Source organism: Halomarina oriensis (assembly GCF_009791395.1).
GTDB lineage: Archaea > Halobacteriota > Halobacteria > Halobacteriales > Haloarculaceae > Halomarina > Halomarina oriensis.
Window position 1 is genome coordinate 1 of the sequence record NZ_WSZK01000005.1, and the last position, 55,789, is coordinate 55,789.

Sequence of the window (55,789 nt, forward strand, 5' to 3'; positions counted from 1 at the left end):
GGGGGGTGGTGACGGACCACCGCGGGGGCTGAACAGCCTCGAACGAGGACGGACGGACGAACACTTGTGAGGAGTTTCCAGAGGAAACTATCGAAGTCAGAGGTGATGAGAGGTATCTCTCGCCGGGCGTTCGAAAATCCTCGGGGTAGAGACGGTGGCGAAACCGAAACCGGTTGTCGCTCTCGTGACGAGGACTCCGTCGGTCTCGGAGTGCTCCCGCCCGCCCGCTCCACTACTTCACTTTCAGTCTATGGTTTATCCTTATATAGATAGAATGCGAACAGTTCATCAAGCTAGTTTTACTGAGTAGAAAGAGAACGACGAGCGTCGTTCTCTGGCCGAACGAGTTCGAGGGGAACTTCACCACCGAGATTCGGTGCTCGATAACTTCCGGTGGGGGAGTTCCCCGTGAGGGTGTCCGTTCACGCATCCCCCGAATCACCGTTCCGTGACCGCCTGTTGCTGCTTTCTCCGGTGATTTCGGTCGACTGGTACACACCACGTTTCCGGTGAAACCGACGGTCGATCGACCCCGAACCCCCCCCTTCGTCTCGACCCACCCCCACCCTCGGAGTCCGTTTCACCGGAAACGTGGTGTGTGTGTGCGGTCTGTTGGAGTTACTGAAAGAAACACCGAGACTGTGTGTCCGACTTCTTATCCGTTCGATAAATGGCCAGGCGTTAAAGTATCACTTCCACCGACCTGTATGGGGAACAGTCAAGACGTTTCACCGGAAACGCGGTGTGTATCCAGATGTCCGACACCGACGACCTGTTCATCCGGGAGGACCCGGTGTTCGTGAACAAGGAGCTGTTAGAGATCAACCACCTCCCCGACGAGGGACGGATCGTCGGTCGTGACGCGGAGATTGGACAGCTCGCCAACGCGGTCAACCCCGCCATCTTCGGCCAGAGCCCGAGCAACGTCCTCATCTACGGGAAGACCGGGACCGGCAAGTCGCTGTGTGCGAAGTACGTCTCCGGGCGACTCATCGACACTGCCGAGGAGGAGGGGGTGACGACCGACTTCGCGTACGTGGACTGCGCTCAGGACTCGACGGAGACTCAGGCGGTCCAGACCATCGCCAGTTCGCTCAACGAACCCGAACAGACGGGTATCAACATCCCCGATAAGGGCATCGCAACCGCGACCTACTACAAGCGCCTCTGGGCGATCCTCGACGAGTGTTACGACGTCGTCCTCGTCATCCTCGACGAGATCGACAAGCTCGACAGCGACGACATCCTCATGCAGCTCTCCCGGGCGGGCGAGGCCGGTAAGCTCACCAACTGCAAGATCGGCGTCATCGGCATCTCGAACAAGATCAAGTACAAAGACCGGATGGACGAGCGCGTCAAGTCCAGTCTCTGCGAACGCGAGTTCGTCTTCCCGCCCTACGACGCGGCCCAGCTCGGCGACATCATGGCCGCTCGTTCCGACGCCTTCCGTGACGGCGTGCTTGCCGACTCGGTCATCCCGCGCGCGGCCGCGCTCGCGGCGCGCGAACACGGGGACGCCCGCAAGGCCATCGACATCCTCCGGTACGCCGGGGAGATCGCCCAGTCGACCGGCGCGGAGGTCGTCCAAGAGGAGTTCGTCGTGCAGGCCCGCCAGCGCGCGGAGACCGACCGCTTCCGCGAACTCATCCGCGGGTCGACACCCCACGCCCGATACGTGTTGCAGGCGCTGACGCTGCTCTCGCTCAACGAGGGCGACGAGGAGGCGTTCCGGACGACACGCATCTACGAGCTGTACGAGCAGGTCTGTCGCCAGGAGGGTTCGGAGTCCCTCTCGTTGCGGCGGGTCCGTGACCTGCTCAAGGAGCACGCCTTCCTGGACGTCATCGAGCAGTCCCGTCACAGCGGCGGGTCGGCGGAGGGGAGCTACACCGAACACCGCCTGCTCGAGGACCCCGAAGTGATTCAGAGCGTGCTGATGGACACGGAGTAACAGGCGGAACGCGGCGGGGGTGCCGACGATCGAGAACGGTCTCGAATCGCGGACAGTGACGTCTTCCACCGGAAACGTGGTGTGTCGCGGTCGGTCCCGCCTCCGCGACGCCGACAGCACCCGCTGCTCACTCCAGGTCGTCGACGACGTCCCGTACCTCCGTCGCGTCCATCCCGTCGAGCGTCTCCAAGCCGTGGCGGACGACGGCGGGGAAGAAGTGGCGGTTCTTCTCGAACTCCTCGTCGAACTCGTACTCGTACGCGACCTTGAGGGTGCCGTAGACCCGTTGGAGTTCGCGCTTCTGTGCCTCGGGGAGGTACATGTAGGTCCCGACGCGCTCGTCTTTGACGCTGCCCGCGTCGTCGGCCACGTCCGTCCCGTCGTTCCCCTCGGCGGCTGTCGACTCCGTGCTCTCCGACTCCGCGGTCGACTTCTCGCCGGAGTCCACCGGTCGTCCCTCGGCGTCGCGCTGCTGTGCCTCGACTCGTTCTCTCGCCTTCCCACGCCGCGAACGCAGGCGACTCGCTCGCTCGTCGCTCATCGGCTTACCTCCGCCGCCTCGACGGTCGCTCCGTCGTCGAACCCGAACTGCTCGTCGAGGTCGGCCGCGACGTCGAGGAACGTCTCGGTCATGTCGACGTCGGGGTCGTACTCGAACAGCGAGACGCCCTCGGAGAACGCCCGCTGGAGGGCGACGCGTTTGCGGACCTCCCAGACCGGGATGTCCGGGAACGCCTCGTCGAACCAGTTCAACATCGTCCGGCCCTCGTTCGTCGACTCGACGCGGTTGGCGACGACGCCGCGCTCCTCGATGGTGATGTCGTAGTCGAGTTCCAGCGCCTCGACGTGGTCGAACAGGAGTTCCAGCGCGCGTTTGCTCGTCGACTCGGCGAGCGCGGGGATGAGGACGTTCCGCGTCGCGTGCAGTCCGTTGTCGGTCAGGTAGCCCAGATGGGGCGGGCAGTCGACGAGCACGTAGTCGTAGTCGTCCTCGACGGTCTCCAGTGCGAGCGCGAGCTGTTCACCCCCGCGCCGCGACAGCGTCAACTCCGGCTCCGCGGCGGTCATGTCGATGTTCGAGGGGACGACGTCCATCTCCGGGTGATCGAGGACCAGGTCGGGGAACGACTCGCGCCGTTCGGGGTCCGTCAGCACGTCGAACAGGCTCGGCGGAGCTTCGTCGTACGCGTCCCGGAAGCCGAGTCCTTCGGTGGCGTTGCCCTGGGGGTCGAGGTCGACGAACAGCACGTCGCGCCCGCGCGCGTTGAGCGCGCCCGCGACGTTGATGCCGACCGTGGTCTTGCCGACACCGCCTTTCTGATTCGAGAAGGCGAGCCTCGCTGGTCCGGTCATACGAACGGGTTCGGACGGGTCACCTTAACCGTACGTCAGACACGCGTCGGATGTCCGAACCGGTTTGGACATCAAAACGAGTTTGAACGAATCGGATAGTTTGGAGGTATCAGGTGGTTCGGATGATTCGGATGGTGCGGCGGTGTCGGTCCGCTCGTAGCTTTCGTGTGGGCGGGTCGTCTCCACTACTGAGTGGCTCTCGGGGCGTGTTTCACCGGAAACGACGTGTGTCCGACGCGTGGTCCTTGAGAGACCTCTCGACGTGACCGTCTGCGGGACGTCGTCCCGTGGGGGTTCAGTGTAGTCCAAACTGACCGAGACAGCCGAACTCTCTCGGACGGTTCGGACGCAGGCCGGCCCGTTCGTCCCTCCGAACCTCCGAACCATCGACCCGTCCGCCACGTCCTCGCTCTTCGCCCCGTCAGAACTGTCCAAACCGGACGAACCGCCCGGGCGGGTCGACCCAGCTAGCGGGTCCGGTTCGGCCGAGTGGTCTCGGACGGTGACGGGGTCGGTCTGTCGCCACGGGGCCCAGCGACCGCGACGACTCGGACCGGAGAGGCTCCCGCCGCCTCGACACGATATCGGCGAGCGTCCCACAGACGCGTCGGAGTTAACCGTCGGACGCGCCTACGACGAGTATGAGCGAGACCCGACTCGCCACCTTCGGTGGTGGCTGTTTCTGGTGTACCGAAGCGGTGTACAAGGAGGTCGAGGGCGTCCACGCTGTCACCTCGGGCTACGCGGGTGGGCACGTCGAGAACCCCTCCTACGAGGCGGTCTGTCGGGAGGAGACCGGCCACGCCGAGGTCGTTCAGGTCGAGTACGATCCGTCGGTGGTCGACTACCCCGAACTGCTGGCCATCTTCTTCACCGTCCACGACCCGACGACGCTGAACCGACAGGGACCGGACGTGGGCAGCCAGTATCGCTCTATCGTCCTCTATCACGACGACGACCAGCGCGAGATAACCGAGGAGTACATCGCGGGACTCGAATCGGAGGCGGTCTACGACGACGACGTCGTCACCGAGGTCGAACCGCTGGAGACGTTCTACGAGGCCGAGGAGTACCACCAGGACTACTACGAGAAGAACCCCGGCGACGGCTACTGCCAGTTCAACGCCGACCCGAAGATTCGGAAGGTCCGCGAACAGTTCGCCGACACGGTCCGATCGGAACCCGGCCAGTCGGTCTGAGGCCGCGCCGACGGCCTCGATCCGCTCACCTGCCCGCGGGCAGTGGCTCTCGCTTTCCGACCGTGGGGAGAACACGCCCGAGACTGTGAGGACCCACGGGTGAGCCACGACTTTTCCGTCGACGTCCCGGGTTCCCGGTTCGTCGAACGGACCGGCCGACTCGACGGCCCGTATCTAGACTGTTAGAACGTTCACGGTTTCGTGCTAGCCGACCCCGTATCAGTCTACGCTCAACGTTCAATACCGAACCTCCCCAACGGTGGAATCGAGACCGGAACCCCTCGTAGCCAATCCGGTTTCGGGTGTGACTCCCTCATTCCCACCCTTTCTTCGTTCCACTGTCACCGCCGCTATCGACGCGAAGAGCCGTACGGTTCGTTCGACACACGGTTCGACCTCGTCCGGCCGACGGCCGGACGGTCGTTGTCGCCGTTCAGGCCGCCTCGATGGCGTCCTGTAGCTCCTCGTAGTCGGGTTCCTCCTCGGCGGGGTCGTCGGCCTCCCACGTGTAGGTGACGGTTCCGCTGTCGTCGACGACGTACACCGCGCGGTTGGCCGCGCCGTAGAGGCCGAGGTCGGGAGCGTCCATCGAGAGACCGTACTCCTCGATGGTGTCGCCCTTCTGGTCGCTGACGAGGTCGAACGACAGGTCGTGTTCGTCGCGGAACGCGTTGAGGCAGAACGGCGAGTCGTGGCTCAGTCCGTAGAGCGACGCGCCCGCGTCCTCGTACTCACCGACGTGCTCTTCGAGCGCGACCATCTCGTTGGAACACGGCGGCGTGAACGCGCCGGGGAAGAACGCGAGGACGAGCGGTCCGTCGCCCGTCTGCTCCGAGAGCGTGAACTCCTCGAGGTCACCGGTTGCGACCTTCTGCGTGAAGTCGGGTGCGCTGTCGCCTTCGGATACCATGTGTCGAGAGAGGAGCGTGAGGGATAAACGGGTGGCGCTGGTGGTCGCGTTCGCCGCCGTCACGGGGTATATACGTGGCGAGTGACACCCCGCTTGAGTGTGGCGCGGTGTGTCCGCGTCGCCCCCCGACCGCGAAACCACCGACGACGAGCGGACAGGCTTTTGCTCGGGGAGGCGTCACGGCGGGGTATGGTCTCACCGTGTCCGGGTTGGAACGACAGGGATGGGGGGTACGAACGTGACGGGACGGTCGTCGCCGTCGAACCGGTGGCCGTCTACGAGGGCGGCGGCCTCTCGACGACCGAGTCGGTCCCCGAAGACGAGGCGGACGCCTACGACGTCTCGCTGTGGACGCGCACGACGAACGGCCAGCGGTCGGTGACGCCGGTCACCTTCGAGCCCCCGCTGGCGGCGTGGGAGTTCGCTCACCTCCTGACCTGGTACGTCGACGACCAGGGGTTCGACGCGACCCGGACTGCGCTCTCGGGGAGCGACTGGTCGCCTCCGACCGTCGTCACCGACGAGGACGCCGAAACCGTCTTTCGCAACCTCCTGGGCGACGACGCCACGTCGCTCGACGCCGTGCTCGACTGACCGGCACAGGGACGCGACGCTCCCCTCCCCTCGTGCTCCTCGTTCGGCGTTCAGAGTCGACGAACGACGTCCGCGAACGCCCGTCGGAACGCGGCCCGTCGCGTCGCCGCGTCGAACGTCCGGCCACGCTCGCGGGCCTGTGCCGCGAGCGTCGCTCGCTCTCCCGGTGGTCGGTCGAAGGCCCGGTTCACGCCCGCAGCGAGCGCCCTGCTCGTCGGTTCGACGACCAGCGCGGGGTCGAGCGCACGGACCTCCGAGCACGTCCCGGCAGTCTCGGTGACTACCGGTACTCGTCCGGCACAGAGCGCTTCGAGCGTGCTGACGGGGAACGTGTCCATCCGCGAGGGCTGGACGAACAGTGCGCTCTCGGCGAACAGTTCGACCAGCCGTGCCTCCTCGACGAACCCGTGGCGTTCGACGCCCGGTACCTCGTCGTAGCGGTCGGGGTGGCCGGCACCGGCGACGTGGAGCGTCGCCTCGGGGTGACGCTCCCTGACGCGGGGCCACGCCTCGACCAGCAGGTCGACACCCTTGTACCGCGCCCCGCGTCCGACCGTCAGCGCGGTCGGTTCGTCGGGGGGGGTCCTCGATGGCGAGCAACGACTCGTAGCGTTCGGGGTGGACGTACGGGTGGGCGACGCGGACGGGCGCGTCGCCGACGAACGGGCGGACGAAGTCGGCGGCGAACCCGGAGACGGCGACACAGCCGTCGATGCTCCGGCGGGCGACCGCACGGACGACCGGGCGACCGAACCGTCCGACGGCGGTCTTCAGCCCCGACTGGCCGGCGAACGACCCTCGGCCGAGGTCGTAGAGACCGTGGTCCGCACAGAGGTAGACGACCTTCGCGCCCGCTCGAGCGCGCGCGAGCGTCGCGGCGTACAGCGGCTGTGACCCCTCGACGAGGTAGACGTCGGCGTCGGGGTAGGTGAGCGCGTTCAGTGCGTCCTCGGCGACGCTCCCCGAGAGCGGTCCGGCCGACCGGTCGCGGAAGCCGACCTGTTCCGCGCCGATCGCCCGTGCGAACCCGGCGTGGGCGGGGTGGGGGTCGGTACAGAGCATGACGACGCGGGCCGTCTCGGGGTCCATTCCTCTGGTCGGTCGGCGGTAGCGGTCATATAACTATCCGGTGTGGTCTGCTCTCCCCGTCCATGTCACGGGTCGCGCGGTCGGTCCCCGCCGAGCGCAACGTCGTCGTTCTCTGTCTCGACACCGTCCGGAAGGACGCCTTCGACGCGTTCGCGCCACGGCTCCGTGCGGCGGCCGACGTCGAGTACGCGGGCTGTCGAGCGGCGAGTTCCTGGAGCACGCCGAGTCACGCTTCGATGGTCACCGGCCACCTCCCGCACGAACACGGTGTCAACGCCCACGCCCCGTCGTTCCGCCCGCTCGCCGGCCGGACGGTGTTCGACCGCCTGCCCCACCACACGGTCGGCGTCAGCGCGAACCCCTACGCCGGGTCGCCACACGGCTTCGACACGCTGTTCGACGAGTTCGTCGACGTCTCCCGGTACCGCCGGTTCCCGACCGGTGCCGACCCGGACGCGCTCGTCCGGGACCACGCCGACGGGACACCGAGGGGCTACGCTCGGGCGCTCGCCGCCGTCGCTCGCCACGACCACCCCCTCCGGAGCGCCGCGAATCTCGCGGCGTTTCGCGCCAACGACCTGGTTCGCCACGGGCCGCTCTCCGGCCCGGAACTGTTCGACGACGGTGCACGGGTCGTCGAACGCGCCACCCTCGACCGTCTGGAGGCGAGCGACGAACCGGTTGCCGTGTTCTGTAACGTGATGGACGCTCACTCGCCGCTCCGGGCGATTCGCGGCTTCGCCGGCACCGACGTGCCCGAGGGCTGGACCTCCGAGGGGATGACGCCGACGGCGGTCAGCACCGACCCCGAGGCGTTCGTCGAGGACCTCCATCGCTACCGGACGCTCTACGCCGCCGCCGTCGACTACCTCGACCGCTGGACGCTGGGGTTCGCCGAGCGCCTCCAGGCCGCGACCGACCGCGAGACGACGCTGGTCGTCACCGCCGACCACGGCGAGAACCTCGGATACCCGGCCGACGACGGCCTGTTCGGCCACGTCGGGAGTCTCACCGAGGCGCTGTTGCACGTCCCGCTCGTCGTCCTGAACGCCCCCGAGTCGCCCGGCGTCGTCGACGGCACCGTCTCGCACCTCGACCTGCCGTACCTCGTCGAGAGTCTCGCCGCGGGGTCCGTCCCGAACCTCCGACGCGAGCACGTCCTCGCCGAAGTGCTCGGACGTACGCCGGGCAACGACGGCCTCGGCGAGCGGTTCGACCGGGTCCGTCGAATCGTCTACGACGGCGACCGGAAACACGAGTGGGACGACGCCGGCGAGTCACGGACGCTCGCGCTCGACGCCGACCGCCCGTGCTGGCAGACGACCGTCGACACCGTCGACCGTCCCGACTGGACGGCCGACCTGCCGGCGCTCGAAACCGTGCGTGCGGACCGGGCGACCGACGCCGTCGACGAGAGCGTCGACGAGAGCGTCGAGAGCCGACTCCGTGACCTCGGGTATCGGTAGATGGCCGACCTCGACCGGTCGAGCCTCGCGCTGTACGGGTCGCGGGTCGGCGTCAGCGTCATCGGCTTCGCCAGCACCGTCTACTTCGCGCGAGCCATCGGCGCGGAGGGGCTGGGCATCTACTTCACCGTCGAGACGGTGGTCGTCGTCCTCGCGGTGCTCGCCCGGTTCGGCGTCGACAGCGCCGTCGTCAAGCGACTGAGCGGTGCGGCCGACGACGCCGAACGCGCCCGTCACCTCACCGGCGCGTTCGGTCTCGTCCTCGTCCCACTGGCGGTCGTCTCGCTGGCCGTCCTGCTGTTCGCCGACCCGCTCGCCGACCTCGCGGACCTCCCGCTCGCACCGCTCGCGCTCGTCGGGATGGTCGTGGCGTTGCTGGTCGTCGAGACCGGACAGTGGCTGTTGCTGTCGGCGCTGCGCGGCGAGCGCCGCCTCGCCACGAGCGCGGGCGTCGAGTTCGGCGGCGAGGTGCTCCGCGTCGGGACGAGCGTCTGGTTCGTCCTCGGTGGGAGCGGCCCGGTCGGACTGGTCTACGGTCTCCTGATCGGTCACGCGGCCCGAGCGCTCGTGGCGGGCGTCCTCCTCGACACGGGCCTCGCCCGCCCGACCCGCGAGACGATGACCAGTCTCGTCTCGTTCTCGAAGTACACCGCGGGGATGAACGTCAGCCACCTCACCTACTCGTGGCTCGACACGCTCGTCCTCGCGGTGGTCGTCTCGAAGACGGCCGTCGGCACCTACGAGGCCGCCTGGCGGGTCAGTCTCGTCGTGGCGCTCGCCAGCTCCGCCGTCGGGGCGGCGCTCGCGCCGAACGTCTCGGCGTGGGCGGCCAGCGACGCGTTCGAGCGTATCGAGGAGGCGTTCACCAACTCGCTGTCGTTCGCGCTGCTGCTGGTCGTCCCGGCCGTCGTCGGTGCAGCGGTGCTCGGCGGGCCGTTCATGGCCGTCGCCTACGGCTTCGGCGGCGGCGCACTGCTGGCGGTGCTCGTCGCCGGGCAGGTCGCACAGGCGGTCAAGGACGTCGTCCAGTCGACGCTGCTCGGCCTCGACCGGCCCCGAACCGTCTTCGTCACGAACGCGGTCGGCCTCGGGACGAACCTCGTGTTGACCGTGGGGCTAGCGCTCGCCTACGGTCCCCTCGGTGCGGCCGTCGGGACGGCGCTCACGGCCGCCGTCGTCGCCGTCGTCCAGTGGCGTGCGCTCCAGTCGTGGCTCGCCGCACGGGTCGACCGGCGGGCGCTCGCCTGGCAGGTCGGCGGCGCGCTCGTGATGGGTGGTGTCGTCGTGGGGGCCACGCGCGTCGTCACCCCCGACTCGCCGGTGCCGCTGCTCGCGCTGGTCGCGCTCGGTGCGCTGACCTACGGTGGGGTCGTCTCGCTCCACGCACCGACGCGGACGCGACTCGTCGGTCTGGTCCAGCCGAACGCGACCGGTCAGGCCGAAGGCTCCTGACGGCGTGCGCTCCACACCCGGCGGAGCGACCCGCCGCCGAGTGCACCTCCCGACGGTGACCGTCCTCCCTCCCGGCCCGTCGTCGAGTCGCCGGTTAGTATCCGATTTCTAATACCCCCCTCGGCCCAACCTCCGTCCATGATGCCGGTCTCCCGTCCTCGTCCGACCGCCCGCGCTTCGAGAGGTCGCCATGCGTGACGAAGTGTTGACGCGCTGGGTCGACCAACCGCCGGCCGACCCCGTCTACCAGTACCTCCGGGACGCCGAGAAAGAACAGGCGTGGGACCTGCTCGGCTCTCGCGGCCGGGTCCTCGACGTCGCCAGCGAGGCGAACGTCACCGCGGGACTGGACGCCGAGGCGGTCGCTCGCGTCGACTTCTCCGACACCGCACTCGACCACGCCGAATCGCTACTCGGCGACCGGGTCGGCCGGTACGAGCAGGTCGCCCCCGAGACGCCCCGCCTCCCGTTCCCCGACGACCACTTCGACGCCGCGGTGAGCATCGGCCCCTACGACTGGCGGTTCCTCGACGTCGCGGCGCTGACCGCCGAGGTGCGACGCGTCGTCGCTCCCGAGGGCCTGTTCGTCTTCTCCGTGCCGACACCTCGTTCGCCCTACGAGACGGGCGGGAAGTACGAACAGCGCTACTACACGCCCACGGCGATTCGCCGCCTGCTCGAACCGGGATGGGCGCTCGCGGACCACCGTGTCGTCTACCAGCACCCCTACTGGCTCCACTCGAAACTCGCCGAGTTCGTCCCCGGCCCGCTCCAGCGGCCGTTCGTCGACTTCGCCGAGCGCAAGACCGACGCGCTGAACGACGCCCACCAGCAGGCGGCGGCGGACGACGACGCGCCCGACGACGGCCGTCCGCCCGAGGTGTGGGACGACGCGTCGTACGTCGTCGTCGGCGCACGGCCCGTCGACTACGAGGGGAGTCTCGACGCGGCGCTCGACTGTCTGTTCCGTCCGACCGCCGAGGAGGGCTTCTGGGCCGCCGACGACGCGGGCGGCCACATCACCCGCGAGTTGACCTACGACGTCGGCGCGGACGGCCGCCCGACGAACTGGACGGCCGAAGACGACGTCGTCTGGCGCTACGCCCCGTTCGCGCTGATGGGCGCGATGCAGTGGCGGACCTCCCCTCGGGGGACGGACCGTGTCGACGCGAAGCTCCGCCGGCAGCTCGCGTACTTCGAGGAGCGCATCGAGGAGGGTGCGCTCGACGAGATGCCGAGCTACGGCCTCGGGCCGCTGACCTGCGCGTTCGCGCTCGCGGCCGACGTCTTCGACGAGCGGTTCCTCGAGCGGGCGACCGAGCTGTTCGAGCACAGCGAGGAGCGCGTCCAGTACGAGCACAGCGAGGACAGCCTCGTCCTCTACGGCTGGACCTACCTCTACGAGCGGACCCGCGACCCCGACGTGCGGACGGCCATCGACCGCGGGATGGACGCCGTCGTCCAGCGACAGAACGCCTGGAAGACGCTCTTCTACTTCGACAACGAGACGACCCGTCGCCACCAGAACCAGCAGTACACGCTGTGGGGGCTGGCGCGCGCCATCGAGGTGACGGGTCGGACGGGCTACCTGGAGAACGTCGAGGCCGTCCTCGACTACACCGTCGACGTGCGGATGCAGGCCGACGGCGCGTTCATCTGGGAGGACCCCTCCCGGCGAACGTACTACGGCGCGGAACTGCGCCGGGTGCTCGGTACGGGCTTCTCCCGGCCACCACACTGGGAGTTCCTCTACGCCTGCCACCAGACGTTCTTCGTCAACGCCGTCGCCCACTACTACGCCGCCGGTGGCCGTCGTGACTACGACGCCGAACTCGGTCGGGCGATGCGCTGGATCTACGGCGAGAACGTCCGCGGGACGGACCTGATAGCCGAGAGCGGTCTGGGCGTTCCCATCCGGTTCACGACGCTCGACGGCCGTATCGACGTCCCCGACCAGCAGTTCAAGGGGGCGTACGAGGTCGGGTCGCATCTGATGGCGCTGACGAACCTGCTGGACCTCGAACGTCGCCGGGTCGCGGACGACCGGCACGTCCCCGCTCCGGCGGCCGCCGACAGCGAGGTGAGCGACCCCGATGCGTACACCGGTCGGTCCGCTCGTCCCGACGGCGAGCACGTGGAGGACGGCGCATGAGCGACCCGCTCGTCAGCGTCGTCGTCCCGACCCACAACCGGGCCGACACGGTCGGTGGGGCCATCGAGACGGCGCTCGACCAGACCTACGACCCGCTGGAGGTGGTCGTCGTCGACGACGGGTCGACCGACGCGACCCCCGAGCGCCTCGCCGACTACGCCGACGACCCACGGGTCCGGACGGTCAGAAACGACAGTTCGCGGGGCGTCGCCGGGGCCCGCAACCGCGGCCTGGCGCTCGCCGACGGCGAGTTCGTCTGTGCGCTCGACGACGACGACCGCTGGCACCCCGAGAAGGTCGCTCGGCAGGTCGCTCGCCTCCGGGAACTCGGCGAGGAGTACTGCGGGGTCTACTGCGGTGAACGGGTCGTCGTCGAGGGCGAGGACCACGAACGCGAGCGGGTCGTCACGGACGGCTACGAGGGCGACCACCTCCCGAACGTGCTCGTCCGGATGGACGTCCTCCCGCACTCGGGGCATCTCGTGCGGGCGTGGTGTCTCGACGCGGTCGGCGGGTACGACGAGCGCTTCGACATCGCGTGTGACTGGGCGCTCGCCATCGAACTCGCCCGCCGCTGGCAGTGGGGGTACGTCGCCGCCCCGCTCGTCGAGCGCCACCGCCACGGGGAGAACCTCTCGTCGTCAGCCGCGTACGACGTTCGGGCGCGGGAACTCGTCGCCGAGCACTTCGGCGACGTCGTCGACGAGGTGGGCGTCAGGCGGCCGTTCGAGGCCGCCGCGGCACGCGAACGGGGTCTCCTGGCGGTCGAGAACGGCGACCGGCGGACCGCTCGTCGTGAGTTGCTCACCGCGCTCCGTCACGTCCCGTCGCCGGCCCACGCCGCGCTGGTCTGTGCGTCGTTAGGTGGTCGACGTGCGCTCGCCGGTGCGAGAGCGGCCCGGTCGCTCGGGACGCGAATCGCCGTCTGCACCGAGTGAGTCGTAGACCGACCACAGCGTCCCGGCCTCCCGTTCCCAGTTGTACGTCTTCTCGGTCGCCGCCCGACCGTTCGTCGCCAGTCGCTCCGCCAGCGTGTCGTCCTCGGCGAGTTCGACCAGCCGAGCGGCGAGCGTCTCGGGGTCACCCTCGGGGACGACCACGCCGCTGTCCGTCTCGCGGACGACGCTCGCCAGCGTCTCGACTTCGGTGACGACGACGGGCTTGCGCGAGGCCATGTACTGGAACAGTTTGTGCGGAACCGTCGTCGCGGTGTGGGGGTTGTCCGTGTGCAAGACCGCACAGACGTCGCTGGCGGCGACGTAGCGTGGGACGTCCGCGAAGTCGACCCAGCCGGGGAACGTGATACGGTCGCCGACGCCCGTCGCCGCGGCGCGTTCGTGGAGCGAGCGCTCGTAGACGTCCTCGCCGGCCGACCCGACGACGAGCAGGCGTGCGTTCGGAACCTGCCCGACGAGTCGCGGCATCGCGTCGATGAGCTGTTCGAGCCCTCGATGCGGGCCGAAACTCCCGACGTAGCTGACGACGAACTCGTCCTCGTAGCCCGGTATCGGGTCTGCGGCCGTGTCGTACGCGCCGAAGTCGACGGTGTTCGAGACGACGTGCACCCGTTCGGGGTCCGCATCGCAGTCCTCGATGTAGTGGGCTCGGCCCGCCGGCGTCGTCGCCAACACGTGGTCGGCCCGCTCGACACACTCGCGTTCGAGGCGTCTGAGTCGGCGATACGGCGTGAACGTCCGCTGGATGGTCCGTCGGGGTTCGCCCATCCCCGTTCGCCACTGCCGGGCGGCCTCGGGGTAGTTCTCGTGGAGGTCGGCGACCAGCGGGAGGCCGTGGTCGTCGGCGACGGACTGGGCGGTCCGGACGAGCGGCAGGTCGTGGACGTGGAGGGTGTCGACGTGCCGCTCGCGGACGAACCGCTCGATCTCGCGCCGCCAGATGACGTCCGTCAGCGTCAGCAGGTAGCGGACTGTCTTGGCGGTGCGGTAGGGACTCGTGTAGCGCTCTCGCCGGGGGATGCGGACGACGTCGACGTCCTCGAACCGGTCGGCGAGCGGTTCGCTCGCCGACCCGTCGTCGTCCTCTCGAGCGAGACAGAGCAGCGAGACGGTGTGACCGGCCGCACTGAGCGACCGCGCCTCCTTCTCGACGCGGATGTCGTGCGGGAACGTCCCTCTGAGTATCATCCCGACGTGCATGAGAGCAATCGTCCCCCTCTCGGCCGTGCTCGGTGTTTACTATGCCACCACTACTGTCAGTTCATATATGGTATTCACAGCCTACACGCGTGCAAGATTGGCTTTGAAGATAGTAGCGAGCCGTTAGCAAGGACCCTTCCGTTCGATGAGAGTGACATGACACACAGGGGGAGCGAGTCCCGTCCATGCTGATCGAGTTCGGCATCGGACTGCTCGCCGTCGCCGCCGTTCCGTATCTCCTGTTCGGCGTGCTGTACGCGTGGCACCGCCCGAGCGGGTCGCCCATCGAGAAGGCACCGTACGAACCGACGGTCAGTATCGTCCTGCCAACGTACAACGAGGCGGCCATCGTCGAGCGAAAGCTGGCAGATATCGCCGCACTCGACTACCCGGTCGAGAAACTCGAACTCGTCGTCGTCGACGCGAGCGACGACCGGACGCCCGACCTCGTCGAGTCGTACTTCGACGACGGTGAGGGCCCGACCGTCCGTGTCATCCGCGAAACCGACCGGAAGGGGCTCGCTATCGCGCTCAACGAGGGCTACGCCGCCGCGACGAACGAGATCATCGTCAAGACGGACTGCGACTCGAAACTCGCGCCCGACGCGCTCCGGGAGGCGATGGCGAACTTCGTCGACCCCGAGGTCGGCGGCGTCACCGGCCGAACCGGCGAGGTGCTCGGCGGGAGCGAGGTCGAATCGGACTATCGGGGGATGCAGACGCACATCCAGACGCTCGAATCACACCTCGACTCGACGTTCATCTTCCACGGCCCGTTCTCGGCGTTCCGCCGTGACCTCGTGGTCCCGGTCGACGCCGACTCGCTGGCCGACGACTCCGAACTCGCGCTTCGGGTTCGCCGGAACGGCCACCGCGTCGTCTTCGACCCGGCGGTCAGATACGCCGAGGCCGCCCACTCCGGGTTCCGACAGCGCCGTACCCAGAAAGACCGTCGCGCGATGGGGTTGATTCGACTGCTGACCCGACAGGCCGACGCGCTCGGCCGTCACGGTCGGTACGGCCGCGCCGTCCTGCCGTTCAACTGGTTGTTCATGATCGTCGGGCCGTGGCTGGCCGCGGCGGGACTGACCGTCCTCACCGTCGGTGCGTTCGCGTCGTTCGGCCTCGCCGGTGTGGCGCTCCCGCTCGCACTCGCCGCGTTCGTGGCCGTCGGCTCTCGCGACGCCCTCGGTCCGTTCCAGCCGTTCTACGCGCTGTTCGACACGCAGGTGTCGCTCCTCCACGCCGCGCTCGCACTCCAGTTCACCGCCGCCGACGGGCAGTGGGAACCGGAGGCGGAACTCCGCGAAGCGTTCGACTGACCGCGACTCGGCCACTCCTCGTTCGAGCGATTCGTCACTCTCTCGCACCGACGGTCGAGGCACTGACTGCGTGGGTCGACGGGGAGAACTGAGTTCGTCAGGGGTCGCGCACGGACCCGGAAAACGGTCGCCGGCGTCAGTCGCCACCGGGCGACACCGACGGTTTCGTGCCCTGTTCGGTGTCGTCACTGGACAGCGTGGCGTCGACCTGAGTCGGCACGCGGAAGTAGTAGCTCGTCTCTTCGTCGAAGACGGCGTACAGTCGCTGTTCGGAGTCGTGGAGGACGCGCTTCTCCGAGTCGATGGCGAGGTCCACGAGGTCGGTCAGCGACGCGACGTGGACCACACGATTCGCCGTCTGGTCGATTTCGGAGAGTTTCGCCTCGGAGATCCACTCACGATGCCGGTCGTAGAGCAACTCGACACGGGCGGCCTGCTGATCGAACTCTCGTTCACGAGTGACGAGGACCGCCGCCCCCGCGACCGCCCACAGTCCGAGTAGCGAGAGGCCGGCGACGCTCGGCCAGTTCGGCGGTTCGCGCTCCTCGACGGTGACCGGTGTCGTGTGGGTCTCGTCGGCCGACAGTTCGTCGAGCGAGTAGCCCCGGCCCTCGAAGGCCAACTGCGCGTCCGCGGTCTGCGAGTCGGCGTACGTCCCCGTGTCGTAGGAGACGTTCAGCCGAACCCGCGCCTCCGCACGGCCCGCCCGCCCGAACTCCTCCTGGATGACGTCGAGGCGCTGGCTGACGGCCGACGCGTTGACCGTCGCCTCGGTGGTCAGCCCGTCGGTCCCCGTCGCCTCACGGTGGGCGAGCGTCTCCGAGCGCTCCCAGACCACCTCCTCGTCGCGGACGACCCGATAGACGAGTTCGAGGCGCTGGTCGACGTCGGCGTTCGCGTCGGGTGACGACGACGTCGCGCTGAGCGTCAGGTTCGGCGACGCCTCGACCAGATACATCGGCTCGTCGTGCAGTTCCGTGCCGGACTCCCAGACCGTGCTGTCGCCGGTGACGACCGCACTGGTGTTGACGACCGCGCCGACCTGCTGGGCGTCGCGCTGTTCGGTCACGACCGTCGTTCCGGGCGCGAGCACCAGCGACCCGGCGGCGACGAACGCGAGGACACCGACGACGACGAGCACCGCCGCTACCTCACGGTCGTAGTCCGCGAGCAGGAGTCTGAGCTTGCTGATTCCGGGTGTCATGCCTGCTTCCCCATCGCGTCGAGCGTCTGAGTTTGTATCCTTCCAATCATATGTGTCAACACCAGTCCGGGCGGTCACTCGGGCGGCCAGTACACGCCGGAGGTCCGTTACCTCGTTCTACGTCGACTCCCCTGTTAGAGAGAGCGCCCGAAAATCCTGTTCCATCGACCTCGATAGTGTACGTAAGACGCTCGGAGTCAGGCAGACTGGTTTCTGCACCGAGTGATTTCGTCCCTCCTGGCTGTATGGTGAACGATATTTGATTCGTCTCTGACCGTCCATCGGCGTACAGCGTTGTATCTGTGCCGCCGTTCGCTCCCTGTTCGGTCACTACGACGGTGACGCTGATTTGAGTACCAACGCGGTTCGTGAGGGTCAGAAATTCGCTCACCTTGCCGCTTCTCACTGCTTGGTCCGTCAGACCGATAACGGCGCTCGGGTCCGTGTCGTCGACCACACCGACCGTCGTCCCACGGTCGACACTCGCCGAGGTGAACGACGAGGCTGGGAACGCAGCCAACGCTCCCACGGCCAGCAGGGCCAGCAGGGCCAGCAGGACGACCAGCGCGCGCCGCGACTTCTCACGCCGTCGTCGTCTCATAGCTTCGCCCTCGCTCTCTCGACCCATCGCGGGGTCACCGACCGCATCCGCGCGCCCCCGTCGAAGAACAGGCTGTACGCCGCGAACAGGGGGCCGAACGTCACCAACAGCACGACGACGCGCGCGAGGTAGGGACTGACGCCGTGCAGTGTGTCGAGCCACGCCCCCGGCAACACGGCCGGATAGGGCGACACCCGCACTGACGGTTCGTACGTTCCGACCTCCTGTGGTGGGATGTGCAGGGTGAGCGTCGTCGTCGACCCTTCGACGGTCCTCTCGACCACCGTCGCACCGCTCGCGTCGGCGACGGTCGTAGTGAACGGCAGGTGGTTCGTCTTCACCGTGACCTCCCGTTCGACCTCCTGACCGGCCGGAATCGAGTGGCGCTGGGTCAACTCGCCCTCCTCGACGGCGTAGCGCGCCGGGTGGACGCTCGTTGCGAACACCATCACGAGCAGCGACGCGACGACGAGACCGAGGAACAGCGGTCGAGCGAGGTCGTCGAACGTGTACACCTCTCGAATGGGCGTACCCCCTCCGTTTCCGACGAACCCCCACGCGAACAGCGCGGCCACCACCCCGAAGACGAGCAGTTCGTACGTCCCGACGAACCCCACGAGGGGGCCGAGCATCGGAATCACGAGTGGCCCGCCACCGAGCGTGACGACCGTACCGACGATGGCCGACTCGGAGACGACCGGGTTGCCGGCCGCCTGGTCGGTCGACGGGTTCGCATCGCCCTTGGTGATGAAGCCCTCGTCCGTCTCGCTGACGATACGGTGTGTGACGTAGCCACGCTCCTCGCTGTGGAAGGTGACGACGTCACCCTCCGAGACGGGCCCCTCGACGACGAGGTAGCCGTCGCCGGGCGAGAGCGTCGGTTCCATGCTCCCGGACGTGACGTACGAGAGGTGGAGCGGACCGAACGCTATCGCCGCGACAGCGAGCACCGCAGTGAGAAAGGCGAGACGACGGTACATCGACGTCCGATTACACCTTGTTCGCAGTGACGACGACGTTTCCGCCGGACGCGGTGTCTCCGCTCGCCAGGTCGACCGTCAGAACGACGTAGACGGTTTCACCACCGGCGACCGAAGTCGTGTCGGACTCGACCAGCGAACCATCAGACGTGTACATACTGACACCACTGATGAGGTCGTTGCTGCTGGTTACGTCGACGGTGTAGCTCCCGTCGCCACTCTGTCCGGGAGTGAACGTGAACGCCGCCGTGTTGCTGTTCTGTACGGACGTTTGGCTACCGAAGGTGAAGCTGCTGGACCCCCGGTTCAGGTCGTCGAACTCGAGAGCCATCTTGCCGGTCTGACCGTCGAACGTAGCGACGCCGAGGCCTCCGTCGGCGAACGTGATCTCTGCTGCTGCAGCGTCGTCATCTGCCACGGTGACGGACGTGCTTCGAGTGATCTCTGCGCTGGTAAACGCTGACGCTCCCACGACGGACGCGGAGAGCATCAGCGCTGCCGCTAATGCCGCGAATTTGAGTGTACGTGCCAATTTAAACTCCCTCGAAGGTATCCAACGTGGCATGATATATAAAACTTCTTACTAATTCATTACAGACTATCTTTCGGCTAAGAGAATAACGTTCACAGTTGACGGTGGCGGCCGGTTATCGGTTTCCGAATCGATTCGGGCCCACGCGCGCGCGTCGCCGCCTCGCACGCGACCCTGCGTTATTCACAACCGAGGTGTATCGCCGCGTAGTGGCCCCGATTTCGTTCCGGATGACGTTCACTACCGAACCTCCGAACTTCGGTCTCTCCTGGCCCTTTAAATACGGGTCGGCCGTGGCAGTCACCGAGCAGCCGCTTAGCTCGCGGACGTCCGTCGTCGGTCGGTTCTCGACTCGACACTCGGCGACACCCGGTCACTGGAGGACGCGAGCGTCAGTCGATCTCTTCGAGGTGTTCGTCGAAGCGTTCGGTCTGTTCTTCGACGCCGATGTGCTGGTAGGCGGCGTGGGTCGTCGAGAGGTCCTTGTGCCGAGCGAGGTCCTGAGCGTCACCACGGTCACGGCGGTACACTTCGCCGATGATGCCCCGACGAGCGCCGTGGAGCTGGAGGTAGCCCGCCTCGTCGTCCACGTCGATGCCCGCCTCGTCGGTCAGGCGCTTCAGCACGCTCCGTGCGCCCTCGGTCGTCAGCGCGGGCGGAGCGACGTCACGCTCACGGAGGAGCGCGTCGATGCCACCCGCCTCGTCGACGAGCGCTGCCACGTCCACGTCGTCGCCCAGTTCCTCCCGGACGGCGGCGTACTTCGACGGGGCGTGGTCGGTCGAGAACACCGGCCAGTCCTCGCTCGGTGGGCGCTGGACGGCCTGCCAGCGTTCGACACCCACCGCGGCCTTCGCGGGGAGTGCGATGGGGCCGAGATGCTGGTCCTTCCCGAGGACGCGCAGCGTCGAGCGTTCGAGGTCGACGTCCGACCATCGGACGCCCTGGCGACCCTCCCGGTCGTCCTTGGGGTGGCGGAGCACCTCCGCGCCGCGGACGGCAGAGTACGCCAGGACGCGGACGAGTGCCCGGTCCCGTGCCTCCGTGGTCGCACCGAACCCCCTCTCGTCGACGGCCTCGGCCGCACGTCGGTCGACGAACCCGACCAACCGACGGCGCTGCTCGGTCGTCCAGAACTGCTGGTCGGTCCGCGAGGACTCGTCGGCCGGTAGCGCCTCGCGTGCGGTGTTGGTCAGCGCCGGGTTCGTCGGTAGACGGCCGTCACGGACGCAGTAGGTGAGAAAGCCCGAGAGGTACGAGAAGTAGGCGTTGGCCGTCGACCCGGCGATTCCGCCCGCCGTGACGCGGTCGTCGAGGCGCTCGACGTACCGGCGGACGACGAGCGGCCCGTCGTCGCCCGCGAGGTCGTCGAGCCCGCGTCCCCGTGCACGCATCCATCCCACGAATCGCCGGAGTTCGGACCCTGCGGCGTCGACGTACGACCCCGACGGGTCGCCCTCGTCGTCGACGCCCGTGGACTTCGACCGGAGATAGCGCTCGACCGCGGTCTGCAGTGCGTCGGCCGTCCGACTCGGGTCGTCTCCCGACCTGTCCTCGTCCATCACTCATCGCCGAGGCGGCCGATGCACAAAACCACTTGGTTGTGTGAGCCACCGACGCGGTCCCGGCGGCACGCCGTCGGTCACCGCCGGTCGTGGGTCCGGCGACCCGTGTCGGTCGCCCGACGGCACCGGGAAGCACCTCTCCACTTGGTTGTATCGCTACACAGCCACGTGATTCCGACGACCGACCGAAGACCGTCGTACGGCGTCGATAGCTCTTCTCGACGGAAGGATCGGCACTCTCGGCCGCCGATAAACCGCCTTTTGCGATACGTTCCGGCGTTCGGGTCCGACGTCGTGTCGTCGACGTGCTCGCCGTCCGGGTGTTCGACGATGCCGGTACGCCGGACGACCGCCGCGAACGGCGGTTTGCGGTCGTCGTAGCGGCGGCCTGTGGCGTGGCCGTCGTCTCGCGTGACTCGTCGACGGGCTACCGAGCGTCAGCGGTGTTCGACACGGCGAACGTTCCGCCCGCGTGGACGGCCGATGCGGGGGACGCCGGGGATGCCGTCGAGGAGCCAGAGGAGGAACGCGCCGCCGAGGAGCGTCACCTCGAAGACGACGATGGCGAGCCCACGGGGGCTCTCGAGGACGCCGCCGAACTTCGTGAGGTAGAAACGGAAGTTCTCGACGAACGAGCCGTAGTCGGCACTGGGGCCGGTGACGACCGGCCACAGCAGGTTGTCGAAGTTGATGCCGTTGCCGTAGACGACGCCGTACATCGCGTCGGCCGGCAGGTGGAGCAGGTAGCCGACGACGAACGCCGCGCCGACGACGGTCCGGTCGAGTCGCCACGCGACGGCGAGGACGACGACGCTCAGCGGGACGGCGACGAAGACGGAGTGCGCGACAGAGGTCCCGCTCTGGAGGACGTCGAACTGCCAGGCGAGTGGTTTGTCGACGAGGTCGGGGAACTGGGTCCCGACGGCGACGGCGACGGCGGTCCACGCGTCGGGCGAACGGTGCCACCCGAGTCGGAGCGCGAGCGCGACGACCAGGTAGCCGACCGCGAGATGCTCCCACGGCCACATCTCAACGGCCCTCCGTCGGCGCCGGAGGGCTGTCGGTCGGAGCGACTGGCGCTCCGGTACCGGGTACGAGGAACTCTCTCATTGCCGACTCTGTTCGCTAGCGACGGATATGAGCCCTTTCAGTCACGTGGTATCACACCCCGAGCGGGGTCGACGGGCCCCTCAAGCGCCGTAATCGAGTGCGACGACCCGCCCGTCGCCGTATCTGACGAGCAGTTCCGGGGTCCCGTCGTCGTCGAGGTCCGCCGGGGTGACGTGTGTCTCGATGGGGACGCTTCGCTCGTAGGTCGCCAGCACGCGCCCGTCGTCGCCCGCGAGGACCGTGACCGTGCCGTCACGACTCGTCACGACGACCTCCTGGTCGCCGTCGCCGTCCACGTCGGCGGTCACCGGCGACCAGACGGGCGCGCCGTCGGCGCTCACCGTGGTTCGCCACTCGCCGTCGCCGTTCGTCACGTCGATGGCGAGCACCTCGCCGTCCAGCGTTCCGGCGTAGAGTTCGGCCGTCCCGTCGCCGTCACCGTCGGCGACCCCGCGGTAGCGGAGAATGGCGTCCGGTTCGGCGCTCCACTGGACCGCGCCGCTCGCGCCGTCGACTGCGGTGAGGGTCCGGCCGTCGCCCACGAGCAGTTCGCGGGCCGGGTCGTCGTCGGCCTGCGTCGACACGACGTACTGTGACGGCCCGGTTCGGGTCCACGCGACCGACCCGTCGGCCTCGAAGACGACCAGTCCGCTCCCGGAACCGACGACGACCTCCTGTTCACCGTCCCCGTCCACGTCGGCGACGACGGGGCGTTGCTGGACGATGGTGTCGTCGAGGCCCGCGTCGGCCAGCGACGCCCGCCAGACGACGCTGCCGTTCGCGGTGACGACGCCGACGTCGCCGTGGATACTGCTGAAGACGACGTCGCGGCCCGGCGAGACGGGGAGGTCCGCGACCGTCGGCCGACCGTAGCCGAAGGAGGGGTCGCTCTCGTTCAGCGTGACGCGCCACCGCTCCTCACCCGTCTCGGCGTCGTAGGCGATGAGTGCGTTCTCGTAACTCGTCGAGACGACGAGGGACTCCCCGTCACCGTCGAGGTCCGCGACGACCGGTTCGCTGAGCGCGTGGGTGAAACAGCGGTCGGGCGGGACGGTGGTGCGCCACTGGACCGCGCCGTCCTCGGGGGCGAGTCGGGCGAGCGTACAGGAGGTGTTCGTCAGCGGCGTCCCCGGATCGGGCACCTCGGCGACGGGTGCGACGACGACGCGGCCGTCCTCGCTCGCGCCGACGGCGTGGTGGTTGCGCTCGTTCTGGCGGGGCGTGTCGCTGGTCCACAGTTCGGTCAGTTCGCCGCCGCCCGCGGGCAGTCCGACCCCCAGTACGACGACGCCGGCCAGCGCGGCGACGACCAGACCGACGGCCGCCACCGTTCGAGCGCGCATACCTGCTACTCGCCGACTGTGGGCCAAAAGGGTGTCTGTCGCCGCCTGGGCGTGTCTCGGGGACAATCGCGGCGCTTTTCGGCGTGCTCGTCCCAGTTCTCCTATGCACTCGCGGTCGGGTCGTCGCGCGACGCTCGTCGTCGCGCTCGTCGTCCTCGCGCTCTCCCTCGCCTCCGGCGTCGTCGCCGCCCACGAGGTCGGGAACTCCCGGTTCGAGGCCCCGCTCCCGCTCGCGGCGCTGTTCGCCGGTGCGGGCGCGACCGTCGCGCTCACCGCCGCGTGGCTGGCCGTCACCGACCGAACCGACCCTCGCCGGCAGCGCGACCTCCCGACGCTCACGCTCCCCGCCCTACCGGTTCGGTTCCTCCACACCGCCGCGGGCGTCGGGTTCCTGCTGGGCGTCGCCGTCGCGCTCTGGAGCGGGCTGACGGGCCGGCAGGTCGCCGCCGAGAACGTGGCGACGCTGCTGACGTGGCTCGTCTGGTTCCACGGCCTCGCGCTCGTCTCGCTGCTCGTGGGGAGTCCCTGGCGCGTCCTCGCGCCGTGGCTGACGTTCTACCGGGCGCTCGAACGACTCGAAGGCGGCGCGCTCCCGACGCTCGACTACCCCGAGCGACTGGGGGCGTGGCCCGCGCTCGTCGGCTTCCTCCTGCTGTTCGGCGTCGTCGAGAACCTCACGCCGGGCATCACCCGGTCGCCGCGACTCACCGCCGTCGTCGTCGCGGCGTACGCCGGGGTGATGGTCGCCGGGACCGTCGCGTTCGGCCGGTCGTGGGTCGACCACGGCGACCCGCTGGGCGCGTTCTACGATTTGCTGGGCCGGGTCGCGCCCGTCGAGTGGGAGTGCGGGGATGACGACGGTGTGTACCGTGCGACCCTGCGCCCGCCGTGGCGAGCGTGCGTCCCGCCGGTCGCGGACCTCGCACTCGGTGCGCTCGCCGTCGCGGCCGTCTACACCGTCAGCTTCGACGGCTTCGTCGAGACCCGCGAGTTCCAGACCGTCCTCTTCACGACCCGCGAGGCGCTCGGGACGGGGCCGGCGACGACGCTGCCGCTCTACCTCCTCGGGGTCGCGCTGTTCTGCGTCACGTTCGCGCTCGCCGTCGTGCTGGCCGACCGACTCGGTGGCGTCGGCGGTGACGACCCCTCGTCCGGCGAGACGGCCCTCCGAACCGACGGCGGGACGGACTGGCGTGGGGGGGTTCGACGGTTCGCCCCGACCGTCCTCCCCATCGCGGCGGCCTACGAGGTAGCCCACACCTACCCCGCCGTCGTGACGCGGACGGCGACGCTCGTCGACCTGTCGCTCGCGCCGGTCGGCGTGACCCTCCCCGACCCGTTGGCGTGGCTCTCGGTGCCGGCGTTCTGGGGATCGCAGGTCGTCCTCGTCGTCCTCGGGCACGTCGTGGCCGTCGTCGCCGCCCACCTCGCGGCGGTCGCTCGTTACGAGACGCCACGGGCCGCCCGCCGTGGACACCTCCCGCTGGTCGTCGTCATGGTCGGCTACACCGTTCTCTCGCTGTGGATCGTCTCGCGGCCCGTCGTCGCCTGATGCGGCCCTCGCGGACGGGCGTCCGAACCGGTTTGGACGGTTCGGAGAGTTCGGACGGCTCGGGACTGCCGCCACGGTGTCGGTTCCCGCCGAGGGCGGGGCCCGGCCGCTCACTCGACGGGTTGTTCGAGGAGGTGCTGGCCGGAGTCCGCACAGCGGACGACGAACACGTCCATCTGTGAGCAACACGACTCGACCACCTCGGAGCTCGTCTCGACGGCCTCTCCACCCGGACACGCCTCGGCGAACAGTCGGAGACCGTTCAGGAAGACGGTCCGCTGGGCGGTCGGGAGGTCGTCCCAGCCGTCGAGGCGGTCACGAAGGAGACCCGCCGCCGCGACGTCGGCGACGAGCGCGGCGTCGGAGGGCCACTGCGCGACGGGTCGGAACTCGTCGAGCAGCGCCGTCCCCTCTCCGCGTGACTGAAGGTTCTCGGCGTCGCAGTCGAGCGCGGTGGCGAGTCGCTCCTCGACGGTCGCCGGGTCGACGTCGGCCATCGCCGCCGTCCACTGCTCGGCGAACCCGTCGGTGAGTCGGAGGTCACGGCCGTCCGGCGTCTCCTCCAGCGCACCCACGTCGAGGAGCGTCCGTTCGAGTTCCTCGGGGTCCGAGAACCCCCGCTCGGGGTCGACGCTGACCGTCGCCAGCGGGTCCTTGCCGAACCAGCGCAACACGCGCCGCGGGAGGTAGCGCTTGGTGAGTTCGGGCGTCCCCGGCACGAGGTAGCCACGGAGCCAGACGAGGACGGCCGCCACCGCCGCGACGAGCAGGCCGAACGCCCGGTTGTGTCTCCCGGCCGCCACCGCCAGCACGGCGGCGATGGCGACGTTGACGACCGTACACGGGAGACAGCGGTTCTCACCGGTGTACGCGGGTTGGCGAAGCGCGTCGAGGGGACGTGAGTCCATTGGACGAGGATACGGCGACGTGGGCGTATATGTTTCGACCGGCGAGGGGGAGTAGTAATCCGTCGATTGGTCGCGAGCGTGCTACTGGAGGGTGATAGAGCCGAGCACCGCGTAGGCGTTCGACGTCTCCCAGACGACCGTCACGGTCGCCCCGGAGGACGCGCTGGTCGTCGTCGAGTCCCCGACGTCGACGTGTCCGTCGGCCGCGCCCTCCCACGCACGGGGCTCGCCGTCGACGACGAGGTGCAGGGTCCCGACGTCGATGGACTGGCCCCCTCCGTGGGTGATTTCGAGCGTCTCACCGCCGTCGGTCGTCCGGTAGTCGAACTGTACCCGTGGTGGGTTCGTCGTGCTCTCGCTGGAGTCGCCGACGCCGAGGACGAACGACCCGAGGACGGCGGTCCCCATCACCGCTCCGAGGAGGAACAACAGCCCGAGGAAGACGCCGAGGACGACCTGCACTGGCCGACCGAGCGACCGGAACCGGGTTCTGAGTCCCATGCTCTCGGGTTAGCGAAACAGACGATAAATCCTCTGTTCGAGACTGTACTCGAAAAAAGAATTACCCCGGCGGCTGTACGTCGATGTCCGCGATGCCGAGCAGTCTGGTGAGATGCTCGCCCGCGATGGTCGTCCGGACGTTCGACCCCTCGACGGTCCCCGGTCCCGGTCGCGCCTCCTCGACGACGACGAGGCCGACCATGCCGTTCATCTCGTGGGGTTGGCAGAGGTAGTTGTAGACGCCGGGCACCTCGAAGGTGTGCTCGAAGCTATCGCCGGGTTCGAGCACGTCGGAGTCGAACGACGCTGCCGCCTCCGGGATGCGTCGGGTCCGGTAGACGTCGGGGTGGTACGCGGCGATGGCGTGGGTTCCGCCCTCGACGCTCCACGTGACGGTCGCTCCCCGTTCGACCCAGAGGATGGCCGGGGTGAACACGTACGGTGCGGGCCCGTCGTAGTCCGGGATGTCGATGGCCCGCACCGTCGGGTCCGAACGCAGGTCGTCCGGCCCACCACGCTGGTCGACGCGGTAGCGTCGTTCGTCCGGCGTCGCCGTCGGTTCGGCCGTCGTCGTCGCGGCCGTGGTCGCTCGCTCGCTGGTCCGGTCGTTCGATTCGTCCTCGTTCGCCGCCCCGGCAGAACAACCCGCGAGCGCACCGAGCGCTGTGAGTCCCCCCAGGCGGAGTACACTCCGCCGTGACTGCCACGTCATGGATGGAATCAGACACGTAGGGGGACAACACTTTCTCGAAAGTGTGGTGGTCACACACGACCGTCGGTGCTGAACGCCGGCCGTCGCGTCCGTCGAACGTCGACTACCGCCGGTTCGGGTCGTGCGTCTCGACGGTCCCCGAGAGGTCGACCTGTGGGTACGGGATGTCGATACCCTCCTCGTCGAAGCGCTCCTTGACGGCTTTGACGAACTCGCTGCGCACGCGCAGGAACTTCCCGCGGTTCGGGTTCTCGATCCAGAACCGGGCGACGAGACCGACGTAGGAGTCCGCCAGCGGGTTCTCCGAGAGCGTCACGATGGGGTCGGGCAGGTCGAGGACGTCGGGGTGGCGTTCGGCCTCCGCTAAGATGATGTCCGTCGCCCGGTCGATGTCGTCCTCGTAGCCGATGCCGAACTCGAAGCTCACGCGGAGTTTGTCGCGGGCGGTCGGGTTCATCACGACGTCGTTGGTGAGCTTGCTGTTCGGAATCGTCAACAGCTGATTGTCGAACGTCTGGACGCGTGTGACCCGGAACGTGATGTCGGTGACGACGCCCGCGTTGGGCAGGCCGCCCGTCTCGGGCCACTCGATCCAGTCGCCGATGCGAAACGGGCGGTCGGCGTAGATGAACACGCCCGCGACGAAGTTCGAGAGCAGGTCACGAAGCGCGAACCCGACGGCGAGCGTCGCGGCCGCCCCGATGGTCGTCAGCGACGAGAGCAGCCCGCCGTAGCCCGCGAGGCTGAACGCGAGGGAGACGGCGACGACCAGCGAGACGCCCCGAGTCAGTCGCACCAGCGGCTTGCGGGCGTTCCGCTTCAGCCCTCGAGCAGCGAGCGCACGGTCTGCCAGCGGGACGACGACGACACGAATCAGCCCGTAGAAGACGACGAACAGGACGACGAACGTGAAGACGGCTCCGAGCGGTTCGGCGTACCCCCGTGGCACACCCCACTCTCGAAGCGCTCGTCCGACCGGGCCGACCTCGTCGGGCTGGAAGTCCGGGACCTCCGGCGTCTCGGTACCCGACCCGTCTCCCGTCTCGGTGCCCTGCTGGGCCAGCCAGCTACTCATCTCCCCCGATCCGACGCACGGCTGGCTCTTCGTCGTTGGGGTCGCTTCCTCGGGCGGTTTCAGTCAAAAAGACGACGGTTCGGCCAGTCGCTCACTCCTCGTCGCGGCTCTCGACGTAGCTCGCCAGGCCGAGCAGCGTCGGTGCCCAGAGTCCCATGAAGATGCCCTGATCTCGCTTCCCGCGCACGTAGAACGTGAACAGCGAGAGGAACACCGACGCGATGGCGGCGATAGCGATGGGGTCGCCCGCCGCGACGAGCTGGGTGATGCTCGCGTTCTTCGCCCGGTCGGTCATCGAATCGTTTCGTCCGGGCTCTCGGCGCGTCCCCGACTCCGACTCGGACGGTCGGCTCCCGGGCGTCTCGTCGCTCTGCGTTGCTGTGTCAGCCATCGCTCGGTGTTCGCGCGCGAGAGGTTTCGACCCGTGGCCTGCCCGTGCGTGGTTGCGCCCATCGACGACCCGTCACCGCCGGGAATCGACGCCCTCTTTCGGGAGACCCACCGAGTCGACGAGGGAATGCTACTACAGGGAACCGTCGTCGCCGACGCGACGACCGTCGTCGAGGACGGCGCGGTCGTCGTCGAGGGCGACCGTATCGCGGCCGTGGGCGACCGCGAGGAACTCAACGACCGCTACCCGGACCACGAACGGCGCTCGTTCGACGTGCTCGCCCCCGGCCTCGTGGGTGCGCACGTCCACTCCGTCCAGTCGCTCGGGCGGGGCATCGCCGACGACACCGCGCTACTGGACTGGCTGTTCGACCACGTCCTGCCGATGGAGGCCTCCCTCGACGCCGAAGGGATGCGCGTCGCCGCCGAACTCGGCTACCTCGAATGTCTCGAGTCGGGCGTCACCACGGTGGTCGACCACCTCTCGGTCAACCACGCCGACGAGGCGTTCGAGGCCGCCGGCGAACTCGGCATCCGCGGGCGAATCGGGAAGGTGCTGATGGACACGAACTCCCCCGAGGGACTGGAGGAGGACACCGACGCCGCCCTCAACGAGTCCGAGCGACTCATCGAACGCTACCACGACACCCACGACGGCCGTATCCAGTACTCGCTCACCCCGCGGTTCGCCGTCTCGTGTACCGAGGCGTGTCTCCGTGGGGTCCGAGAACTGGCCGACGCCCACGAGGGGGTCCGCATCCACACCCACGCCTCGGAGAACCGCGACGAGATAGCGACGGTCGAAGCCGAGACGGGGATGCGCAACGTCCACTGGCTCGACGAGGTCGGAATCACCGGCGAGGACGTCGTGCTCGCTCACTGCGTCCACACCAGCGAGTCCGAACGCGAGGTACTCGCCGAGACGGGTACGCACGTCACCTACTGCCCCTCCTCGAACATGAAACTCGCCTCGGGCGTCGCGCCCGTCGTCGACTACCACCGCCGGGGCATCAACGTCGCCCTCGGCAACGACGGCCCGCCGTGTAACAACACGCTCGACGCGTTCACCGAGATGCGCCAGGCCAGCCTCCTCCAGAAGGTCGAGGAACTCGACCCGCTGGCGACGCCCGCGGGGACGGTGTTCGAGATGGCGACCCACAACGGCGCGAGAGCCGCCGGATTCGACGACGTCGGCTGTCTGCGCGAGGGCTGGACGGCCGACGTCGTCGGTCTCACCACGGACCTGACGCGGGCGACACCGCTCCACGACGTCCTCTCACACCTCGTCTTCGCCGCCCACGGCGACGACGTCCGCTTCACGATGGTCGACGGCGAGGTGCTCTACGACGAGGGGGAACTCGCCACCGGTGACGCGGCGGCCATCCGCGAGAAGGCCCGAGAGGTCGCCAGCGGCCTGCCGACGGCCGACTGAGCGCGAAGGGTCCGTCGTCGTCCGACGTTTCCTCCACGTCTCTCGGGACCGAAACCCCCATCATACCACCGCCCCACCGCCCACACATGGAGCAGTGGCGACGTGACTTGGTCGGCGGACTGGCGCTCGTGGTTCCCGTCGCGCTCGTCGTCGCCATCTGCGTCTTCCTCTACCAGCAGGTGGCCTCGCTCGGGGTTCCCCCCGGCTACCCCGCCCCGGTTCGGGTCGCCATCGTCCTCGCCGTCTTCGTCGTCGTCGTCGTCGCCGTCGGCCGCGTGATGGGGACCGCACTCGGCCCGTTCGTCGACAGCGCGGCCGACGCCACCGCGAACCGGCTTCCGGTCCTCAGAGTCGTCTACAACGCCGCGAAGTTCACCACCCGGCGACTCCTCGCGGGCGACGAGCGGACCCGGACGCCCGTCAAGGTCGAGTCCTGGCCCGGGCAGTGGATGACCGGCTTCCGCACGGGGGTCCGTGCGCCCGACGGCGACGTGATGGTCTTCTTACCGGGAGCGCCCGACCCCACCTCGGGTCTGCTCGTCGCCGCCGACCCCGACCGAATCGAGGAGTCCGACGAGACGGTCTCGCAGGCGCTCGTCCGCGTCGTCTCGTGTGGCTTCTCGAACGGCGACGACGTGGACGACCGGGCCTCCGAGAACTGACTCGTGTCGTCCGCGGCAGCCTCACCGACGGTGAGCGACGGCGACGACCGTCGCACCGGCGTCGAACGTCTCGACGGCCACCCGGTCGAACCGCTCGCGGAGCGGTTCGAGGAGGCCGACGTCGGGGTGCCAGTTGGTCAACAGCCACGACCCGCGGACGAGCAGCGGGTTCAGTGCCCGGCGGTAGCCGGTCTGGAACGGTCGGGTGTCGAACACGGCGAGTCGACCGCCGGGGACGAGCGTCTCGGCGACGGCGTTTAGCACGCCGGGGAGGTCGGGCATCGCGCTCAGCGAGAGGGTGGCGTACGCTCGGTCGACGCTCTCGGCGGGGAGCGGGAGGTGACTCGCGTCGCCGCGGACGACGTGGACGTTCGACCAGTCCGCGCGGTCGATCCGCCGCTGGGCCCGTTCGACCATCCCCTTCGAGTAGTCGACGCCGACGACGCGGCCCTCGGGGCCGACGCGCTCGCGGAGCGCGGGGAGGTCGACGCCGGGTCCACAGCCGACGTCGAGGACGGTGTCGCCGCGTCGGGCGTTCAGCCCCGCGAGCGTCTGGCGGCGATACGCGTCCTCGCGTCCGGCGAAGACGACCCACTTGCCCAGCCGAAACAGTGTCTGGTGGTCGCTCCAGCGGTCGTAGAGGCGCTGTCCGCGGACTCGGGTCGTCGTGTCGGGACCGGTCGTGGTCGGCGTGTCGGCGTCCTCGTCCACGGTCACCGGACCTCGATTCGGGTGGCGTTCCGGTCGGCCCGTTCACGCAGGCGCTCGATGCGCTCGTCGGTGTCGGGGTGGCTCGCCAGCAGTCGCGTCGCCGCGCTCTCCTCGCGGACGAACGGCCACGACGGCCCGTCGAGGCGGGCGAGCGCCCGCGCCAGCGCCAGCGGGTCGCCCGTCACTTCGGCCGCCCGGTCGTCCGCGGCGAGTTCACGACGCCGCGAGCGAGCCATCACGACCGCGGTACTGGCGACGAGCAGTCCCGCGACGACCCGGTCGATGCGGGTCCTCGCCCGGCCGGCGAGCGTCTCGCGCCAGTCTCGTGGTCGCCCGGCCACCAGCGCGCTCGCTCGGGCGACCCCCGACAGCACGAGCGCGAGCGGGAGGAGCGCGACCGCGAGCAGGCCGACGGCGGTCCGCGCGACGCTGAACACGAGCGACCCGACGAGGCCGTCGCGGCGTTCGACGTGAGCGAGTTCGTGGGCGAGGATGCCCTCCAGTTCGTCGACCGTGAGCAGGTGGAACAGCGCCCGGTCGAGGACGACGGTCCCTCCGAGCGCGAAGGCGTTCGGTGTCCGTGTTCGGACGACCATCAGCCGGGGCGTATCGAGGCCCATCCGGTCACAGAGGTCGTTGAGGCGAGCGTACAGTCGTGGCGACCGCTCGCGGGGGAGGTCCCGAGCGCCGATACCGGCGAGGACGCGGGCGGTTCCGGTGCGGTAGCTCAGATAGCCCAGTCCGACCGTGAGGAGGCCGAACGAGAGCACGAACGTCGCCGGGTCGACGCCCCGTACGACGTCGAGTAACAGCACGGCGAGTAGCGCCGCGCCACCGACGTACGTCACGAGGACGGCGACGCCGACGACCGCGAGGGCCACGCGAACGGCGAGTCGCATGTCCTCCCTACGGGTGACGCGCGAAAACCGTTGTCGTCGTCACGCACACGATACGACGAACCGCGTGCGGACGGCTCCGCGTGGTGTGTGGCCGACTCACACACTGTTCGCCGGCGCGGACCGTCCGGGTCACGAGAACTGTGTCCGGCCGTGAACGGTGCTATACATCTAGCCACCGGAGCAGCGGCGGCTGAACGTCTGTACCTGCAATCGAAATGGCGATAGCTTCACGAGTACCAGTCGTCATGAGCCGAGACGACACGACCGTGCTGGCGGACATCGACCGTACCGAAACCGAACTCGAATCGCTCGTCGACGACCTGTGGACCGACGGGGTCGTCACGGACGACGACGCCGAGGAGTTCACCCACCGCGTCGAGACCATCGCCGCAGAGCTGCGTGCCTGCGTCGAGTACGCCGAGGACGGCCCCCTGGCCGACGATGCGAACTGAGGCACCGGCGGACGCGAGCGACGCGCCGCTCGAATCGCCACTCGCGCACGCCCCCGACCCTTCGACGCCGGGCATCGTGACGGTCTACAACCCCCAGGCCGACGGCGAGTCCCTCGCGGCGCAGTGGCTGACCGTCGACGAAGACACGCTGTACGACCTTTCGGACTGGCGCTGATGTCGTCGTTCTCCGAGAGCCCCGTGCCCGCCAGCGACGGCGTCGGCGCTGTCCGGTCGGTCGGAGGTGGCCCACGGTGAGTTCCGGGGCTGTGACCGCACCGGTGTCGGCCCGGCACGTCCTGGCCGTGGTCGCGGTGACGACACTCGCGGCCGCCGCGAGCGCCGGCGTGCCGCTCGTCCCGGCGCTGTCGGCGACTCTCGGCGTGCTCGTGGTCGCGGTGCTCGTCTGCACGGGCGGTGGCCGGTGACCGAGAGACCGAAACCGGTATCACCGCCGTTGGGTGAGAATTCGAGTATGTCGAACGACACAGACATCGCCACGGCTCGACGGTTGAGCCTCGGGATGAACGTCGTGTTCGTCGCGGCCATCCTCGGACTCGTGGCCGGTGTCGTCCTGAACGAAGCGTTGCTCGTCTTTGCGACGCTCGGCGTGTTCGCGCTCGTCGTCGTCGTCTACGCAGTCGCTCACGTCCAGTTGCACCGACGGGTGGCCGCAGCGAGCGGTGCGAGCGTCACCCGTGACGACTCGCTCGGTGGTGCGCTCGCACTCATCCGCCTCAACCTCCTGCTCTACGTGGCGTTCGTGCTCGTGGGGGTCGCCGTCGCAGTCGTCACGGGACTGCTCGTCCTCTGACTGCCCGTCTCCCACCCGGATTTCGGTGGACTCGCCTCTGACAGTACGACGCTCTCACGCCGCACGTGTCGATAGGATGTCACCATTTACATCCCTGTCCGGGACGTGCGACGACCGTGCCCAACCACTCGTTAAATCACGGTTATCGTGACCATGCAGTTCGTTAGCATGGACTAGTCCAAATGTAGCGACATTGTAACTTAATCTCAGAGGAGTAATCGGACAGATAGATGACTGGTACCGTCACCATCAGCCTCGAACTCGAACTCGGGTGGGGTGTCACCCGGTTCGGGATGTTGGACAAGATATCGCCGGGTCGAGAGCGAGAGACCACCCGTCTCGACGCTCTCCTCGACCGGTGTGCTCTCTCGGACGTCCCCATCACGTTCAACGTCGTCGGCCACCTCCTGCTGGCCGAGTGCGACGGCCACCACGAGGGGCCGTACCCCGACGACTGGTGGGACATCGACCCCGGAAGCTCCGTCTACGAAGCCCCCAAGTTCTACGCCCCGGACCTGGTCGAGGCGATTCGGGAGTCCCCGACGCCACACGAGATCTGCACGCACACGTTCTCGCACATCGAGTGTGCCGAGGTCCCGGAAGAGACCGTCGCTCACGACCTGCGTACGGCACACGCGGCCCACGAGCGGTTCGGCCTCGACGACGTCGTCTCGCTGGTCCCGCCACGACACAGTACCCCGCCCCGGGACGTCCTCCGCGAGGTCGGTATCGAGACGGTTCGCGTGCCCCACTACCGGTCGTCGGAGTTCGGCGACCCGAGGACGCCGCTCCACAAACTGCGTGAGATCATCACCGGACCGCACCCCGTCGCGGAGCCACATCTCGTCGACGGTGTCGTCGAGACGTACTCGCCGGTGTACAAGACCCTCGCCGCCGAGTACCTCCCACTGGGCGAGTACGATACGCACCCCGCGTACCGCTGGATACCGACCAGCGTCGGCAAGCGACTCCACCGCCGATACCACCGGAGAGCGCTCGACCGAGCCGTCGAAACCGGGGGGCACGTCCACTTCTGGAGTCACCTCTACGACATCGCAACCGACGAGCAGTGGCCACAGATAGACGCACTGCTCGCCGACATCGGTGAACGGGTCGAACGAGGGGAACTGGAGGTCAAGACGATGGCCGAACTGAACCGCGACGTTCGGCGGGAACTCGAAGGGCCGACGACGGCCGAGGAACGGCCGGACGTGGTGGAACTCCCCGAGACGACTGCCGGGCCCGCTGAGGCGACCGACGAGCGACCGGAGGCCGTCGAACGCCGGCCGGAGGTGGTCGAGGACCGACCGAACGTGGCCGACGAACAGCCGACGGTGACCCGGTGAGCTCCGCCGACACGACCGAGGGGAGTGCGGTGGCGACCGACGAGGACGCGACACCGGTCGCGGCGACCCTCCTGCTCGACGGCCCGGCGATGCGGCGCTGGGCGGCCGCTGCCGTCGCCCGAGCGATCGACGACGGCGTGCTCTCGGTCGAGCGCGTCGTCATCAACGACGACGTCGCCGCCAGCCTCGACGACGACGGGGTGGCGACCCTCCGTCGCTACGTCGATACGGCACGCGACTACGGGGTGTGGACACCGGTCTCCGCGTACCGAAGCGTCGTCGCCCCGCCCGCCCATCTGGAGTGGGTCGACCTCGACGACCTCCCGTGGGCGGACGTCCCCCGCGTGCTCTGTACGCCACAGCCAGCGGAGACGTTCGGGCAGGTCCTCCCGACAGAGGTGGTCGACACCGTCGCTGCGGAGACAGACGTCGTGGTCCGGTTCGGGTTCGGCATCGTCAAGGGCGACATCCTCACCGAACCGGACCACGGCGTCCTCAGCTTCCACCACGGTGACGTCCGGCGATACCGTGGTCGACCCGTCGGTGTGTGGGAGTACATCGACGGTGCTCACGAGGGCGGCGTCACCCTCCAGCGTCTCACCGAGACGCTCGACGGCGGAGCCGTCGTGGCCTTCGAGTCGGTCAACCTCTCGGACGCCGAGACGTGGCCCGACGTCGAACGCCGCCTGTACGCCGCGTCCGAGGGGATGCTCTCGACCGGACTCGCTTCGCTCCGTGCTGGGGAGTCCCCGGAGCGAATCGACTCGGACGACCTCGGCCCGCTGTACACGACCCCCGGCGCGCGCGAGACGGTGCGGTTCCTCGTGAAGAACACGGTCGGGATGGCGCGACGGGTCCTCGCTCGCTGACCCCACCGGCCGGTTCGACCACCGTCGGTCGCGTCGACGCCGAATCCGATGGTTCCAAGTCCGACGCGTCCCGAACGGGGGTATGAACGAACCAGGGGGACAGGCGCTGTTAGACCAGGCGACCCTGGCCGAACGCGCCGAGGCCGACGACGCTCCCGCGTGGCTGGCCGACCACTGGCGGACGTTCAGCGGCGGACTCCTCGGCGAGCACAACGGTACGCCGTTCCCGTGTCACTTCGGCAGCGAGTCCGTCCGGGCCGGCGACCCGCTGTACACGGCCGTCCCCTCGATGACCGACCGTGACGCGCTGTTGGGACTGCGAGACACGCTGTACGAGTACCTCCAGGTCTACGAGGACCACGCCGACCGTGCGTCGCTGGTGACGTTCTTCCGTCCCTCGCCGAACGTGACGACGGAGGCCGACTACCACGAGGCGCTCTGGCACGTCCTCCAGTTCCTCCACGTCCACGACCCCGAACCGTGGCCCGCGGACATCCCGACCGACCCCGACGACGCCGAGTGGGAGTTCTCGTTCGCGGGCGTCCCGATGTTCCCGACCTGTCGCGCCCCGTTCTACGACCAGCGGCGCAGTCGCTACTGCCCCGTCGGCCTCGAAATCACCTTCCAGCCACGCGCACTGTTCGAGAACCTCGGCGTCACCGCCGACACCGACGCCGGGCAGCGTGCCCGCGAGGTCATTCAAGAACGTCTGGAGACCTACGACGGCGTCTGCCCCCACGCCGACCTCGGGGACTGGGGTATCGAGGGCGACCGCGAGTGGCCCCAGTACATGTTCAGCGAGGACGACTCGCAGGCCCCCGACGAGTGTCCGATGACGGTCACCCGCGAGCATCCGCGTATCGACCCGAAGTTCGACCCCGGTCTCGAAACTCTCCTGGAGACACCGCGGCCGTAATCCGACGGTCTCGTGTGGCAGGACCGCCCGACGCGTCGCCCGTCGTCATGGAGCCGTTCCGGGGAAACCGTTCCGGTAGCGAGTAATTACCTATATTCCGAGAGGTTGCAGACCCGACCATGGCAGCGAGTGACCCCGACACCGACGTCCGCGTCGCCGACCACCCCCGCATCGACCTCGAAGCGTGTCAGACCGAAGACGGCGACATCCTGCTGTACGACCCGACGCCGGGTCACGACACGGCGGACGCCGGCCGGTGGATTCGCGCCGACCCCGACGGCTGTGTCGACCTGAACGAGTCACACTGAGCGGTCGCTCCGCGGTCGAGCGTCGAACGAAAACCGCTGTCTTCTCCGGTCGGACTACTCGTCAGTGCCGTCGACGGTGACGGCGACGGCGAACGAGGCCCGTCCCACGACTGGGTGCGCGGTCAGCCCCGGTTGTACCAGACGTCGACGTGTCTCCGGGGTCCGTAGGACTTGCTGACGACGTCGAGGCGGCCGTCGCCGTCCAGGTCGACGAGTTTCGCCTCGTGAGTCTCGACACCGCGCTCGATGACCTGCTGGTCGAACGTGCCGTCGCCGCGGTTGACGAACGCGTAGAGGACCGGGTCGTCGTTGTGGCGGTGGGCCATCTCGCCGACGACGACGTCGAGGTGGCCGTCGCCGGTCAGGTCCCCCACCTGCAGACTGTGTGGGCAGTAGAGTTCGTCGGCGAGCAGGTGTTCGGTCCACGTCTCGCCGTCGTAGTCGAACCAGCCGACCCGACCGGGATGTGTGCCGTACAGCGGGGCGTCACCCTCGCTCAACAGGAGTTCCGGGTCGCCGTCGCCGTCGAGGTCCGCCACGGCCACACGGGTCTTCTCCCAGCCCTCGGCGACGATCTCGCGTTCCCAGCGCTCGCCGTCGGCACCGTCGTCCGTGCGGTGGTAGACGTGTGGCCCGGCGACGAGTTCCGAGCGGCCGTCGCCGTCGACGTCACCGACCCACAGGCCTTCGAGGTCGACCCCTTCGTCGACGACGTGACAGTCGGTCGTCGGCCACGGTTCGAGCGTCGGGTCCTCGGGAACGTCGTAGTAGAACACCGTCTCGGCCTCCTGTGAGAGACCGACCAGTTCGTCCTCGCCGTCGTCGTCGACGTCCGCGACGAGCAGGTCGTGGTACTTCTGGAAGCGGTCGGTGACGAGGAAGCGCTCCCACTCCTCGCGTGGGTCCTCGGGCTGGCGGAACCAGTAGACGTCCGAACCGTCGTAGCCCTGTCCGACGAGGAGGTCGGTGCGGCCGTCGCCGTCGACGTCGGCCAGACACGCCCCCACGTCGAGGTGGAGGTGCTTCTCGGTGGTGAGTGCGTGGCGCTCCCAGTCGCCGTCGCCGCGGTTCTCGTACCAGACGACGGGGGTCTCCAGCCGTTGGAAGACGGCCTCCATCCCCGGGAGTTGGCGGACGAGGATGCGTTTGCCGGCGAGAGAGAGCTCCGGTCGGGCACCGAGGCCGCTGACGATGACGTCTGGGCGGCCGTTGCCGGTCAGGTCGGTCACTTCGCAGGTGCTGAGAAGCCCCACGGGTGGGCTGTCGTCGAGACGTTGGTGGCGAAAGCGGAGGGCGTCGCCGGTCGCGTGTTCGCGGTCCGGTGTCTGCATGTGACGAGTATCGCGGTCGGGTGGTATCGTAATAGCCGGACTAAACGACGACGGGAGGCCGACTCCCCCGGAGTGTGAGGGTCACGTGACACGGGGGATAGAACGTCCATAACGAAACCACCCGGAGGGGTAGCCCGAGAGTATGGAGATCGCTGGCCGAACGGTGCTCGTCACGGGTGGTGCGGGGTTCATCGGGAGCCACCTCGTCGACGCGCTCGTCGGGGAGAACGAGGTGCGTGTACTGGACGACTTCTCGACCGGGAGCGAAGAGAACTGCCACCGCGACGCGACGGTCGTTCGTGGGGACGTCTGTGACTCGCGGGCGCTCGACAGGGCGATGGACGGCGTCGACCTCGTCTTCCACGAAGCGGCGAACGCCAGCGTCACCCGGTCGGTCGACGACCCCGTCGAGAGTCACCGTATCAACAGCGGCGGGACGCTCGGACTGTTCGAGCGTGCCCGCGAGGAGGACGCACGCGTGGTCGTCGCCTCCTCGACGGCCATCTACGGGGACCCGACGCACGTCCCCGTCACCGAGGACGAACCGACGACGCCACAGTCACCCTACGGCGTCGAGAAACTGGCGACCGACCACTACGCCCGACTCTACTACGAACTCTACGGACTGGAGACGGTCGCGCTTCGGTACTTCAACGTCTACGGCCCCCGGCAGGCCGGCGGCGAGTACAGCGGCGTCATCACCGCGTTCCTCGAACAGGCGTGTGCGGGCCAGGACATCACCGTCGAGGGCGACGGCTCACAGATTCGAGACTTCGTCCACGTCAGCGACGTCGTACAGGCGAACCTGCTGGCCGCGACGACCGACCACGTCGGTGAGGGGTACAACGTCGGGACGGGACGAAGCGTGAGCATCCTCGACCTCGCGGAGTTGATCCGGGACCTCTCCGGGTCGCGGTCTGAGATCGTCCACATCGACGAGCGGCCGGGGGACATCCGTGCGAGTCGAGCGGACATCTCGAAGGCACGGGAGCACCTCTCGTTCGAACCGACCGTCTCGCTCAGGGAGGGTCTCGGCGGACTCGTCCGCCAGCCTGCTCGCTGAACAGACACTCCTCACTACCGGAGTGTGACCTGTTGTGTCCGTTCGTTGTCTGTTCCCCAGAACTACCAGTTCGAGTGACAACCGGCAACAATGGCCCGCAGTGCTCCGGTTTCGCCGTGTTAAATAGTCGGATACTGGAGATGTTCGTTCACGAAACGGAGTATGTATTCGCACCGACTGCAACGTGTCGGGGGCGAAGTTGCATCAGATGCATAAATCAGTTACTTATTAAGCTTGTCACGCTATACATAGCAACCACTGACGCAGCATCGTGGGGATGCACGAGGTCCGACCCGTATCGTGGCGGATAACGTCCCGAAACGGTCGGCTTAACGGTCCAACGCGGTCCAACACGCGGTCGAACGCTCGAACCGCACCGGTGCAGCCAGCTGCGGCCAGCCACAGGTGGAACACATGAGTATATCCAACACAACGGCGCAGACGCAAACGCAGGCGCAGAGCGACGTCATCGAGGAACCGCCTCGCCTCCCGCTCGACACGGTCTTCGAGATACTGAAGAACCGTCGTCGCCGCGACATCCTCCAGTATCTCTGGCAGCACGAGGGGACGGCGAACATCGGTGAGTTGGCCGAACACATCGCGGCACTGGAGAACGACATCGAGGTCTCAGCGCTCTCGTCGTCCCAGCGCAAGCGCGTCTACATCGGCCTCTACCAGTGTCACCTCCCGAAGATGGACGACGCTGGCATCGTCGACTTCGACAAGCACCGCGGGACCGTCGAACTGTGCGAGGCGGCGTCCGAACTGACACCGTATCTCACGCTCGACGAACCCGAACAGACCGACCTCCCGACGACCAGCCTGGCCGTCTCCCTGGTCGTCGGTGCGCTCGTCCCGATGGGCGTCCTGGGACTGGGGCCGCTGAGCGCGGTCCCCGTCATCGGGTGGGCGCTGGTGAGCACCGTCACACTGCTGGCTGTGACGTTCGCCCAGCTCGCCGACGGTGACCTCGCCGACCTCGCCGCGTTCGACACGCTTCGGACCCGGCTGGTCAGCGAGCCGTCGTCCTGAGCGAGCCCCGAAACGGCCTTCTGTGGGCCGTACCGGGTGTAACGATTGGCTACCGGCGAGTTACTGTTCGCTTCTCTACGATAACCGGTACGTAACAAAGGCCGTTTGTGCCGTTGCTCTCGTCGATAACAATGTTCATCTGGCGCACGAGTCACGGCCATACACCGTCGACGACGGATCGGGCGGAGGACCGCTGATGTGCGGAATCACCGCGTGTGTCGGCGGCGACGACGCCGTCGGCGGTCTGCTGACTGGCCTCGGCAACCTGGAGTACCGTGGGTACGACTCCGCGGGCATCGCCGTCCCCGACGACCGGGGACTCAACGTCGTCAAACGCGAGGGTCGACTCGACCGGCTCCGTGAGGCGCTCGGCACCGACCGTCCGACCGGAACCATCGGTATCGGCCACACGCGCTGGTCGACCCACGGACCGCCGACCGACGCGAACGCGCACCCACACCAGGACTGCACGGGGCACGTCGCCGTCGTCCACAACGGGATCATCGACAACTACGAGACGCTCCGCCGTGACCTCGAAGGGCGCGGTCACCGCTTCGAGAGCGAGACCGACACCGAGGTCGTCCCCCACCTCATCGAGGAGGAGTTGACCGCGGGCAAGTCGACGGAAGCCGCCTTCCGCGCGGCCGTCCAGCAGCTCTCGGGGAGCTACGCCATCGCCTGCCTCGTCGACGGTGAAGACGAGGTGTACGCCGCTCGACAGGGCTCGCCGCTCGTCCTCGGCGAGGCCGACGGCCGGTACTTCCTCGCCAGCGACGTCCCCGCGTTCCGAGAGTTCACCGACCGTGTCGTCTACCTCGAAGACGGCGACATCGTCGTCGTCGGCGAGGAGGGCTACGACATCACCGACCTCTCGGGCGTCCCGCTCGCCCGCGACGTCGACACCGTCGACTGGGAGCCCGAGGCCGCCGGCAAGTCGGGCTACCCGCATTTCATGCTCAAAGAGATCCACGAACAGCCCGAGTCCCTCCGTCAGACCATCCACGGGCGCATCGAGACGCTCGCCGGGAAGGTCTCGCTGGAGGAGTTCGACGCGGGTGCGTTCGAGGACGTCGAGCGCGTCCAGTTCGTCTCGATGGGCACCTCCCACCACGCGTCGATGTACGCCGCCGCTCAGCTCACCGCCCGTGGGATGACCGCCAACGCCTACATGGCCGGCGAGTACGCCGACTGTCCCGCACCCATCGACGAGCACACGCTCGTCGTCGCGGTCACGCAGTCCGGCGAGACCGCCGACACGATGAACGCCGTCCGTCGCGCGCGTGACGCGGGGGCACGGACGCTCGCCGTGACGAACGTCGTCGGGTCGTCGGTGACCCGCGAGTGCGACGAGTCGCTGTTCATCCGGGCCGGCCCCGAAATCGGTGTCGCCGCGACGAAGACGTTCTCCTCGCAGGTCGTCGCGCTCACGCTGCTGGGCGAGCGCATCGCCGAGGACTCGACGGGCGTCCAGCGTGCCGCGGTCCGCTCGCTGCTGGAGGGGCTCGCCGACCTGCCCGGCGACGTCCAGCAGGTGCTCGACGAGTCGAACGCCGAGGGGATCGCGGACGCGCTGTACGGCTGTGACTCGTACTTCTTCCTCGGGCGTGGCCCCGCCCACTCCGTGGCGCTCGAAGGCGCGCTGAAGTTCAAGGAGATCAGCTACGAGCACGCCGAGGGGTTCGCCGCGAGCGAACTGAAACACGGGCCGCTCGCGCTCGTCACCGAGAACACGCCCGTCTTCGGCGTCATCACCGGCGAAGACGACCTCAAGGTCATCAGCAACCTGAAGGAGGTGCAGGCGCGCGGTGCGCCCGTCATCGTCGTCGCGCCGGCCAGCTTCGAGAGCGAGGTCGAGTTCGCCGACTACCACCTCCCGATTCCCGAGAGCCACCCGGAGGTCGCCGGCATCCTCGCCAACGTCCAGCTTCAACTGGTCTCCTACCACGCCGCCGACCAGCTCGGACGACCCATCGACAAGCCGCGCAACCTGGCCAAGAGCGTCACGGTCGAGTAACGGGTCGGACTGACTCTCGTTTTCGCGTGGCGACGGCGGCCGTCGCCACGGCCTCGTTTCGCAGTGACTGCAACCAACGTGTCGGCGAGTCGGAGCACTCGGTAGTGGCTGTGAGTGGGGGTATGGTCCCCATACCCGTCGAACGGGCTCGGCCAAGCCATTTATGCCGGTTCGCACGAACTGCGGTAGTAGAGTTCAGTCACCGCCTACGTCGGACCGTCGGGATTCGTGACAGTCGCACAATACTATGGGTACATATGGCTCGCCGGTGGACGGAAGCACGAACGGATGTCCAGTCAGTACACCATCGCGGCCGGGACGGGGGGGACGGTGAGCGAGGAGTCGGACCGACCCGACCCGGCAGACGTGTTGGACCACCTCGGCGACGACGTCTCCCGAACGATTCTCGCGGCCTGTTCGGCCGACGCACGGAGTGTCGGCGAGCTGGCCGAGGTCTGTGACGTCTCGGAGGCGACCATCTACCGTCGGCTCAACCGGCTGATGAACGCCGGCCTGCTCGACGAGCGGACCCGAATCAACACGCGGACCGTCTCTGGGGGCAAGGAGTACCGGACGACGGTCTCCAACATCGACGTCGGGTTCGACGAGAGCGGTATCGCGGTCCGGACGACCGCTCACGACGACGAGCAGCCACTACCGACGTTCACCGTCGTCGAACCGGCCGACGGCACCGACGAACAGGTCGTCGACCTCCAGCTACGCCTGCCCGAGACGCTGTTCAGCGAGTTCCTCACGGTCTGGGCGGAGCTCAACCAGCAGACGGCGGCCGACACCGAACTGAGCGCCAACGACGACTGAGCGTCGCTCGTCGCTCCGACCTTCGACGTGGCCTGTGAGACGCGTCTTTACGGGCGAAGACTTAATATCCGCAAGGAGAAACACGCTGGTAGCTTCCCCGGTTCGCGTGCCAGTTCGTGTGCCAACTAAAAACTTCGTGCTCTGCGGGCCCGGGAAGCCCATTCATACGGCCACGACGCTTCGTGAGCGGCCGTGCCGTGTGGAGGGCGCTTACTCGTCGGCCGCGGCGTGGAACTCGGAGCGGTACCACTCCCACGCCTCGGGCACTAGCTCCCGGAGCGGCCGATAGCTGTAGTCGAGGTCACGCTGTGCCTTCCGTGGGCTGTAGAACAGCTCCCGCGTCGAGAGCCGAGCCATCTCGGCGTCGAACGGGAACATCCGTGTTCCGAGCACGCGATTGACGGCGCCGACGACCGGTCCCGCAGTTCGGATGGCCAGCGGTGGCACCTGTGCGAGCGGTGCGTGGCCGTCGATTTCGGCGGCGATGACGTCGAGCGCCTCGTCGTACCGGAGGTTCTCGCCCGCGAGCAGGTAGTGTTCGCCCGGTCGCCCGCGGTCCATCGCCGCGACGGTGCCCTCAACGACGTCCTCGACGCCGACGAAACTCGCACCGCCGGGAGGGTGGACGGCCATCTTCGGGTCCGACGCCATCGAGAGCAGCCGGCCGGTGAACTCCTCGTCGCGCGGGCCGAAGATGGACGTCGGGTGGACCGTCACGACGTCGAGACCCCGCTCACCGAACTCGTCGGAGAGCTCCTCGGCGGCGGCCTTCCCGCGCTGGTACGCCCCGATGGGGTCGGCGACGTCGTCCTCGGTAGCGATACCGTTCGTCCGGCGACGGGTGCCCGCCGTCGAGGTGAAGACGACCCGCTCGACGTCCGCCGCCTGGGCGGCTTCGAGGACGTTGCGCGTCCCTTCGGCGTTGACCCGTTCGACGACGGGAGCGTCCGCCGCCTGCAGGCCGATACCGGCGAGGTGGAACACCCGTTCGTGGCCCGCGACGGCCTCGCTGACGGCGTCGGCGTCGAGGACGTCCGCCTCGGCCCACGTCACGTCGAGGTCGTCGAGCGCGCTCGTGTCGCTGTTCTCACGGCGTGTGGCGGTGACGTCCCAGCCCTCGGTCACGAGGCGTTCGACGAGGTGGCTCCCGAGGAAGCCCGTCGCGCCGGTGACGAGTGCGCGGTCAGTCATCGCTGCCCCCCGTGAACTGTGGCGGGACGAGGTCACCGGTCACCTTCGCGTAGAGGCGGAAGCCGGTACCCATTATCTCGGGCATCTCGCCGCCGTTCGGGTCGGTCGTCTCGTGCGGGAGTTCGGCGGCGAGGTCCTCCGCGTGGAGGCCCTCGATGGCCTCGCGGCCGACGCCGAACGGTCGGAGGTAGGGGACCTGCTTCGGTTTCAGCCCCGCGACGGGCGCGACGGCGCGGTCCACGGCCGGTGCGTCCGTCCCCGCGACGAGGAACCGTGCGCGGTGCGGTGCGCCCGTGTAGGTGTACGTCCCGTCGAGCAGGACGAAGTCGGGGTCGACGACGGCGCTGGCCGCGACGACGTCGGTCGTCGCGCGTGACCCGGTCGCCGCCTCGGCGACGGTGACCATCGCGGCGGCGAGGTCGGGGTCCGCACGGAGCGTCGGGACGGCGACGACCGGCCGCTCGTCGAGCGGTGCCGGAACCGTGACCGTGTGGCGCTCGTCGTCGGTGCGGACGACGCGCTCGACGGTCTCGGCCTCACCGAGGGCGAGCGTGTCCGCGCCCGTCCGGTCGGCGACGTCCTCGTAGCCGAGCATGGAGGGGGCGTTCTGGACCCACTCGGAGTCGGGCAGGGCGAGCGTCACGTCCGCCGACGCCGCGAGCGCTTCGACGAGCGCCTCGACCACGTCCGGGTTCGTCACCATCCCCGTCGAGGGGTGGAACGGGTAGTGGCAGTCCGGAACGACGAGCGCCTCGTCCAGGTCGGGCGCACAGTCGGCGACCAGGTCCGTCACGGCACCCGAGAGCCCCGGTCCCGAGACGTCGGCTCGACGGCCGACGAGTCGGGGGGTCGCCGGACGCTCAGTCATCGGTCACCTCCACGTCCGCACCGGCGTCACGGGCGGCGGCGGTCCCCTCGGCCATCTCGTAGGCCGTCTGGACGTGCTCGACCATCCGCAAGCCCGCCGCGCCGTTCACGGGCGGCTCCTCGCCAGCACCGACGGCGTCGAGGAAGTCCTTCAGCGCGTGGTAGTGCGCCTGGTAGTAGTACGTCGGTTTGAAGTACGCCGGCTCCTGACCGCGAGCGCGTTTGGAGACGTTCTCCAGTGCGGACTTCGCAGCGTAGGCGGTGAACTGTTTGGGGAGGTAGTCCTCGCTGCGGAGCGTGTCCGCGACGCCCTCCAGCCGGAAGTAGCCCGTTATCTCCGGGGGTGTCTCCCACTGGAAGAACCCGGCGGAGACGGTCGCCTGCGTCCCGGCCTCGGTGGAGACGACGACGAGCGCACTGTCCTCGTATGGGAGGTCCATCGAGGAGTCGACGTGTGCGTACTCGACGGTCAACTCGCCGAAGAAGTGTTCGAGGACGTCGAACAGGTGGACGCCGAGGTCCATCAGCGCGCCGCCGCCGGTGGCGTCGGGGTCGAGCATCCACCCCGAGACCGGTTCGCGGGCGGGGGGAGCGCTGAACGGGCCGTTGTTGATGCGGGCGATAGAGGCCAGTGGGACGTCCCCGATACGGCCCTCGTCGTACAGTTGCTTCAGTTTCCGGACCTCCGGCTGGTAGCGGATCGTGTGGTCGACACCGACGGAGACGTCGTTCTCCTCGGCGGCGTCGAGCATGCGCCGACCCTCCTCGACGGTCCGGGCGAACGGCTTCTCGACGAAGACGTGACAGCCGGCTTCCGCGGCCGCGACGGCGGCCTCGGCGTGGAGGAACGGCGGGAGGGCGACGATAGCGGCGTCGACGTCCTCTTCGGCCAGTAGGTCGGTGTAGTCCTCGTAGGTCCGGGGGACGCCCTGGTTCTCCGCACGGGTCCGGTTCGCGGCGACCACGTCGGCGGCGGCGACGACGCGTGCGCCGTCGATGCCACGGGTGGACTGGAGGTGGACGGTCCCGATGTTGCCGGCACCGAGCAGTCCCACGCGAACCTCACTCACGACACTCACCACTCCGGCGAGTAGAATCGGTCGGCTCCATACCGGGGGATGGCGCGGTCGCTATCTTGTTATTCTCCGGCTACCGTGAGACGCTCTCGAGGCGGCGTCACTCGCGGCTGACGGTCCGCTCGACGGCCTCCCGGACCGTCCCGTAGGCACGAGCCAGTTTCAGCCCGTTCGAGAGGGCGACGAACCGCGCCTTCTCGGTCCGGTCGAGGTCCTCCCACTCCTCGACGGAACTGCGGACGTTGCTGGGCGGCGAGGGGGTGTAGAGCCCCGGGTAGAACACGAGTGCGAGCGGGTGGCCGTAGCGTTCGGGGTAGAGTTCTCGCATCTGGTGTTTCCCACGGCCGATGCGGATGGCCTTCTTCAGGAGGGACTTCACCGACGTGCGCGTGGGGTGGTACATCGAGACGTCGGCGGCGTACCCCATCTCGAACCCCGCCTCGTGGACGCGCTGGCCGAACTCGCGGTCACCACTGGAGACGAACCGGACGTCGAAGGGACCGACCTCCTCGACGACCGACGACCGGACGAGCAGACAGCACGTCGGTGCGAAGTGCAACTCGTCGACGTACTTCTCGATGGGGAAGCCGTTGACCCGGTTGAACCGCGAGGCGAACGTCTCCTCGCCGTCGGCGTACAGCTGGACGTTACACGCCATGTAGTCGAGTTCGTCGGCCTCCATCCGCTCGATGGCCTGTTCGAGCCAGTCGGTGTCGACGGTCATGTCCGCGTCGATGAACGCCAGCACGTCACCGCGTGCGCGTCTGATACCGCGAACCCGTGCAGCGTAGGAACTCTGCCGGCGGCGCTCGTCGAGCGCGTGGACGTTGTCGTGGGAGTTCGCGTAGTCCGCGGCGACCGCGCGCGTGTCGTCGAGCGAGCGGTTGTCGACGACGAGCACCTCGTAGCGCTCGTGGTCGTACGTCTGTCCGACGAGCGTGTCGAGCGTGTCTCGAAGCCCCTCCGGGTCGTTGTACACCGGGACGATGACCGAGACGAACGGCGTCTCGAGTGTGGTCCGGTCGGCCGACTGCTCAACGGTTCGCTCCTCCCGCCGAATCTCGTGTACTGTGCTCATGCGTGTGCCGACGAGCGACCGGTCCGTTGTCCACGGGGTCGCTCCTGTCGTGTCTCTGTCTACGTTACCACCGTGTTTAGAGGGGTCAGACCCTCCCGAGGGGGCGAAACTGTTGCAATCGGTTCCCACCACGTTATCTTCAGCCTCACCGGAGGGACCGTCGCTCATCGCTCACCCTCCCGCTCGTACCGGTGAACGGTCACTCCGACGAATGTACGCTCGGCTTTTTCGTCGCTCACGTAGCCGTTCTCCCTCGTGAGCCGTTGAAGTTCCCGTTCGGTTGACGAATCGGTGTGAGAGAACACTAGCCACACCTCGTCGTGACCCTCCAGGAGTGCACTGATCTCCTCGTCGGTCGTCGGCGAGCGGCCGGTGCCGGAGTCCGCCACGACGACCCCCTCGACGTCGAGGTCCGAGCGCGTCCGGTAGTGTTCGAACCCGCGTTCGGTAATCTGGTCGGCGACGACGACGAGCGCGCCCTCGCTGGCCTCGTTCTCGACGTACGCCGTCGCCTCGTCCCACTGCTCGCGCGTGTCCGTCGTCAACTCGTAGGCCGTGACGGGAACGACGGCGACGAGCAACAGGACGACCATGGCGACCCGAAGCTGTGGGCGTTTGACGCGAGTGACGCCACGGCCGATCAGGAGGTAGAGGGCGAGCGACGCCGGGAGGACGTAGCGTGGCCAGAACACGGGGAACAGTACCCACGAGACGGCGATGGGGACGACGAACGTCGCCACCAGCCAGACGACGAGGAGTTCGACGCCCGGTTCCGAGGAGAGCTCGATTCGCTCACGGAGGCCACGGAGCGTCGCTCGGGGGCTTCGAGAGAGGGACTTCGAGACACAGCCGTCGGTCACCCCCAGTGCGAGCCCACCGACGACGACGGCACCGACGAACAGCGACAGCGCCGGGACGGCCGTCTGTGCGAAGAACTGGAGCGTGACACGGGCAACCAGGCCGGGCGTCGGCGGCGGGATGTAGGGGAACGGCGTCGACGCCGTGCCGCCGAGGCTCAACCGCGTCAGGACCATGAAGGCGACGGGGACGAACGCGACGGCGATGGCCGCACTACCGACGGTCAGCGCTCGTGGCACCGACCGTCCGGTGGCGAGTCGAACGACGACGTAACAGCCCTCGGCGAGGACGACGAGTGCGGCGAACGGGTGTGTGAGGACGAGTGCGACGGTTGCGAGCACGTACGCTACCGTGGTCCGTCGCGTCGCCGTCTCCTCGAACAGTCGGACGAACAGCCACAGCGAGACGAGCGTCAGGAGGGCGACGAGGCTGTACATCCGTACCTCCTGTGCGTGATAGACGTGGAACTGCGTGAGCGCGAACAGCAGCGCCGCGACCAGCCCCGCCGTCTCCTCGAACAGGTCACGACCGACGAGGTAGACGAACGGGATGGCGAGGACGCTGAACGCCACCGACGGGAACCGCAGCGCCGTGGCCGACGTGCCGGCGACGCTCACCCAGAGGTCGAGAACGACGTAGTACAGCGGCAGGTGAGGCTGTTCGAGCGGAATCCGGACGAGCAACTCGAGCGTCGAGTACTGCTGGACGAACTCCAGCGTGATGAGTTCGTCAGTCCAGAGGCTCTCGCCACCCAACCCGTACAGCCGGACCACCGCCCCGACGAGGACGATAGCGAACAGACCGTGGCGAGCGTTCAGCGAGCGACACCTGCGCATTGACTGTATGGAGAGAGAACGGGGCCATAGTTATGGGTTACAAACCCATCGTATAACAGACAGTTTCGTCCGGGAGAACGTCTACACACCGGGAGAGAGACGACGGACCGACCGGACGAACGCGTCGCTCCCCTGCCGAAGCGCGAGTATCGGGTCGTCGGGCGCGTCGTGTTCGAAGACGGCCCACTCCGCGCCGACGTCCTCCGCGGCTTCGAGCGCCGCGTCGAAGTCGACGTCGCCGGTGTTCGGGTCGACGGAGTGCCAGTCCGCCAGCGGACCGTGGTAGTCGCTCACCGTCGTGTCCTTGAAGTGGACGAGCGGCGTTCGCGGTTCGGCGAACGACAGCACGTCGCGGGGGTCCTGTCCGGCGGCGGTCGCCGCTCCGACGTCGACCTCGAAGGAGACGTAGTCGTCGTCGGTCGCGTCGACGAGCCGGCCGAACGCGGTCCGTTCGATGGGGACGACGTCGTCGAGCGACGTGAGCGAGTCGTGGAGCCGGTCGCCGGCCAGGCCGACGGCGGTCTGGGGCTTGCTACAGCCCTTCGTGTACGGGTGGACGGCCGTCACGAGGCGTTCGAACGCCGAGAGCCGACGGAGCGGGACGAAGTCGTGGACCTGATTGTGGTAGAGCAACGCGACGCCGTGGTCGGCGAGTCGAGCACCGAGGTCGTCGAGTCGGCGTGCGAGCGCGTCGATACGCTTGGGCGTGCGGTAGTGTGCGAGCGGGAGGTGTGGAATCGCCAGACGGCGGACGCCGACCTGGGCGTAGCGAGCGGCACAGCCCCCGGGGTTGGCCTCCAGTTCGCGGAGACCGACGTGCGCGCCGATCGGTTCGACGTCCGCCTCGGCGAGCGCGGCGACCACGTCGTCGGGGTCGGCTTCGGGGAGTCGGTTGGCGAACTCCACGCCGTCGAAGCCGGCGTCGCCGACGCGGCGAATCACGTTGGGGAGGGGTTCGTCGATGTCGCGGAGCGTGTAGAGCTGGATGGCCGACTTCACGGACGGTACCTCGCTCCGGTCGGGAACGACACGTTGCCGGTAAGGTTCATACCGAATCATCCGGTCCTGGTGGCATTGTAATAGCCAGCCTATACGTCCGCTCGCCGCGCGCGTCTCGAAACCAACCGTCCCAAACTGTCGGTTAACCGTGTCACCACTCAACCCACCCCGCCGACGGCCGGGCCGGAGAGCCGCCGTCGGTACCGCAGTAGGTGTGTCAGAGAGTGTCTAACTTAGACCGATCCCGTCGTCGCTCCGAGTATGGTACGCCCGGTCGATCTCGACGCGCTGGTGACGTTCGCGGCTATCGTCCTCTGTGGAGCCATCGTCGTGCCGCTGTTGGCGCTGTCGGTGGTCGACGGACTGCTGGTCCTCTCGGCGTGGGTCGTGAGTCTCGTCGTCTCGTCGGCCGCGGCCCTCGCCGTGGCTCGTCGACCGACGGTTTCGACGCCGTCAGAGCGAGCGTGAGCAGTGGGACGTGCGCGGCGAGAGTCGAACGGTGATGTATCGAAGCGTGGACGAGTGAGACGGTCGGGGGGAGACCCGTGGCGGCGTCACTCCGGTGCGCCGAACTCGACGCCGCCGCCCGACGTGACCGTCACCTGCACCGTCGACATCTCGCTCACCGACCACTCGTAGGTCTGTGCGTCCTCGGTGCTGACCTGGACCGTGAGCGTCGCCGTCTCCGGTGCCTCGCTGGTGAAGACGTTCTCGATGGTCCGGGAGGCGCTGTCGCCGGACAGCGCGAGGTTGACCGTCTCCTCTTCGAGGTACGTCTCGCCGCCGCCGCTGACCGAGACGGTGACCTGTCGTGGCATCGCGTCGGTGTTCCGTATCCGGATCGTCCCCGTCCCGCTCTCCTCACCACCGCCACCGCCGCCGAGCGCCGAACAGCCTGCGAGCGTCGTGGCTGCCCCGGCCAGTCCGGCGAGAAAGACGCGTCGTTGCATGTGACAATCGCACGAGCGAGAGTTGATAAGTGTTCTCATACCCCGCTCGGAGGGACGCTCAGATACCCTGTCTGAACTGGCGGAGGAGGTCGTTCAGCCCGAACTCGAACTGCCACTCCAGCACGTAGAGCACCGCCGGGTAGACGACGGCACCGACGACCACGCCGACGACGAACCCGACCGGCTGACTACCCAGTTCCGCGATGACCGTCTCCTGTGCGGCGTAGGCGACAGCGCCCATCACGACGCTCGCGACGGCGGGGTACGCCGGGACGAGCACGAGCGTCCGGACCCGTTCGTCGATGAGTCGTCTGACGAGGTAGACCGCCGGCGGGAGGTACGCCGCTCCCGAGAGGACGACGGCGATGGCCGCCCCGGTCAGGCCGTAGTCGAGGACGACGACGAGCGGGTAGACGGTGATGGCGAGCGTGACCAGCGTCACGACCTGGAGTTTCGTCATGAGGTCGGGTCGGCCGAGCGCTTTGAACAGCGGCGCGGCCGGCGTCCGGACCGACCGCAGGATGCCGTAGACGGTCAGCACCTGCATCGGGACCACCATCGGAGCCCACTGGCTGCCGAGGAACGTTGCGACGAACGGCTCGGCGACGACGATGATACCCACGCCGAGCGGGAACGACACCAGCGTCGAGAGCCGGAGCGTCCGTCTGAACCCGTTTCTGACCGCCGGGATGTCGTCTTGGATCTTCGAGTACGCGGGCATGACGACCTGTGAGATGGTCTGTGCCACCTCCGTCGCGGGTGCGTTCGACAGCCGGTAGGCGAGCTGGTAGTACCCCAGCGCCTGCGTGCCGAGCCACCGTCCGACCAGCACGTCGTCACCCTCGCCGTAGAGATACGAGAGCATCCCCGCGCCCATCAGCCACTTCCCGTAGCTGACGAGTTCGCGTGCCTTGCCCATCTCGAACGACGGGCGGAACAGACGGTCGGCGACCAGATACGAGACGACGAGCTGGGCGGTGTAGCCGGCGACGTAGCCGACGGCCAGCGCGTACGCCGTCTCGGCGACGAACACCGCGTAGCCGATGGAGACGACGACGCGCGTCCCGGTTCGGGCGACGACCAGCCCGAACTGCTTGTGGAACTGGAGGTCCTTCTGGAAGTAGACGATGGCGGGGTTCTGGAGGCCACGCGCGATGGGACCGAGCGCGATGAGGTAGATGAGCGGGACGACCTTGCCGGGGTCCTCGCGGAAGAACTCCGCGATGAACGGCGCGGCGACGACGGCGATCCCCGCGATGAGGAGCCCTCGGAGGAGCTGGAGCACCCAGACGGTGCCGAAGTAGTCGTCGACGACGGCCTCCGAACGCTGGATGAGTGCCTCGTCGAGCCCGAGCTGTGAGAACCGTGTGAGCCCGGCGATGACGAGGAGCGCGATGCCCATCAGCCCGAACTCCTCGGGGGACAGCAGTCGCGCCAGGATGACAAGCATCACGAGCTGGAGCGCCCGGACGCCGCCGTTCGTCAGCCCGAGCCAGATACCGCCACGGACCGTCTGTGAGGCGAGCGAGCCACCCGAGGAGACCAGCCGACTGAGGAGTGAGCGGAGCCCCATCTGTCACCCCGCCATGGACGCGACCATCGTTCTGACGTTCCGGCCCACACCCCAGCCGAAACGGTCGAGCACGAGCACGGCACCGGCGTAGACCACCGCTCCGAGGGCAGCGAGGACGACGAACTCGGCGACGGGAGCGACGTCGAGCATCCGGTCGGCGGCGATGACCGCCGCCGCCATCCCGACGCTCCCGACCAGCGGGTAGGCCACGTCACGCAGGATGCGCGTGTAGCTCGTCTCGACGATTCGAGCGGCGTAGAACACGTCTATCTCCATCATCGGGAACAGCTGGACGCCGAGGATGACCAGCGCGGCTCCCTCGTAGCCGGTCAGTCCGTACGGGAGCCCGCCGTTGCTGGCCTGCCAGAGCACGACCGGGAGGCCGAGACCGAGCAGGAGCACGCGGACCGTCGAGAACTTGGCGATGAGGTCGGGACGGCCCGTCGCCTTGAACACCGGCCCGAACGTCGCCACCGCCGAGCGCGTCAGCCCGAAGATAGCGAGAATCTGCATCGTCAGCACCATCGCCTCGTACTCCGGAGCGAGGAAGGCGTCGACGAACGCGGGCGTGATGGCGAAGATACCCATGGCGAGCGGAAACGAGAGGAACGTCGTCATCTGGAGGGTACGGTGGAAGCCCTCCCGGAGCGCCTTCGTGTTGTCCTGGACCTTCGAGTACGCCGGGAACGCGACCCCCGAGATGACGTGTGTGACCTCGGTGGCGGGCGCGTTCGAGAACCGGTAAGCCAGCTGGTAGTACCCCAGCGCGAGCGGGCCGAGGAAGCCGCTGACGAGCAGGTCGTCGCCCTCGCTGTAGAGGAAGTAGAGGATGGAGTTGGCGGTGAGCCACTTCCCGTAGCTGATCATACTGCGGGCGGACGGGACGTCGAACGAGACGCTCGGACGGTAGTCGTGCAGGAGGTACGACGCCAGCATGCGGACGAAGTCGCTGGCGACGAACGCGAGGACGAGCGCCATCGCCGTCTCCGAGACGAGGTAGGCGTAGCCGATGGCGACGCCGAACTGGACGACCGACCCGGACATGGAGTAGAAGAACTGCTTGTGGAACTGGAGGTCCTTCTGGAAGTAGACGATGCCGGGGTTGGCGAGGCCGACGAACAGTTGGCCGAGGCCGATGACCTGGATGAGGACGGCCGCGCGGCCGGCGGTGGCGGCGTCCCCGCTGACCAGGAGGCCGGCGAACGGGTGGGCGATGACGACGAGCGTCAGCGCGATGAACGACGTGCGAGCGATGTCGAGCAGCCACGCCGTGTTCAGCATGTGGTCGACGTTCTCCTCGCGGTCGTAGATGAGCGACTGATTGAGTCCGAGTTGCGAGAACCGCTTGACGCCGCTCATGACGACGAGCGCGATACCGAACAGCCCGAGTTCGGCGGCCCCCAGCAGGTTCGCCAGGATGATCATCAGCACCAACTGGAGCATCCGGTCGGAGACGTTGAGCGCCGCGACCCACATTCCGCCCTTGACCGTGCGTTCGGTCAGCCCGTCGCCGGGAGAGAGCACACTGCGAACGAGACGAGCGAGACGACGTATCATCCCCACATCGTCCCTTTCGTGCCGTACGTACCAGTCATTGTCCATCAGTTCGCCCAGCCGGCCATTGTTATACCACTCCTAAGACCGTCCCGTCCGACGGAGTGGTATCGGACTCACACGGGGACAGGGGCTACCTAACCAAGTCGCCGGGGCCGCTGAGTTCGAACCGATGAGCGACGAGGCACCGCTGGTGAGCGTGGTCGTCCCGACGTACGGCCGCCCCGAGTACCTCACGGAGGCCGTCGAGAGCGTCCTCGGTCAGACCTACGACCACGTCGAAGTGGTCGTCGTCGACGACTGCTCGCCCGACCCCGTCGAACCGCAGGTGGCCGGTGTCGACCCCGGCGGTCGTCGGCTCCGTGTCGTCCGTCACGAGGAGAACCGGGGAGCGAGCGCCGCCCGGACGACGGGCATCGAAGAGAGCGACGGCGCGTTCGTCGCGTTCATCGACGACGACGACGTCTGGCTCCCCGAGAAGGTCGAGCGACAGCTCGCGGCGTTCGAGGACCCCGAGGTGGGCGTGGTCGCCACCGGCCTGCGCTACGAGGTCGGGGGCGAGACGTCGAACGTGCTCCGTCCGACCCTCTCGGGTGACGCGACGCTCAACCTGCTCTACGGCGAGCCGTTCGGGACGTTCTCGACGCTGATGGTCCGGCGCGAGGTGGTCGAGGCGGCGGGAACCCCCGACGAGCGGTTCCCGTGCTGGCAGGACCGCGAGTGGCCGATTCGACTCTCACGGCACTGTCTGGTCGACTCCATCGCCGACCCGCTGGTCGTCCACCGGATGGGCGACCACGGACAGATCACCGACGACTTCGAGGCGAAACGCGACGTGGCCTACCCGCTGTTCGTCGAGACGTTCCGTCCGCTGGCGGCGGAGTACGGTCCCGAGGCCGAGCGGAAACTCGTCTCCACGCGGGCGAACGTCGTCGGGATGTCGGCGCTCAAAGTCGGCAACCACGCCGACGCGTGCCGGTTCGCACGGCGGGCGCTTCGGGCGAACCCGGCCAGCGGACAGGCCTACCTGATACTGCTGCTCTCGCTCGGGGGACGACCGCTCTTTCGGACCCTCCAGCGGGCGAAGCGAGCGGTCGTCGAGCGGCGGAAGACCGGTACACTGTGACGGCGAACGGCCTCGACGAGCAGTAGAGAACTCATAACTATGCCGCCGGACGGTTTCGTGAGAACCATGTACTCGCTCTCTCAGGTTCGCCGAGCACTCGATGCGCCCTCGCTCATCCCCGAGGAGTTCAACCGACTCGCCTACCGACGGCTCAACCGCTGGTCGTACAACGAGGAGGGCGTCGACCTGTTCGAGGAGGACTGGGACAACCTGCTCATCCTCGACGCGTGTCGCCACGACATGTTCTGTGAGCGCAACGACCTCCCCGGCCGGACCGAGTCGCGTATCTCCCGCGGGTCGGGGACCTGGGAGTTCCTCCAGGCGAACTTCGCGGAGCGTGACCTGACCGACACCGTCTACGTCACCGCGAGTCCGATGCTCCACCGCAACAAGTCCGAACTCAACACGAGCCTCCACGCCGTCGTCAACGTCTGGCAGGAGGACGGCTGGGACGACGACCTGCGGACCGTCATGCCCGAGACGCTCGGGGAGTACGCCCGCGAGGCCGCCGAGCGCTACCCGAACAAGCGCCTCATCGTCCACTACCTCCAGCCCCACTACCCGTTCATCGGGCCGACGGGCCGCGAGCACTTCGACATCGACACGCTCGCCATCTGGGCGGAGAAGCGTGCCGGCAACCTCGACATCCCCGACGAGTACTTCGTGAAGGGTACCGAGGAGAGCCTCGACATCGTCCTCGACCACGTCTCGGAGCTGCTCGACGACCTGGAGGGACGTACCGTCGTCACCGCCGACCACGGCCAGGCGTTCGGCGAACGGGCGTTCCCGCTACCGATCAGGATGTACGGCCACCCGCTCGGCTCGTACCTCGACGAACTGGTCCGCGTCCCGTGGCACGTCTACGACAACGGCCCGCGCCGCGAGATAACGAAGGAGGA

At 68.1% G+C, this 55,789-nt stretch carries 55 protein-coding genes (1 of these 55 cut by a window edge); 26 read left to right on the top strand and 29 right to left on the bottom strand.

The annotated features are described in order from the left end of the window. Nucleotides 1-754 precede the first annotated feature (754 nt). Entirely contained in the window at nucleotides 755-1,951 is a 1,197-nt protein-coding gene (locus GQS65_RS01385; RefSeq protein ID WP_158202886.1) for a Cdc6/Cdc18 family protein, read from the top strand. 127 nt (nucleotides 1,952-2,078) lie between these two features. Here GQS65_RS01385 and GQS65_RS01390 read toward each other — a convergent pair whose 3' ends face one another. Beyond that, nucleotides 2,079-2,492 (bottom strand): hypothetical protein, encoded by a 414-nt coding sequence (locus tag GQS65_RS01390; RefSeq protein WP_158202887.1) that lies wholly within the window; start codon nucleotides 2,490-2,492, stop codon nucleotides 2,079-2,081. Then, on the bottom strand, nucleotides 2,489-3,304 hold the full coding sequence (locus tag GQS65_RS01395; RefSeq protein WP_158202888.1) for a ParA family protein: 816 nt from the start codon (nucleotides 3,302-3,304) through the stop codon (nucleotides 2,489-2,491). The genes GQS65_RS01390 and GQS65_RS01395 overlap by 4 nt, the downstream gene beginning before the upstream one ends. 641 nt (nucleotides 3,305-3,945) lie before the next feature. Between GQS65_RS01395 and msrA the strand changes: the two genes are divergently transcribed. Beyond that, nucleotides 3,946-4,503, top strand: coding sequence for a peptide-methionine (S)-S-oxide reductase MsrA (gene msrA, locus GQS65_RS01400; protein ID WP_158202889.1), 558 nt, complete (start codon nucleotides 3,946-3,948; stop codon nucleotides 4,501-4,503). Between the two features lie 433 nt (nucleotides 4,504-4,936). On the opposite strand, the gene GQS65_RS01405 is transcribed toward msrA, so the two are convergent. Continuing rightward, on the bottom strand, nucleotides 4,937-5,413 hold the full coding sequence (locus GQS65_RS01405; RefSeq protein ID WP_158202890.1) for a redoxin domain-containing protein: 477 nt from the start codon (nucleotides 5,411-5,413) through the stop codon (nucleotides 4,937-4,939). 189 nt (nucleotides 5,414-5,602) lie between these two features. Here GQS65_RS01405 and GQS65_RS01410 point away from each other — a divergent pair, with 189 nt between their 5' ends. Further along, a complete protein-coding gene (locus GQS65_RS01410; protein WP_158202891.1) occupies nucleotides 5,603-6,007 on the top strand; it encodes a hypothetical protein in 405 nt (134 codons plus the stop codon). A 50-nt stretch (nucleotides 6,008-6,057) separates the two neighbouring features. Here GQS65_RS01410 and GQS65_RS21300 read toward each other — a convergent pair whose 3' ends face one another. Next, nucleotides 6,058-6,711 (bottom strand): glycosyltransferase family 4 protein, encoded by a 654-nt coding sequence (locus tag GQS65_RS21300; RefSeq protein WP_199268378.1) that lies wholly within the window; start codon nucleotides 6,709-6,711, stop codon nucleotides 6,058-6,060. A gap of 447 nt (nucleotides 6,712-7,158) precedes the next feature. Here GQS65_RS21300 and GQS65_RS01420 point away from each other — a divergent pair, with 447 nt between their 5' ends. From GQS65_RS01420 to GQS65_RS01435, 4 genes are all read left to right on the top strand, one after another. Next, a complete protein-coding gene (locus tag GQS65_RS01420; protein WP_158202892.1) occupies nucleotides 7,159-8,562 on the top strand; it encodes a sulfatase-like hydrolase/transferase in 1,404 nt (467 codons plus the stop codon). Beyond that, on the top strand, nucleotides 8,563-10,014 hold the full coding sequence (locus GQS65_RS01425; protein WP_158202893.1) for a lipopolysaccharide biosynthesis protein: 1,452 nt from the start codon (nucleotides 8,563-8,565) through the stop codon (nucleotides 10,012-10,014). A 190-nt stretch (nucleotides 10,015-10,204) separates the two neighbouring features. Continuing rightward, nucleotides 10,205-12,166 (top strand): class I SAM-dependent methyltransferase, encoded by a 1,962-nt coding sequence (locus tag GQS65_RS01430; protein WP_158202894.1) that lies wholly within the window; start codon nucleotides 10,205-10,207, stop codon nucleotides 12,164-12,166. Further along, nucleotides 12,163-13,104, top strand: coding sequence for a glycosyltransferase family 2 protein (locus tag GQS65_RS01435; protein ID WP_158202895.1), 942 nt, complete (start codon nucleotides 12,163-12,165; stop codon nucleotides 13,102-13,104). Before GQS65_RS01430 ends, GQS65_RS01435 begins: the two co-directional genes overlap by 4 nt. On the opposite strand, the gene GQS65_RS01440 is transcribed toward GQS65_RS01435, so the two are convergent. Continuing rightward, complete coding sequence (locus tag GQS65_RS01440; RefSeq protein ID WP_158202896.1) at nucleotides 13,027-14,322, bottom strand: glycosyltransferase family 4 protein; 1,296 nt, start codon at nucleotides 14,320-14,322, stop codon at nucleotides 13,027-13,029. The genes GQS65_RS01435 and GQS65_RS01440 overlap by 78 nt on opposite strands. A 185-nt stretch (nucleotides 14,323-14,507) precedes the next feature. On the opposite strand from GQS65_RS01440, the gene GQS65_RS01445 reads away from it, so the two are divergent. Next, entirely contained in the window at nucleotides 14,508-15,644 is a 1,137-nt protein-coding gene (locus GQS65_RS01445) for a glycosyltransferase (RefSeq protein WP_158202897.1), read from the top strand. A gap of 136 nt (nucleotides 15,645-15,780) precedes the next feature. On the opposite strand, the gene GQS65_RS01450 is transcribed toward GQS65_RS01445, so the two are convergent. The 7 genes from GQS65_RS01450 to GQS65_RS01480 all read right to left on the bottom strand — a co-directional run bounded on the left by GQS65_RS01450 (nucleotide 15,781) and on the right by GQS65_RS01480 (nucleotide 22,979). Continuing rightward, complete coding sequence (locus tag GQS65_RS01450) at nucleotides 15,781-16,848, bottom strand: DUF5305 family protein (protein WP_158202898.1); 1,068 nt, start codon at nucleotides 16,846-16,848, stop codon at nucleotides 15,781-15,783. Between the two features lie 55 nt (nucleotides 16,849-16,903). Beyond that, complete coding sequence (locus GQS65_RS01455; protein ID WP_158202899.1) at nucleotides 16,904-17,449, bottom strand: hypothetical protein; 546 nt, start codon at nucleotides 17,447-17,449, stop codon at nucleotides 16,904-16,906. After that, complete coding sequence (locus GQS65_RS01460) at nucleotides 17,446-18,429, bottom strand: signal peptidase I (protein WP_158202900.1); 984 nt, start codon at nucleotides 18,427-18,429, stop codon at nucleotides 17,446-17,448. The genes GQS65_RS01455 and GQS65_RS01460 overlap by 4 nt, the downstream gene beginning before the upstream one ends. Before the next feature lie 10 nt (nucleotides 18,430-18,439). Beyond that, nucleotides 18,440-18,961, bottom strand: coding sequence for a hypothetical protein (locus GQS65_RS01465; protein ID WP_158202901.1), 522 nt, complete (start codon nucleotides 18,959-18,961; stop codon nucleotides 18,440-18,442). Between the two features lie 392 nt (nucleotides 18,962-19,353). Then, a complete protein-coding gene (locus GQS65_RS01470) occupies nucleotides 19,354-20,523 on the bottom strand; it encodes a tyrosine-type recombinase/integrase (protein ID WP_158202902.1) in 1,170 nt (389 codons plus the stop codon). A 440-nt stretch (nucleotides 20,524-20,963) separates the two neighbouring features. Further along, the gene (locus tag GQS65_RS01475) at nucleotides 20,964-21,554 is read right to left on the bottom strand and encodes a metal-dependent hydrolase (RefSeq protein ID WP_158202903.1); all 591 of its coding nucleotides are present in this window, start codon (nucleotides 21,552-21,554) and stop codon (nucleotides 20,964-20,966) included. Between the two features lie 162 nt (nucleotides 21,555-21,716). Next, nucleotides 21,717-22,979 (bottom strand): outer membrane protein assembly factor BamB family protein, encoded by a 1,263-nt coding sequence (locus tag GQS65_RS01480; protein WP_158202904.1) that lies wholly within the window; start codon nucleotides 22,977-22,979, stop codon nucleotides 21,717-21,719. Nucleotides 22,980-23,082: 103 nt separating this feature from the next. Between GQS65_RS01480 and GQS65_RS01485 the strand changes: the two genes are divergently transcribed. Then, on the top strand, nucleotides 23,083-24,531 hold the full coding sequence (locus GQS65_RS01485; protein ID WP_158202905.1) for a hypothetical protein: 1,449 nt from the start codon (nucleotides 23,083-23,085) through the stop codon (nucleotides 24,529-24,531). Between the two features lie 110 nt (nucleotides 24,532-24,641). On the opposite strand, the gene GQS65_RS01490 is transcribed toward GQS65_RS01485, so the two are convergent. The 5 genes from GQS65_RS01490 to GQS65_RS01510 all read right to left on the bottom strand — a co-directional run bounded on the left by GQS65_RS01490 (nucleotide 24,642) and on the right by GQS65_RS01510 (nucleotide 28,118). After that, a complete protein-coding gene (locus tag GQS65_RS01490) occupies nucleotides 24,642-25,439 on the bottom strand; it encodes a hypothetical protein (RefSeq protein ID WP_158202906.1) in 798 nt (265 codons plus the stop codon). 81 nt (nucleotides 25,440-25,520) lie between these two features. Continuing rightward, nucleotides 25,521-25,940: a type IV pilin gene (locus tag GQS65_RS01495; RefSeq protein WP_158202907.1), complete on the bottom strand. Its 420-nt coding sequence runs from the start codon at nucleotides 25,938-25,940 to the stop codon at nucleotides 25,521-25,523. 61 nt (nucleotides 25,941-26,001) lie between these two features. Then, nucleotides 26,002-26,652 carry a cupredoxin domain-containing protein gene (locus GQS65_RS01500; protein ID WP_158202908.1) on the bottom strand — a complete coding sequence of 217 codons (651 nt, stop codon included), beginning with the start codon at nucleotides 26,650-26,652 and terminating at the stop codon, nucleotides 26,002-26,004. Between the two features lie 103 nt (nucleotides 26,653-26,755). Beyond that, nucleotides 26,756-27,727 carry a mechanosensitive ion channel family protein gene (locus tag GQS65_RS01505; RefSeq protein ID WP_158202909.1) on the bottom strand — a complete coding sequence of 324 codons (972 nt, stop codon included), beginning with the start codon at nucleotides 27,725-27,727 and terminating at the stop codon, nucleotides 26,756-26,758. 91 nt (nucleotides 27,728-27,818) lie between these two features. Further along, nucleotides 27,819-28,118: a hypothetical protein gene (locus GQS65_RS01510; RefSeq protein ID WP_158202910.1), complete on the bottom strand. Its 300-nt coding sequence runs from the start codon at nucleotides 28,116-28,118 to the stop codon at nucleotides 27,819-27,821. A 126-nt stretch (nucleotides 28,119-28,244) separates the two neighbouring features. On the opposite strand from GQS65_RS01510, the gene GQS65_RS01515 reads away from it, so the two are divergent. Further along, nucleotides 28,245-29,549, top strand: a complete 1,305-nt coding sequence (locus tag GQS65_RS01515; protein ID WP_158202959.1) for a 5'-deoxyadenosine deaminase — start codon at nucleotides 28,245-28,247, stop codon at nucleotides 29,547-29,549. Between the two features lie 86 nt (nucleotides 29,550-29,635). Further along, nucleotides 29,636-30,211 (top strand): DUF502 domain-containing protein, encoded by a 576-nt coding sequence (locus GQS65_RS01520; protein ID WP_158202911.1) that lies wholly within the window; start codon nucleotides 29,636-29,638, stop codon nucleotides 30,209-30,211. 21 nt (nucleotides 30,212-30,232) lie between these two features. On the opposite strand, the gene GQS65_RS01525 is transcribed toward GQS65_RS01520, so the two are convergent. After that, a complete protein-coding gene (locus GQS65_RS01525; protein WP_368279753.1) occupies nucleotides 30,233-30,922 on the bottom strand; it encodes a methyltransferase domain-containing protein in 690 nt (229 codons plus the stop codon). A 2-nt stretch (nucleotides 30,923-30,924) separates the two neighbouring features. Continuing rightward, the gene (locus GQS65_RS01530) at nucleotides 30,925-31,821 is read right to left on the bottom strand and encodes a M48 family metallopeptidase (RefSeq protein WP_158202912.1); all 897 of its coding nucleotides are present in this window, start codon (nucleotides 31,819-31,821) and stop codon (nucleotides 30,925-30,927) included. Between the two features lie 245 nt (nucleotides 31,822-32,066). Between GQS65_RS01530 and GQS65_RS01535 the strand changes: the two genes are divergently transcribed. The 8 genes from GQS65_RS01535 to GQS65_RS01570 all read left to right on the top strand — a co-directional run bounded on the left by GQS65_RS01535 (nucleotide 32,067) and on the right by GQS65_RS01570 (nucleotide 36,523). Then, nucleotides 32,067-32,273, top strand: coding sequence for a hypothetical protein (locus tag GQS65_RS01535; RefSeq protein ID WP_158202913.1), 207 nt, complete (start codon nucleotides 32,067-32,069; stop codon nucleotides 32,271-32,273). Beyond that, nucleotides 32,263-32,448 (top strand): DUF7511 domain-containing protein, encoded by a 186-nt coding sequence (locus tag GQS65_RS01540; protein WP_158202914.1) that lies wholly within the window; start codon nucleotides 32,263-32,265, stop codon nucleotides 32,446-32,448. Before GQS65_RS01535 ends, GQS65_RS01540 begins: the two co-directional genes overlap by 11 nt. Nucleotides 32,449-32,524: 76 nt before the next feature. Then, nucleotides 32,525-32,698: a hypothetical protein gene (locus GQS65_RS01545; RefSeq protein ID WP_158202915.1), complete on the top strand. Its 174-nt coding sequence runs from the start codon at nucleotides 32,525-32,527 to the stop codon at nucleotides 32,696-32,698. Nucleotides 32,699-32,745: 47 nt separating this feature from the next. Beyond that, nucleotides 32,746-33,084, top strand: a complete 339-nt coding sequence (locus GQS65_RS01550; RefSeq protein WP_158202916.1) for a hypothetical protein — start codon at nucleotides 32,746-32,748, stop codon at nucleotides 33,082-33,084. Nucleotides 33,085-33,314: 230 nt separating this feature from the next. Beyond that, a complete protein-coding gene (locus GQS65_RS01555; protein ID WP_158202917.1) occupies nucleotides 33,315-34,430 on the top strand; it encodes a polysaccharide deacetylase family protein in 1,116 nt (371 codons plus the stop codon). Further along, a complete protein-coding gene (locus GQS65_RS01560; protein ID WP_199268379.1) occupies nucleotides 34,427-35,299 on the top strand; it encodes a formyltransferase family protein in 873 nt (290 codons plus the stop codon). The genes GQS65_RS01555 and GQS65_RS01560 overlap by 4 nt, the downstream gene beginning before the upstream one ends. A gap of 82 nt (nucleotides 35,300-35,381) precedes the next feature. Then, entirely contained in the window at nucleotides 35,382-36,215 is an 834-nt protein-coding gene (locus GQS65_RS01565) for a YqcI/YcgG family protein (protein WP_158202918.1), read from the top strand. Between the two features lie 119 nt (nucleotides 36,216-36,334). Beyond that, entirely contained in the window at nucleotides 36,335-36,523 is a 189-nt protein-coding gene (locus GQS65_RS01570) for a hypothetical protein (protein WP_158202919.1), read from the top strand. Nucleotides 36,524-36,645: 122 nt separating this feature from the next. On the opposite strand, the gene GQS65_RS01575 is transcribed toward GQS65_RS01570, so the two are convergent. Further along, nucleotides 36,646-37,854: an FG-GAP repeat domain-containing protein gene (locus GQS65_RS01575; RefSeq protein ID WP_158202920.1), complete on the bottom strand. Its 1,209-nt coding sequence runs from the start codon at nucleotides 37,852-37,854 to the stop codon at nucleotides 36,646-36,648. Between the two features lie 142 nt (nucleotides 37,855-37,996). Here GQS65_RS01575 and GQS65_RS01580 point away from each other — a divergent pair, with 142 nt between their 5' ends. From GQS65_RS01580 to GQS65_RS01595, 4 genes are all read left to right on the top strand, one after another. Then, the gene (locus GQS65_RS01580) at nucleotides 37,997-38,917 is read left to right on the top strand and encodes an NAD-dependent epimerase/dehydratase family protein (protein WP_158202921.1); all 921 of its coding nucleotides are present in this window, start codon (nucleotides 37,997-37,999) and stop codon (nucleotides 38,915-38,917) included. A 414-nt stretch (nucleotides 38,918-39,331) separates the two neighbouring features. After that, the gene (locus GQS65_RS01585; protein ID WP_199268380.1) at nucleotides 39,332-39,949 is read left to right on the top strand and encodes a DUF7344 domain-containing protein; all 618 of its coding nucleotides are present in this window, start codon (nucleotides 39,332-39,334) and stop codon (nucleotides 39,947-39,949) included. Between the two features lie 196 nt (nucleotides 39,950-40,145). Further along, nucleotides 40,146-41,963, top strand: a complete 1,818-nt coding sequence (gene glmS / locus GQS65_RS01590) for a glutamine--fructose-6-phosphate transaminase (isomerizing) (protein WP_158202922.1) — start codon at nucleotides 40,146-40,148, stop codon at nucleotides 41,961-41,963. 288 nt (nucleotides 41,964-42,251) lie between these two features. Continuing rightward, nucleotides 42,252-42,782 carry an ArsR/SmtB family transcription factor gene (locus GQS65_RS01595; protein ID WP_158202923.1) on the top strand — a complete coding sequence of 177 codons (531 nt, stop codon included), beginning with the start codon at nucleotides 42,252-42,254 and terminating at the stop codon, nucleotides 42,780-42,782. Between the two features lie 210 nt (nucleotides 42,783-42,992). Here GQS65_RS01595 and GQS65_RS01600 read toward each other — a convergent pair whose 3' ends face one another. The 6 genes from GQS65_RS01600 to GQS65_RS01625 all read right to left on the bottom strand — a co-directional run bounded on the left by GQS65_RS01600 (nucleotide 42,993) and on the right by GQS65_RS01625 (nucleotide 49,687). Then, the gene (locus GQS65_RS01600) at nucleotides 42,993-43,973 is read right to left on the bottom strand and encodes an NAD-dependent epimerase/dehydratase family protein (protein WP_158202924.1); all 981 of its coding nucleotides are present in this window, start codon (nucleotides 43,971-43,973) and stop codon (nucleotides 42,993-42,995) included. Then, nucleotides 43,966-44,841 carry a hypothetical protein gene (locus GQS65_RS01605; protein ID WP_158202925.1) on the bottom strand — a complete coding sequence of 292 codons (876 nt, stop codon included), beginning with the start codon at nucleotides 44,839-44,841 and terminating at the stop codon, nucleotides 43,966-43,968. The genes GQS65_RS01600 and GQS65_RS01605 overlap by 8 nt, the downstream gene beginning before the upstream one ends. Further along, nucleotides 44,834-45,910, bottom strand: a complete 1,077-nt coding sequence (locus tag GQS65_RS01610; RefSeq protein WP_199268381.1) for a Gfo/Idh/MocA family protein — start codon at nucleotides 45,908-45,910, stop codon at nucleotides 44,834-44,836. The genes GQS65_RS01605 and GQS65_RS01610 overlap by 8 nt, the downstream gene beginning before the upstream one ends. Nucleotides 45,911-46,016: 106 nt before the next feature. After that, nucleotides 46,017-46,994 carry a glycosyltransferase gene (locus GQS65_RS01615; RefSeq protein WP_158202926.1) on the bottom strand — a complete coding sequence of 326 codons (978 nt, stop codon included), beginning with the start codon at nucleotides 46,992-46,994 and terminating at the stop codon, nucleotides 46,017-46,019. A 164-nt stretch (nucleotides 46,995-47,158) separates the two neighbouring features. Further along, nucleotides 47,159-48,688, bottom strand: coding sequence for a glycosyltransferase family 39 protein (locus GQS65_RS01620; RefSeq protein WP_158202927.1), 1,530 nt, complete (start codon nucleotides 48,686-48,688; stop codon nucleotides 47,159-47,161). An 81-nt stretch (nucleotides 48,689-48,769) separates the two neighbouring features. Further along, nucleotides 48,770-49,687, bottom strand: a complete 918-nt coding sequence (locus GQS65_RS01625) for a sugar phosphate isomerase/epimerase family protein (RefSeq protein ID WP_158202928.1) — start codon at nucleotides 49,685-49,687, stop codon at nucleotides 48,770-48,772. 261 nt (nucleotides 49,688-49,948) lie between these two features. Here GQS65_RS01625 and GQS65_RS01630 point away from each other — a divergent pair, with 261 nt between their 5' ends. Then, on the top strand, nucleotides 49,949-50,155 hold the full coding sequence (locus GQS65_RS01630; RefSeq protein ID WP_158202929.1) for a hypothetical protein: 207 nt from the start codon (nucleotides 49,949-49,951) through the stop codon (nucleotides 50,153-50,155). 86 nt (nucleotides 50,156-50,241) lie between these two features. Here the strand turns inward: GQS65_RS01630 and GQS65_RS01635 are convergent, their stop codons facing one another. The 3 genes from GQS65_RS01635 to GQS65_RS01645 are packed head-to-tail and all read right to left on the bottom strand — an operon-like array spanning nucleotide 50,242 to nucleotide 53,767. Further along, nucleotides 50,242-50,637 (bottom strand): hypothetical protein, encoded by a 396-nt coding sequence (locus tag GQS65_RS01635; protein WP_158202930.1) that lies wholly within the window; start codon nucleotides 50,635-50,637, stop codon nucleotides 50,242-50,244. A gap of 58 nt (nucleotides 50,638-50,695) precedes the next feature. Beyond that, a complete protein-coding gene (locus tag GQS65_RS01640; RefSeq protein ID WP_158202931.1) occupies nucleotides 50,696-52,210 on the bottom strand; it encodes a lipopolysaccharide biosynthesis protein in 1,515 nt (504 codons plus the stop codon). Between the two features lie 3 nt (nucleotides 52,211-52,213). After that, nucleotides 52,214-53,767, bottom strand: a complete 1,554-nt coding sequence (locus tag GQS65_RS01645; RefSeq protein WP_158202932.1) for a lipopolysaccharide biosynthesis protein — start codon at nucleotides 53,765-53,767, stop codon at nucleotides 52,214-52,216. A 169-nt stretch (nucleotides 53,768-53,936) separates the two neighbouring features. On the opposite strand from GQS65_RS01645, the gene GQS65_RS01650 reads away from it, so the two are divergent. Both GQS65_RS01650 and GQS65_RS01655 read left to right on the top strand, forming a co-directional pair. Beyond that, the gene (locus GQS65_RS01650; protein WP_158202933.1) at nucleotides 53,937-54,890 is read left to right on the top strand and encodes a glycosyltransferase family 2 protein; all 954 of its coding nucleotides are present in this window, start codon (nucleotides 53,937-53,939) and stop codon (nucleotides 54,888-54,890) included. Between the two features lie 66 nt (nucleotides 54,891-54,956). Next, on the top strand, nucleotides 54,957-55,789 hold the 5' portion of the coding sequence (locus GQS65_RS01655) for a hypothetical protein (RefSeq protein ID WP_158202934.1). Its footprint extends 70 nt past the window's final position; the window shows 833 of its 903 coding nt (coding positions 1-833); it begins with the start codon at nucleotides 54,957-54,959; the stop codon falls past the right edge of the window.

Bases quoted from the DNA above. Each gene is read 5' to 3' on its own strand.
- GQS65_RS01385 (WP_158202886.1), top strand. From the start codon at position 755: ATGTCCGACACCGACGACCTGTTCATCCGGGAGGACCCGGTGTTCGTG.
- GQS65_RS01390 (WP_158202887.1), bottom strand. From the start codon at position 2,492: ATGAGCGACGAGCGAGCGAGTCGCCTGCGTTCGCGGCGTGGGAAGGCG.
- GQS65_RS01395 (WP_158202888.1), bottom strand. From the start codon at position 3,304: ATGACCGGACCAGCGAGGCTCGCCTTCTCGAATCAGAAAGGCGGTGTC.
- msrA (WP_158202889.1), top strand. From the start codon at position 3,946: ATGAGCGAGACCCGACTCGCCACCTTCGGTGGTGGCTGTTTCTGGTGT.
- GQS65_RS01405 (WP_158202890.1), bottom strand. From the start codon at position 5,413: ATGGTATCCGAAGGCGACAGCGCACCCGACTTCACGCAGAAGGTCGCA.
- GQS65_RS01410 (WP_158202891.1), top strand. From the start codon at position 5,603: ATGGTCTCACCGTGTCCGGGTTGGAACGACAGGGATGGGGGGTACGAA.
- GQS65_RS01420 (WP_158202892.1), top strand. From the start codon at position 7,159: ATGTCACGGGTCGCGCGGTCGGTCCCCGCCGAGCGCAACGTCGTCGTT.
- GQS65_RS01425 (WP_158202893.1), top strand. From the start codon at position 8,563: ATGGCCGACCTCGACCGGTCGAGCCTCGCGCTGTACGGGTCGCGGGTC.
- GQS65_RS01430 (WP_158202894.1), top strand. From the start codon at position 10,205: ATGCGTGACGAAGTGTTGACGCGCTGGGTCGACCAACCGCCGGCCGAC.
- GQS65_RS01435 (WP_158202895.1), top strand. From the start codon at position 12,163: ATGAGCGACCCGCTCGTCAGCGTCGTCGTCCCGACCCACAACCGGGCC.
- GQS65_RS01440 (WP_158202896.1), bottom strand. From the start codon at position 14,322: ATGCACGTCGGGATGATACTCAGAGGGACGTTCCCGCACGACATCCGC.
- GQS65_RS01445 (WP_158202897.1), top strand. From the start codon at position 14,508: ATGCTGATCGAGTTCGGCATCGGACTGCTCGCCGTCGCCGCCGTTCCG.
- GQS65_RS01450 (WP_158202898.1), bottom strand. From the start codon at position 16,848: ATGACACCCGGAATCAGCAAGCTCAGACTCCTGCTCGCGGACTACGAC.
- GQS65_RS01455 (WP_158202899.1), bottom strand. From the start codon at position 17,449: ATGAGACGACGACGGCGTGAGAAGTCGCGGCGCGCGCTGGTCGTCCTG.
- GQS65_RS01460 (WP_158202900.1), bottom strand. From the start codon at position 18,429: ATGTACCGTCGTCTCGCCTTTCTCACTGCGGTGCTCGCTGTCGCGGCG.
- GQS65_RS01470 (WP_158202902.1), bottom strand. From the start codon at position 20,523: ATGGACGAGGACAGGTCGGGAGACGACCCGAGTCGGACGGCCGACGCA.
- GQS65_RS01475 (WP_158202903.1), bottom strand. From the start codon at position 21,554: ATGTGGCCGTGGGAGCATCTCGCGGTCGGCTACCTGGTCGTCGCGCTC.
- GQS65_RS01480 (WP_158202904.1), bottom strand. From the start codon at position 22,979: ATGCGCGCTCGAACGGTGGCGGCCGTCGGTCTGGTCGTCGCCGCGCTG.
- GQS65_RS01485 (WP_158202905.1), top strand. From the start codon at position 23,083: ATGCACTCGCGGTCGGGTCGTCGCGCGACGCTCGTCGTCGCGCTCGTC.
- GQS65_RS01490 (WP_158202906.1), bottom strand. From the start codon at position 25,439: ATGGACTCACGTCCCCTCGACGCGCTTCGCCAACCCGCGTACACCGGT.
- GQS65_RS01495 (WP_158202907.1), bottom strand. From the start codon at position 25,940: ATGGGACTCAGAACCCGGTTCCGGTCGCTCGGTCGGCCAGTGCAGGTC.
- GQS65_RS01500 (WP_158202908.1), bottom strand. From the start codon at position 26,652: ATGACGTGGCAGTCACGGCGGAGTGTACTCCGCCTGGGGGGACTCACA.
- GQS65_RS01505 (WP_158202909.1), bottom strand. From the start codon at position 27,727: ATGAGTAGCTGGCTGGCCCAGCAGGGCACCGAGACGGGAGACGGGTCG.
- GQS65_RS01510 (WP_158202910.1), bottom strand. From the start codon at position 28,118: ATGGCTGACACAGCAACGCAGAGCGACGAGACGCCCGGGAGCCGACCG.
- GQS65_RS01515 (WP_158202959.1), top strand. From the start codon at position 28,245: ATGCTACTACAGGGAACCGTCGTCGCCGACGCGACGACCGTCGTCGAG.
- GQS65_RS01520 (WP_158202911.1), top strand. From the start codon at position 29,636: ATGGAGCAGTGGCGACGTGACTTGGTCGGCGGACTGGCGCTCGTGGTT.
- GQS65_RS01530 (WP_158202912.1), bottom strand. From the start codon at position 31,821: ATGCGACTCGCCGTTCGCGTGGCCCTCGCGGTCGTCGGCGTCGCCGTC.
- GQS65_RS01535 (WP_158202913.1), top strand. From the start codon at position 32,067: ATGAGCCGAGACGACACGACCGTGCTGGCGGACATCGACCGTACCGAA.
- GQS65_RS01540 (WP_158202914.1), top strand. From the start codon at position 32,263: ATGCGAACTGAGGCACCGGCGGACGCGAGCGACGCGCCGCTCGAATCG.
- GQS65_RS01550 (WP_158202916.1), top strand. From the start codon at position 32,746: ATGTCGAACGACACAGACATCGCCACGGCTCGACGGTTGAGCCTCGGG.
- GQS65_RS01555 (WP_158202917.1), top strand. From the start codon at position 33,315: ATGACTGGTACCGTCACCATCAGCCTCGAACTCGAACTCGGGTGGGGT.
- GQS65_RS01565 (WP_158202918.1), top strand. From the start codon at position 35,382: ATGAACGAACCAGGGGGACAGGCGCTGTTAGACCAGGCGACCCTGGCC.
- GQS65_RS01570 (WP_158202919.1), top strand. From the start codon at position 36,335: ATGGCAGCGAGTGACCCCGACACCGACGTCCGCGTCGCCGACCACCCC.
- GQS65_RS01575 (WP_158202920.1), bottom strand. From the start codon at position 37,854: ATGCAGACACCGGACCGCGAACACGCGACCGGCGACGCCCTCCGCTTT.
- GQS65_RS01580 (WP_158202921.1), top strand. From the start codon at position 37,997: ATGGAGATCGCTGGCCGAACGGTGCTCGTCACGGGTGGTGCGGGGTTC.
- GQS65_RS01585 (WP_199268380.1), top strand. From the start codon at position 39,332: ATGAGTATATCCAACACAACGGCGCAGACGCAAACGCAGGCGCAGAGC.
- glmS (WP_158202922.1), top strand. From the start codon at position 40,146: ATGTGCGGAATCACCGCGTGTGTCGGCGGCGACGACGCCGTCGGCGGT.
- GQS65_RS01595 (WP_158202923.1), top strand. From the start codon at position 42,252: ATGTCCAGTCAGTACACCATCGCGGCCGGGACGGGGGGGACGGTGAGC.
- GQS65_RS01600 (WP_158202924.1), bottom strand. From the start codon at position 43,973: ATGACTGACCGCGCACTCGTCACCGGCGCGACGGGCTTCCTCGGGAGC.
- GQS65_RS01605 (WP_158202925.1), bottom strand. From the start codon at position 44,841: ATGACTGAGCGTCCGGCGACCCCCCGACTCGTCGGCCGTCGAGCCGAC.
- GQS65_RS01615 (WP_158202926.1), bottom strand. From the start codon at position 46,994: ATGAGCACAGTACACGAGATTCGGCGGGAGGAGCGAACCGTTGAGCAG.
- GQS65_RS01620 (WP_158202927.1), bottom strand. From the start codon at position 48,688: ATGCGCAGGTGTCGCTCGCTGAACGCTCGCCACGGTCTGTTCGCTATC.
- GQS65_RS01630 (WP_158202929.1), top strand. From the start codon at position 49,949: ATGGTACGCCCGGTCGATCTCGACGCGCTGGTGACGTTCGCGGCTATC.
- GQS65_RS01635 (WP_158202930.1), bottom strand. From the start codon at position 50,637: ATGCAACGACGCGTCTTTCTCGCCGGACTGGCCGGGGCAGCCACGACG.
- GQS65_RS01640 (WP_158202931.1), bottom strand. From the start codon at position 52,210: ATGGGGCTCCGCTCACTCCTCAGTCGGCTGGTCTCCTCGGGTGGCTCG.
- GQS65_RS01645 (WP_158202932.1), bottom strand. From the start codon at position 53,767: ATGATACGTCGTCTCGCTCGTCTCGTTCGCAGTGTGCTCTCTCCCGGC.
- GQS65_RS01650 (WP_158202933.1), top strand. From the start codon at position 53,937: ATGAGCGACGAGGCACCGCTGGTGAGCGTGGTCGTCCCGACGTACGGC.